Genomic DNA, 54,963 nt, shown 5'->3' on the forward strand with positions numbered 1-54,963 from the left:
GCAACGCGCAGGTCATCGCCATTCTTCCCCAGAGGCCACGGCGTCCCACATGGCGGCGGTGGCGCGGGCCACGGTCACCGGTGCCTCGATCTGCGCGATGTGCCCGACGCCCTCCAGCATCAGCAGCTTCGCGCGCAGCGTCGAGGCGGTCCGGGCGGCCAGCCGGGGCGCGACGAGCCGGTCGCGATCGCCCCAGACGACGAGCGTCGGCGCCTGCACGCGCCGGGCGACCGACCACAGCGACTGCCCCAGCACCCAGCTGGCCAGCATCGCCTTCCCCGTGCGCTCGACGGCCTCGATGCCCCATTCGAGCGAGCGGCGCTCGGCGACCTCGGCCTCCATCTCGGCGATGCGGTGCTCGACGGCCACGCTCGGGTCGCCGAAGCAGTGCGCGACCAGCTGCTCGACCCGTTGCCGAGGGGTCAACGCCGCCAGCTCGGCGCGGGCCCGCGCGCCGATGCCGGGCACGGCGGCCAGCAGGAACCGCGGGTCGGAGATCCGCCGCGGGTCGGGCCTGCGGTCCGGCATAGCCGGCGAGACCAGCGTCAACGTGCGCACGAGCTCGGGACGCCTGGCCGCCACGACGATCGCGATGGCGCCGCCGAACGAGTTGCCGATCAGGTGCACCGGACGGCCGTGCCCGGCGAGGAAGCAGAGCAGCGCGTCGGCGTGCGCGGCCGGCGAGTAGTCCCTCGACACGAGCGGCCTGGAGAGCCCGAAGCCGGGCAGGTCGACGGCCGTGCCTGCGGCGCGCGAGCCGAGCTGCGCCGCGAGGTCCGTCCAGTTGGTGGCCGAACCGGAAAGTCCGTGCACGTAGACGGCGGGTGTGCCGTCGGGGCCCGGGGTCTCCCGGACGTGCAGCGTCACGCCACCCGACGTGATCTCGCGCCCCGGCCACGGCCGCTGGTGCACGTCGAGAGCCGGCAGGCTGTCGGGCTCGGCCATGGGCACCGGTGAGGTGACGGCAGTGCGAACGGAAGACGTCGTAGCGGAAGACACCGAGCGAGCATGACCCGACGCGCTCCGCCTCCGCCACTCTCCGGCACGCGCAAGTTGTCGATACTGGCCGTACTTGTTACCTTGGGTAACACCTAATGGTCGTGGTAGCTTGCCCTGCCGCTCACAGTTGCGAGGAGGCGAGGGGTGACCGACGAGACCACCCCGCCCGAGCGCGACGACAGCATCGAGGCGTTCGTCGCCAAGGCGAGCCTCTTCGCCCGCTGGGCCACCAAGACCGGCGCCGAGATCGCCCGCAAGCTGCCCGGCGCCGACGCCGTCGGGGCCGAGCTGCAGCAGCTGGAACGGACGGTGCTGAGCGAGCTGCGCCGCAAGCTCGACAACGTCGACCCGCTCGCCGACGGGCGCCAGCCCGCCCCGGAACCCGTCGAGAACCCGGCGCGCGCGGCGAACCCGCCACCGCCGCCGAAGCAGACCGAGCCGCTGCGCGTCGCCATGGCCGAGCTGCTGGTGCGCTCGATCGAGCAGACCAAGCAGCGGGCCCGCGAGTACCTCTACCTCACGGTTCTGCGTCAGCTGCTGCCCGACGAGGCCCGGATCCTCGCCGCGCTGGCCGACGGCAGCACGTACCCGCTGGTGCACGTCGACCTCCGGACCGGCGTCACCGCATCGCGACGGCTGCTCGCCAACGCCTCGACGGTCGGACGTGCCGCGGGCGTGGCCGTGCCGGCCTCGGTGCCGCACTACCTCACCCGGCTCCTGCACCTCGAGCTCGTCGAGGTCGGCGATAACGACCTCACGCTGTCGGTGCAGTACGACATCTGCCTCACCGACGAGAAGGTGCGCGAAGCCGAGAAGACCGCTCGCGCGACGGGCCGGGCCAAGATCGTCCGGCAGACGGTCCGGATCTCGCCGTTCGGGCGCGAGCTGTGGGACGCGAGCCATCCGCACGTCGAGGAGTCGTGGGCCGAACCGGCGCCCGCCTCGACGAACGGCACCCCGCCGCCCGAGCCGCCCTTCACCGATCCACCCATCGACGTCACGGCCCGACCGGGTGAAACGGACAGCCAGTAGTCTCGACGTCGTGCCCCGTCGCGTCGCAATTGTCCTTTCTGCCCTCGTACTCGCCTTCGGCGCCGTCGCCTGCGCATCCGGGGGCTCGAACACCTCCTGCGGCGTCGATGGCTGCACCATCACCTTCCCGCGCAGCGGCGAGGCCTCCGTCTCGGTGCTCGGGGTCGAGGCCAAGCTCGTCGGCGTCTCGAACAGCACCGCGGAGCTGCTCGTCGCGGGCCAGCGCGTCACCGTCCCCGTGGGCAGCGAGACCGAGGCCGGCGGCTTCACCGTCGGCGTCGAGCGGGTCACCGACACCGAGGTCGTCGTGCGCGTGCGCCCCTAGGGTGCCGCCCACGGACGTCAGGAAAGCCACTTCCATGCAATGACGTTGCATGAAAGTGGCTGTCAGGTGAATCGCCGCAGCCACCGCGGTGGACCGGCACCCCGGGATCCAGGCACTGGCTGATCGGGAGTGCGCTGAGGGCTGTCGCGGCAGCCCTGAGCACACTCAACTCACGATCCCGCCCACTCTGCGACAGCAGGGATGTGCGCGAACGGCACTTTCAGGCCAACCTATCGTTCGAAAGTGCCGTTCGCGCAGCTCACCCCCGGGCTGGGGAGGGCAGGAAAGTGGCTTTCCTGACAGCCCGTGCCGGCCCGTCGCACGCGAGATAGGTGCGTGACGCACACGTTGCCGGGAAAGCCACGTTCCCGGCCCTACGCGCCGGGAAAGTGGCTTTCCAGGCACCCCTCGCCCGACCTAGCCGCGGCCGTTCCGCGAGCCGCGCCCCCACGGATTCTCATCCCTCGTAGCGGCCCAGAGGGCCATGGCGGACTTTCCTGACCTTCCGCGCGCGTCGCCGGCGCCAACGCGCCACGGTCAGTGCGTCAGGCTCTCCACCAGCAGCAGCTGCAGCTCCCCGACCAGGAACCCGAGCGTCGCGCCCACCGCGATCAGGATCCACTCGTCCTGCTCGAACGCGGGCCGCAGCAGCTCCTCGAACTCCTCGGTCGTGAGCTCCTGCATCTTCGTCACCAAGGTGTTGCGGATGTCCATCGCGTCCTCGGCGTAGTCCTCGACGTAGAGCATCGTCTCGGGCAGCGCCTCCATCACCTGTGTGCTGACCGCGCGCTTCATCTCCTGGTAGCGCGTGCTGCCGACGGCGAAGACGACGATGGGGCGCACGATGCCGGTCTGCGCGTCCAGGACGCTCTGGACCTCTTTCTGGACCATCGCGTAGAGCTTGTCGGACGTCGGCCCGCGCAGGACGGCCTGGATGATGTTGTGTGGCGTGATGATCTCCTTGGCGATCAGCGCGCCGTACGCCGCGGCCACCTCGCGGCGCCGCTTGAGGAACAGGCCCTGCCACTCGAAGAACCCGAGGTACCGCTTCGGCTGCTTCGGATTGAAGATCATCTTGAGCGCGAGCCAGTCGGTGAACCAGCCCGTGACCAGCCCGAACAGCGGCATGATCAGCGGCGAGCGGAACACCGCCCACGCCACGGCCTGGATCACGCCGATCGCGGCGCCGAAGTAGATGCCGGAGCGCCGGATGAAGGCGAACTCCTCGTCGCCGGCCTCCCGGAAGATCCGGTTGAGCAGCGCCTTGTCGCGCACCAGGTTGGTGACGATCATGTCTTTGAGGTCGAAGACGCTGTCGATGTCGTCCTTGACCGCCGCCATGATGTTCTGGACGATCTTCGGCGCCTGCCGCTGCACCCGCGCGATCACCAGCGACCGCACCGTCTCGGGCATCGACTCCCAGAGCCCCGGCTGGAACTGCGTCGCGACGTGCCGCGTGATGTCCTCGATGTTGTCCAGCAGCGGCTTCTCGATCTCCTTGGCGACGCGGTCCGCGTCGAGCCGCCCGAAGATCTCCGAAGGGCTGATGAGCTTGGTGGTCATCGTGTCGCACGCGATGCTCGCCATCCGCGCCGCGCGCCGCGGCACGATCCCCTGCCAGCCGAGGAACGGCGGCTTGCCGACGAACTCGAGCGGCTTGAACATCATCTCGATCGCCAGGATCTTGGTGACGTAGCCGATCAGCGCAGCCAGCAGCGGCATCGACGCGTAGACGTACCAGTACTCACCGACGTTGCGCAGGATCTCCTCCATGGCGCCCCCTCGCGTCGGTGGTCGCGTTGATCCTAATCGCTGGACAAACCGGCTGACATGCCGAAATACCCCCCGCTGGTAACTTGGCGGACAGGAGGCGTCACCCAGCATGAACACCCCGGCCCGGCTCTCGGCGTTCGCGGCGGCGCTCGCGCTCGTCTTCGGCGGAGCGTGGGGGCTCGGCGTGATCGTCGGCACGCCCCCTCCCCCGCCGCCACCCGCGGTCGCCACGCACGGCGGCCATGGAGAAGCGGCGCCGCAACAGGCGGGGCACTCACACGGATCGGCCGAGGTGCCCTCGGAAGGGCTGGTCGCGACGGCCGCCGGCTACACGCTCGTCGCGCAGACCGCCGCCTTGCAAGCCGGGACGCCCGGCGAGCTGGCGTTCACGATCACCGGCTCCGACGGCCGTCCGGTCATGGCGTTCGACGTCGTGAGCGAGGAGGCGATGCACGTCGCGGTCGTCCGCCGCGACGGCGTCGCGTTCCAGCACCTGCACCCGAAGATCACGGCTGACGGCTCGTGGCGAATCCCTATGACGCTCCCGGCGGCCGGCGTCTACCGCCTCTACGCCGACTTCCTGCCCACCGGCGGGCCCGCGCTCGTGCTCGGCACCGACCTCTTCGTCCCCGGCGAGTTCGGGCCGGTGGCGCCGCCGGAGTCCCGGGTCGCGCAGGTCGCCGGCTACCAGGTGCGGCTCGACGGCGACCTCGTGCCGGGCGCGCCGTCGCAGGTCTTCGCGACCGTCAGCCGCAACGGCGCCGCGGTGACCGACCTCGAACCCGACCTCGGCGCCTTCGGCCACCTCGTGGTGCTGCGCCGGAGCGACCTGGCCTACCTGCACGTCCATGCCGGCGACGGGTCGCCGCCCGCGCCGCAGGCCCGCTCCGGCCCCGGCATCCCGTTCACCGTGGAGGTCCCGACCGCGGGCTCGTACCGGCTCTTCCTCGACTTCCGCCATGCCGGTGCCGTGCAGGTCGTCGACTTCACCGTCACCACGAGGGCGGCGTCATGAGCGAGCTCGTCACCGCGGCGCCGACCACGCAGCTGGAGCTGACGATCGGCGGCATGACGTGCGCGTCGTGCGCCAACCGCGTCCAGCGCAAGCTCAACAAGCTCGAGGGCGTCACGGCCACGGTCAACTACGCCACGGAGAAGGCGCACGTCACGTTCCCCGCCGAGCTGGACCCGTCCGCGCTCGTCGAGCAGGTCGAGTCGGCCGGCTACACGGCCGCGCTGCCGGCGCCGCCCTCCGAGGAACCGGCGCAGGCCCCCGACCCCGCGCAGTCGCTGCGCGAGCGGCTGGCCGGCTCGGCGGTCCTGGCCCTGCCGGTCGTGGCCGTCTCGATGATCCCGGCCCTGCAGTTCACGTACTGGCAGTGGACGATGCTGGCGCTCGCGGCGCCCGTCGTCTTCTGGGGCGCGTGGCCGTTCCACCGCGCGACGCTCACCAACCTCCGCCACGGCGCGGCCACGATGGACACGCTCGTCTCGGTCGGGACGCTCGCGGCGTTCGGTTGGTCGGTCTACGCGCTGCTCTTCGGCACGGCGGGGCTGCCCGGCATGGTGCACCCGTTCTCGTTCACGGTCGCGCCGGGCGACGCGTCCGGCTCGATCTACCTCGAGGTCGCCGCGGGCGTCACCGTCTTCGTGCTGGCCGGGCGGTACCTGGAGGCGCAGTCGAAGCGCAAGGCCGGGGCCGCGCTGCGGGCGTTGCTGGACGTCGGCGCCAAGGAGGCGACGGTCCTGCGCGAGGAGGGCGAGACCAGGGTGCCGGTCGCGCAGCTCGCGGTCGGCGACCGCTTCCTGGTGCGGCCTGGCGAGACGATCGCGGCCGACGGGGTCGTCGAGGACGGCGCCTCGGCCGTCGACGTCTCGATGCTGACGGGTGAGTCGGTGCCCGTCGAGGTCGAGCCGGGCGATGCGGTGGTCGGCGGTTGCACCAACGTCGGCGGGCGGCTGGTCGTCCGGGCCGGGCGGGTCGGCGCCGACACGCAGCTGGCCAGGATGGCACGGCTGGTCGAGGAGGCGCAGAACGGCAAGGCGGAGGTGCAGCGGCTGGCCGACCGCGTCGCCGGGGTGTTCGTGCCCGTCGTGATCGGGCTGTCGGTGGCCACGCTCGGCTTCTGGCTCGGTGCGGGCGGCGGCGCGGCGGCCTTCCCCGCCGCGGTGGCCGTCCTGATCATCGCCTGCCCGTGCGCCCTCGGTCTCGCGACGCCGACGGCGCTGCTGGTCGGCACCGGCCGCGGAGCGCAGCTCGGGGTGCTGATCAGAGGCCCGGAGGTGCTGGAGTCGACCCGCAAGGTCGACACGATCGTGCTGGACAAGACGGGCACGGTCACCACCGGCCGGATGACCGTCCACGGCGTGCATGCGGCCGACGGCGAGTCCGGCGACGACGCCCTCCGCTACGCGGGCGCGGTCGAGGCGGCCTCCGAGCACCCGATCGGCGCCGCCGTCGTCGCCGCGGCGGAGGTCTGCTTCGGGCGGCTGCCCGGTGTCGCCGATTTCGACAGCACGCCTGGTCTCGGGGTGCGCGGGATCGTCTCCGAGGTCGACGGCGACACGGTGCTCGCCCACGCCGTGCTCGTCGGGCGCACGGCGCTGCTCGACGAGCACGGCATCGACCTGCCGCCGGATCTGAAGGAGATCCACGGTGAGGCGGAGGCGGCCGGCCGCACCCCGGTCGTCGTGGCGTGGGACGGCATCGCCCGCGCCGTCATCGTCGTGGGCGACTCGGTGAAGCCCGGCAGCGCCGAAGCCGTGCGCAGCCTGCGCGAACTCGGCCTCACCCCGATGCTGCTGACCGGCGACAACCCGGCGGCAGCGGCCGCCGTCGCCGCCGAGGTCGGGATCGACGCCGACGCCGTCATCGCGCGGATGACGCCCGAGGAGAAGGTGGCGGCGATCCGGCGGCTCCAGGCGGTCGGCAAGGTCGTCGCGATGGTGGGTGACGGCGTGAACGACGCCGCCGCGCTAGCCACGGCCGACCTCGGGCTCGCGATCGGGACCGGCACCGACGTCGCGATCGAAGCGGGCGACCTGACCCTCGTGCGTGGCGACCTCATGGCCGCCGTCGACGCGATCCGGCTCTCCCGGCGCACCCTCGCGGTGATCAAGGGGAACCTGTTCTGGGCGTTCGCGTACAACGTCGCGGCGATCCCGCTCGCGGCGGCGGGACTGCTGAACCCGATGATCGCGGGCGCCGCCATGGCGCTGAGCTCGGTGTTCGTCGTGACGAACAGCCTTCGGCTGCGCAGCTTCCGCGGTGCAACCACCCGATAGAGCTACCGACCGGTAAGCTATCTGACATGAGCGAGGTGACAGCGGCACACCGCGGGACCAGGTTGTCCCGTGGCGCTCGGAGGGCACAGCTGCTGCTTGCCGCGCGGGACGTCTTCGCCGCGCAGGGGTATCACGCGGCCGCCATGGACGACATCGCCGAGCGGGCCGGTGTCAGCAAGCCCGTGCTCTACCAGCACTTCCCGGGCAAGCTGGAGCTCTACCGCGCGCTGCTGACCACCTACGCCGACGAGCTCGTCGAGCGGGTGCGCGGCGCCATCGCGGCGACGACCGACAACCAGGAACGCGTCCACGCGGTCTTCTCGGCGTACTTCGACTTCGTCGCCGGAGAGGGCCAGTCCTACCGGCTGATCTTCGAGTCCGACCTGCGCCGCGAGCCGGAAGCCGCGGCCGTCGTCGACGGCGCGAGCGCCCGCTCCGTCGACGCGATCGCGGCGGCCGTCACCGCCGACGCCGGCCTCGACGAGTCCCGGGCCCGGCTGCTCGCGGTCGGGCTGGTCGGGCTGAGCCAGTTCGCCGCGCAGTACTGGCTCGACGCCGCCCAGAACGTGCCGCGCGACGAGGCCGTCGCGCTCATGTCGAGCCTGGCGTGGCGAGGCCTGGCCGGCTTCCCGCTCGTCCACGACTGAAGCTCGCCGCCCCCGCCGGGGTGTGTGCGTTCCGCACACGAGGGCAGGAAAGCCACTTTCCGGCCCTCACAGGGCAGGAGAGTGGCTTTCCTGCCCTCCCCAACGCCCCAACGCCCCTACGCCGGACGCCGGGCCCCAGCCGCCGCCAGGGCGCTGATTCGCGACGCGACGCCGGCCACCCGCTCCACCGGCACCATGTGCCCCGCACCGGGGAAGACGGTGAGCTCGGCGTTCGGCAGCGCGTCGCTGATCCGACGTGCGTAGGCGACGGGGGTGAGCCGGTCGCGCGTTCCGACGAGCACGCTGGTGGGGATGTCGGAGAACGCGGCGAGCGCGGCGTCGCGGTCGTGCGCGTTCAACGTCGGGCGGAACCCGGAGACCGTGATCGGCCGGCAGGCCGCGACGGCCTCCGTGGTGATCCGGGTGGCCTCGGCGGCCGCGTGCGGGCCGAGCAGCAGCCACTTCATCGCGGGCCGCAGCAGCCGGGGGTCACCGAGCCGCCGCCTCGTCGCCCATCGACGGGTCGAGTACATCCGGTGCTCGACGTTGCGGAACGCCGTCACCGCACGCGACGGAAGGCCGAGCGTCGCGTCCGCGAGGCCGCCGCTCGCCGTCGACACGAGCGCAACACCCGCCACCCGCTCAAGCAGCTCCGGGTGCCGCTCGGCCAGCGCCATGATCGTCATGCCGCCCATCGAGTGCCCGGCCAGCACGAGCTTGCCCTCCGGTGCCAGCGCGGTGACGACGGCGGCCATGTCGTCGGCGAGCTGCTCGATCGTCATCGTCGCCGGGTCGACGGCGGCCGAACGACCGTGCCCGCGCAGGTCGAAGCGGACGACCCGCGGCGGCGGCTGGTCCCGCAGCAGCGACCTGGCAACGGGCCCCCACGTGCGCAGGTCCAACGTCCACCCGTGCGCGAGCACCACCGTCACCGGCGCGTCGCCGGGGCCTTCGACCACCGCGTTGAGCTCGACGCCATCGGCGCCTCGGATCGTGCGCAGCGCCTGATCACCCAGCATCAGATCAGGTGCGCCTTGCGCCAGAGCAGCTCGGTCGGGCCGCCGATCAGACCCTGCTCGCGCAGGAACGGCACGAGCTTGCGGGCCGACCACTTCATCATCTCCTGATGATGCGGGTTGGCCTGCGCCGCCTTGAAGCCGACGATCGGGTCGATCCCGACGCTCTTGTAGACGTCGCGGTGGATCAGGTTGCGGGCGACGACGTACGCGATGCGCGCCGAGAGGTACCGGCCGAGGGCGCGCTCGGCGGCGTTGACCTTCGGCATCATCCGGATGAGCTCCTCGCGCGCGTACCGGACGTGCCGCGCCTCCTCCGTCACGTGGATCTTGTTGACCATCCTGGTGAGCGGCTGGACATTCTCGTCCTTCATCGCCTCGCGCTGCAGCTGGTCGAGGATCTCCTCGACGAACAGCGTGCCGGCGAACATCGCCGGGCCGTACGCAACGGTCTTGAAGAACCGGCCCAGCTCGTGCGTCAGGCGGCGCGGCGCGTAGTCGGGCACGCCGTAGTGCGCCGTCATCTTGGCGAACATGATCGAGTGGCGGCACTCGTCGGCGATCTCGACCAGCGCGTACTGGATGTGCTGGCGGCGCGGGTCGCGGTCGTAGGAGTACCGCAGCAGCATTTGCATGAGGATCATCTCGAACCACAGCCCGATGCGGGCGACGCTGCACAGCTCGTGCACGGAGAGCGTCCGGCGCTGCTCGTCGGTCAGCGTCTCCCACAGCTCGGTGCCGTAGAGCGAGACGCGGTGCTCCGGGATGCCCCAGAGCCCGTCCACCGGTGCCGACGACCAGTCGATGTCGATGCTCGGCTCGTAGGAGTGGTCGAGCGACGAGCGGAGCAACCGCTCCGCGGTCGCTTCGCGGTCGTTGACGACCTTCGCGGGGGCATTCATCAGGAGCTCCTTTCGGTGGTCGGTGCCGTGCGTGGGACGGGTGCGGTGACGTCGCGGCCGGTCAGCCTGCGCACGAGCCCCGCGGCGAGCGGGGCGGAGTCGAAGTGTCCGGCCGCGGCACGCTTGCGCAGCCTGCTGGCCACGGCGGAGCCGACGACACCGGGCAGGTGCCGTCCGAGCCATAGCTCGACGGCGCCACCGCGGCTGCCTGCGGTGTTGCGCGCCGGCCTGGTGGCGGTCAGCGTCCGCAGCACCGTCCCGACGATGTCCTCGACCTCTTCGCGCCGCACCTGACCCTCCAACGCGAGGCCGACCTCTCGGCCCTCGTTGTGGATCGGGGTGCGGACGTACCCGGGGTAGACGGTGCTGACGTGCAGCTCGGTGCCGTACTCGACACGCAGCGCGTCGGCGTAGGCGGACATCCCGCGCTTGGCCACGCTGTAGGCGGAGACGAACGGGAGCGTCAGGTAGGCCAGCTCGCTCGACACGAACACCACACGGCCCTTGTCGCCGCGGCGTGCGCGGCCTTCGAGCAGCGCCGGCAGCGCGGCGGCGGTGACCCGCCATGCTCCGAACAGGTTCACGTCGATGACCCGGATGGCGTCAGGCCGCAGCGGGCCGCCTGCGTCGTTCGGCGTACCTATCCCTGCGTAGTGGACGACTGCATCGAGGCCGCCCAGCGTCTCGACGGCGTCGGCGACGGCAGCCTCGACGGCCGCGTCGTCGGTGATGTCGCAAGGCAGGATCCGGTCGCCCGACACCCGGTCCAGGCCGATGACCTGCACTCCTTGCTCACGCAGGCGGGTCATCGTGGGTGCCCCGAACCCTCCGGCGGCGCCGGTGACGAGCACCCGGTCGCCGGCCGCGATGCCAGCTGACGTCATCCTCGCCACCTCCGATGAACGCTCAAGCCCTTGCTGTTACCCGGGGTAACTGTTACTTCTAGTACCGTGCCTTCCGACGAGCGTGCTGTCAACCCCGTCGACCGCCAGGCGCGACGAGCGCAACGGCGTGCCGAGATGGTCCGTGCGGCCATTGACGCGGTCCGCACGCACGGGCCAGGAGTATCGGTGGCCGAGATCGCGGCGATGGCCGGGATCACCAAGCCCGTGCTCTACCGCCACTTCGTCGACAGGGCGGATCTCCAGCGGGCGGTCGGCCAGGAGGCCGCCGCGATGCTGATGGGCCGGATGGGGCCCGAGATGGCCAACACCGACCGGGAGCCGATCGAGCTGGTGCGCGGGGTGATCGACGCGTTCCTGCAGGGCATCGAGAACGAACCCGAGCTGTGGCGTTTCGTCGTACACCACCCGATAGAGCGGGCGCCGGGCGCCGAGATCGTCGACGACGCCCGCGAGCGGATCGCCAGGGTGCTCACGGCGCTGATCGGCGAGCGGATGCGCGAGTTCGGCCTCGACTCCGGCGGCGCCGAGGTCTGGGCGCAAGGCATGGTCGGGATGGTCCAGAGCGCGGGCGACTGGTGGCTCGAGCGGCGGACGATGAGCCGCACCGCCGTCACCGGCTACCTCACGACGATCGTCTGGGGCGGGATCACCGGCGTGCTCGGGCTGAACCAGGCCGCGCCGAGCCCGCTGCGGCTCGTCACCCCGCCCTCGGAGTCGCCGGACGCACCGGACGAGCAGAAATCAGAGGGCACCAATGGCTGAGGACCACGATCACGAGGACGGCTACGCGGGTCCGGCGACGTTGACGGTCGACGGCCGCGACGTCCCTGTCGAGGCGCTGCTCGACGCGCGCCACGAGCCGCACGACGGGAAGATGCACTGGTTCGGGCGGGTCACGCCGGCCAGCGGGCTGGCGGCCGATCTGGCCGCGGCGCTCAAGGCGAGCTCGGCCACCGTCGAGCTGAGCACCGACGGCGGGCGCGCGCCCGCGCAGGTCGGCGACCTGGACCCGTGGGGGCGCTACCGGGTCACCGGAGTCGGCCCGCCACCCTTCGTCCTCGACGATCCAGTGCTCGACGACAACTGATCAGTAAGTTTACCCGAATTCTGATAAGGTTCACATCGACGATGTTGCCTGATCAGAGGGGTGGTCATGCTCGACATTTTCGGACGGCTGGCTGATCAACTGCTGTCCCTCGCGGCACCGAAGGTGCCGGCGAAAGCCTGCATGGACTACGAGCGGGACTGCGCCACAGCGGCCTGGTGCATGCGTTGCGGTGGGGACGCGAAATGTCGTGTGTTCCGTCAGTCGTGCTGCGGTGCGACGTGCTCGGCGTGCTATTGCACGGCGACGCTCTGCTCCGGCTGTCCCTGATCGAGCTCCACCGAAGACGGCCACCACGTGACCTTCACGTGGTGGCCGTCTTCGTTCACGTTCAGCCGATCGCGAACCCGACCTTGCGGGCGTCCGCAGGCGCGATCTCCACGTAGGCGATCTGCGACGCCTTCACGACGTACCGGCGCCCCTTCTCGTCGACAAGGCGCAACAGGCCGTCCTTGCCGTTCAGCGCCGCATCGACCAGATCCTGGACCTCATCCGGGGTCTGGTCGCTGGACACCACGAGCTCGCGCGCGCTCTCCGCGATGCCGATCTTGACCTCCACCGGGACCTCCTGGTCGTCAAACGTGCGAAACGCACTTGCTGGACTGGCTGAGGTTGCCTCAGCTGGCGCCGCCCAGGCTAGTCGAGCACGGGCGCCGAGGAGGCCGCGGGCGGTCAGCCCTAGGCGAAACGCGGGACTCGCCCACCAGAACGCGGAACACGCCGACCGAAACGTGGGACTCGCCCGCCGAGACGCGAGACTCGCCCTCCACGCGGCGAGTCCCACGTTCCAGCGCGCGAGTCCCGCGTTCCAGCGCGCGAGTTGCACGTTCCAGCGGGCGAGTCCCCCGGGCTCCGTGCTAGTTGAGCCCGAGCTTCGCCATCCGCTTGCCGTGGTTGGACTGCAGGCGCTTGAGCAGCGTGCCGATGCCGGCGAGGTCGCCGGAGCCGGTGACGATGAACTCGGCCAGCTCGTCGCGTTCGGCCACGATCTGCTGCGCCTGCGTGACGGCCTCGCCGAGCAGCCGCCGGCCCCACAGCGCGAGCCGGTCGCGCACCTGACGGTTCTCGGCGCACGCCGCGTGCACCTCGCGCTCGGCGAACGCGCTGTAGCCCGTATCGGCCAACACGCGCTGCACCAGGTCGCCCGTCGTGCCCGGCAGCCAGCCGGCCACCTCGCGGTAGAAGTCGGCCGCCAGCCCGTCGCCCAGGTAGGCCTTGACCAGCGACTCCAGCCAGCTGCGCGGAGCCGTGGACGCGTGGTAGGAGTCCCACGGCACGACGAAGGGCCGCATCGCGTCCTCGACGGTGACGCCGAAGTCCTTCAGGTGCTCCTCGAGCAGCCCGTAGTGGCCGATCTCGGCGGCTGCCATGGCCGAGAGCGCGGCGCGCCCCGAGAGCGTCGGGGCCGTGCGGGCGTCCTCGGCGAGCCGGTCGAACGCGGAGAGCTCGCCGTATGCAAGCACACCGAGCAGGTCGACGGCAGCCCTATCGGCTCTAGCCTGATCGGCGTCGCCGACGTGCGCAGTCACCATGGGGTGAAGCTTAGGCCGCTACATCGTTATCCCGACAACAACGCTATGACGGGCCGTCGACGTCGGCGAGGCGGGCGCGCGGCGAACGTCACCCGCCATTCCGGCACGGCACCCTGCCGCTGATCCTTCCGTGCGGGTAGGATGTGCACCAGCGCAGCGCCCTGACTGGGGTGCGCGCCTACCCGTGGCCCCGGCTGGTCTCCCGAACAGCGGTCCGACCGGACCGGGCCACAACGACCTGGTGCGTGCAGCGCCTCGTCGGCTCTCCTGCCCAGCGCGACGCTCACTGTCGCCGGCGGTCGACGAGCCGGCCCCGGGCTCCTGTGCGCGGAGAGAGGCGATCACCCTGTCCGTCGATAACGACACATCGAGCGAGACCACCCCCGACAACTCCACAGCGGCCGACCTCGAGGCCGAAGTGCTCGAGGAGGCGCACCCGCTCAGGGCCGGTGCCCCCGTGCGCCCCGATTCCCCCACGTTCGCCGAGCTCGGCGTCCGTCCCGAGATCGTGAAGGCGCTGGCGGAGGCCGGCATCGAGCGCACGTTCGCGATCCAGGAGCTCACGCTCCCGCTCGCGCTCGCCGGCGAGGACGTCATCGGCCAGGCCCGCACGGGCACCGGCAAGACCCTCGGCTTCGGCGTCCCGCTGTTGCAGCGGATCGTGCCGCCCGCCGAGCGTCCCGCGGCCACCCTCGACGGCGAGGCCGCCGACCGGCTCAAGGACGTCCCGCAGGCGCTTGTCGTCGTGCCGACCCGCGAGCTGTGCGTCCAGGTCGCGAAGGACCTCGCCGACGCCGGGCGCCACCTGGGCATCCGCGTCACCGCGATCTACGGCGGCCGCGCGTACGAGCCGCAGCTCGCGGCGCTGCGCAAGGGCGTCGACGTCGTCGTCGGCACGCCCGGCCGCCTGCTCGACCTCGCCGAGCAGCGCCACCTCGTGCTCGGCCGCGTCGGCGCGCTGGTGCTGGACGAGGCCGACGAGATGCTCGACCTGGGCTTCCTGCCCGACGTCGAGCGCATCCTGCGGATGCTCCCCGAGAAGCGCCACACGATGCTCTTCTCGGCCACGATGCCCGGCCCGATCATCGCGCTGTCCCGCGCGTTCCTGAACAAGCCGACGCACATCCGCGCGGAGGAGTCCGACCAGGGCTCGATCCACGAGCGCACCCGCCAGCTCGTCTACCGCGCGCACGCGATGGACAAGGTCGAGCTGCTCACACGGGTGCTGCAGGCCAAGGAACGCGGCCTGACGATGATCTTCGCCCGCACCAAGCGCACGGTGCAGCGAGTCGCCGACGACCTCGCCGAGCGCGGGTTCGCCGCCGCGGCCGTCCACGGCGACCTCGGCCAGGGTGCCCGTGAGCAGGCGCTGCGCGCGTTCCGCTCCGGCAAGGTCGATGTGCTCGTCGCCACCGACGTCGCGGCCCGCGGCATCGACGTCACCGACGTCACGCACGTCATCAACTACCAGTGCCCCGAGGACTCCAAGACCTACGTCCACCGGATCGGCCGCACCGGCCGCGCCGGCAAGGAAGGTGTTGCGGTCACGCTCGTCGACTGGGACGAGATCCAGCGCTGGAAGCTCGTCAGCGACGATCTGAGCCTCGGCATGGACGAGCCGGTCGAGACGTACTCCACGTCCGACCACCTGTTCACCGACCTGTCGATCCCCACCAACGCGACGGGCCGGCTCCCGCACTCGCAGCGCACCCGCGCTGGGCTCGACGCCGAGTACGTCGACACCGAGGGCGATCACGGCAGCCGCAACAAGCGCAACGGCCGTCGTCGCGACGAGCCGGTCGCGCCGGCGCGCAAGCCGCGCCAAGCCAGGACGCGCACCCGCAGCCGGGGCGGCGTCGCCCTCGACGGTGTCGAGGGCGTCGAGGCGGTGTCCGACGCGTCCGGTAAGCCGGTCGAGGCGGCAAAGGTCGAGGCCGGCGCCGTCGACGCGGCACCTACCACCGGCCCGGAGGCCGCTGGCGACGGCGAGGCCGGCCGGCCGCGCAGGCGGCGGCGCCGTGGCGGCGCACGCAGGCGCAGCAACGGCTCCGGCCCCGAGGTGGGCGGCGAGCCCGCCGTCGCCGAGTCCGCAACACAGGACGCGGCGGCCAGCTGAGCACGTCGACCGTCGAGCAGAGCGGCGACGCGGGTCCCCCGCGTTCGCCGCTTTTGCGTGGTGTGCCACCGGAGCGGCGTCGCCGAGGTGACGTCATCGCGATCACCGTCATCACCGTCGTCCTGCTCGTCGCAGGCGGATTGATCTGGGCGAACAGTCCCGTCGCGAACACCGTGGCGCAAGAGGCGCAGGTGCCCGTCGCGGCACCACCGACGTGGACGGGGCCGGCGCCGGCCGCGTTCCGCGAGGCCTGGCAGGCACCCAGCGGTGCCACGCCCGTGCCCGTCGTCGCGGGCCCCGCGGTGGTCACCGGCGACGGTTCGGCCGTCTCGGGGCGCGACGCCAGCACCGGCGCGGAGGCGTGGAGCTACCGCCGCAACATCCCGCTGTGCACCGTCACCGCCGCGTTCCCCAACAGCGACAAGGGCGGCGGCCAGGTGCTCGCGCTGTTCGACAACGGCACCGGGTGGTGCAGCGAGCTGACGTCCCTGCGTCCCGACACGGGCGCCCAGGTCGGGGCGCGCAACCCCGACCTCCGGCCGGGCACACGCCTGCTGAGCAACGGTTCGCTCGTCGCCGGGACCGGCGCGACGTACCTCGAGGTCTTCCGGAACGACCTGGTCCAGACGCTCGAGTACGGCGACATCGTCACCCCGGTCGAGCACGACAACCAGGAGCACGCCGACTGCACCAACGGGTCGGTCGTGCTGGGCAACGAGCGGCTCGCCGTCGTCCAGCGCTGCCCTGACGACCCCGACGACCAGCTGCGCAGCGTCAACCCGGCCGGCAAGGAGGACGAGACGCCGGAGGAGCGCTACACGGTCGACCTGCCGAGCGACTCGGCGACGGTGCTCGTCGCCACCCCCAAGCGGGCCGTGGTGGCAGTGCCCGGGCCGAGTAGGCTGATCGTGTTCGACGATGCCGGTATCGAGGTCGCCACCGTGCCGCTCGACGTGCCTGAGGCCGACCTCCCACCCGTCCCACCCGGCCGGACCCCGACCGTCGAGACCGACGGCCAGCGCTACTACTGGTGGAGCGGCTCCCGCACCGTCGCGCTCGACGCCGTCGAGCTGACCCCCGTCTGGACGGTGCCGGGAACGCTCGGGCCCGCCGTGCCCTACGGGGAGAGCCTGCTCGTGCCCGTCCCCGACGGGCTGGCTGAGCTCGACCCGGCGAGCGGCGCCGTCCTGCGCACGATCCCGGTGATCCGGCCCGCCGGCATGAACTCGGTGCGGCTGGCGGTGCTCGGCGACGTGCTGCTGGAGCAGCGGGGACCCGTTCTGGCGGCGCTCGTCCCGGCCTGATGGGCCCTCCTGGAGCACACTGTGGGGGTGAGCGAATCTCCCGGCTCTGACGCCCGCACGGAAGAGGGCTACTTCCCGGTCGGCAGCGCGACCCGTCGTGTGGTCGGCGATCCGGCCGCGCTGATCGGCGGGATCAGCGCGCTGTTCCTGCAGACCCTGCATCCGCGCGCGATGGCGGGCGTCGACCAGCACTCCAGCTTCCCCGACGACTTCTGGCCGCGGCTGCAACGCACCGCCGGCTACGTCACGACGCTCGCGTTCGCCGACACCGCAACCGCGGACGCCTCGGTCGCCAGGGTCCGCCGGATCCACAAGGTCGTTCGCGGCACCGACCCGGTGACCGGGCGCACCTACTCCGCCGACGACCCCGAGCTGCTGCGCTGGGTGCACGTCACGGAGGTCAGCTCGATGGTCGGCGCCGTCCGGCGGCTCGGGGTGATCGACGCCGACGAGGAGGACCGCTTCCTCGCCGAGCAGGTCCGCGCGGGGGCGCTGCTCGGCGCCACCGACCTCCCCACCAGCCGCGACGAGGTCGAGCAGTACTTCGCCGACATCCGTCCCCAGCTGGTGGCGAGCCCCACCGCCAAGCTCGCCGCCCGGCGGCTCGCGGTGGCTCCGCTGCCGCTCCGGCTGGAGCTGCTCACCCCGGCCCGGCCGGTGTGGACGACCGTCGCCGCGGTCGCGATCGGCATGCTGCCCGGCTGGGCCCGCGACCTCTACGGCATCCCCCGCCCGCCCGACTGGATCGCCGAACCCGTCACGACCGCAGGCCTGTGGTCGCTGCGCACCGCCCTCTTCGGCGCCCGGCGAATCCTCCGCCGCCCCGACCCACCCCGCTGACCCGAAACTTCCCCACCGTTTTGTGCACCTGCGCGCCATTTCAGCGCGCAAGTGCACAAAACGGTGGGGAGCTTCTACGCCAGCCAGAGGAACGCGAGCACCGCGGCGGCGATCCCGACCACGACGAGTGCCGCGACCGTGCCCCGCGGCCCGGGCGTGCGGTCGGCGTGGACCTGCGCACCGACAGCCACGACGGCCGCGACACCGTGCCAGACGAGCATCGACGTGCCCGGCCCGTCGGTGCCGGCGGCCAGGAACTGGGTAGCCACGAGCACGAGCGCGAGCAGCACCAACCCGCCCGCGAGCAGCCCCGAGAAGCCGCGCAGGAAGCCGCGCCCGTGCCGTGCCATCACGGTTCCAGCTGCGCCCATGGCTCCCGCTCCGGCGCGGCCGCCTTGCCGGTGGGGCAGCTGCGCCGCATGTCGCACGACCCGCAGCGGGGCGCCGGCCGGGTGGGGAAGAGCCGGTCGGCGTCGCCGCCGGCCTCGAGCTCCGCCGCCGCCTCGGCGATCTCCCCCGCGGTCGCCTCGGCCGCCTGGACGTGCGCGCGCAGCGACGCGTCGTCGTGGCGCCACGCCGCCACCGTCCCCGACGGCACGTGGTGCAGCTCCACCTGCCGGCACGTGCGCCGCAAGGTCCGCTCGGTGGCGACCGCGTAGAGCGCGAGCGCAGGCGCGCGGCGGGCGTCGTCGTCCGTCGGTTTGCGGCCGGTCTTGTAGTCGACGACAACCAGCTCTGCGCCCCGGCGGTCGATCCGGTCGACCCGGCCCTCCGCGACGATCCGGTCGGTGGCGACCGATACCCACTGCTCCAGGCCGACGGCCTCGGTGCCGTCGTGTTCCAGGTCGGTGGCGTAGTCCGCGACCCACGCCCGCGCTCGATCCCGGTAGCGCCTGACCTGCTCCTGGTCGCGGAAGCCCTCGCTCGACCAGTACTTGTCGACGAGCGCGGCCGCCCGTTCTGGCGTGCGCTGCCCCGTCGGCAGGTCGAACAGCGCCCGGAGCGCCAGGTGGACGACGGCGCCGAGCGTGCTCGGGGCCCGCGCGCCGCCGCGTGGCGGGGCCGGCCGGTCGAGGTAGGCCATGCGGTAGCGCCGCGGGCAGTCCCCCCAGGTCGACAGCTTGGCGGGGGTCACGCGCACCAGCTGCGGGGTGGAGAAGTCGAGCCCGAGCTGCATGGCACCGACACTACTGCGCGTCAGGCACCGATCACGCCGACACCCGTCGCACCGCTGACGAGCTGCTCGAACGCGTCGGCGCCGGTCGTCTCGGCCGCGATCGGGGTCGTCTTGTTCGTGCCGTGGTAGTCGCTGGAGCCGGTGCCGACGAGCCCGAGATCGGCGGCGAGCCCGCGCAAGAGCTCGCGGTCCTCCGGAGCGTGGTCGGGATGGTCGATCTCGACGCCGGCCAGCCCCACGGCCGCGAGGGCGGCGATCACCGACGGCTCGACGACCCGGCCCCGCTTGCGCGCGAGCGGGTGCGCGAAGACGGCGACCCCGCCCGCGGCGCGGACCATCTCGATCGCCGTCCGCACCGGCGTGTCCGCCTTCGGCACGTAGTACGGGCTACCGCTGTAGAGCAGCGTCGCGAACGCCTCGTTCACCGAGCCGACGACGCCCGCCGCGACGAGCGCGCGGGCCAGGTGCGGACGGCCAGCGCTCGCCCCCTCCGGGAGCTGCGCGAACACCAGGTCGACGTCGACGGGGTAACCGTCGGCCGCCATCTTCTCGGTCATCTTGTGCAGCCGCTCGACGCGCTCGGCACGCAGGCGGGTCTGCTCGCCGACGATCGCCGCGTGCGCCGGGTCGAACAAATAGCCGAGCAGGTGCACCGAGACCGGCCGGTCGCCGCGCCCGGTCTCGCTGACGCAGGAGAACTCCGCGCCGCGCACGAGCCGCATCCCCGGCGGCAACACGTCAGCAGCGGCCGCCCAGCCGCTGGTCGTGTCGTGGTCGGTGATCGCGAGCACGTCGACCCCCGCGCGCTGCGCGGCCGCGACCAGCTCAGCAGGACTGTCCGTGCCGTCGGACGCTGTGGAGTGCGCGTGCAGATCGATCCGGGGACTGGCCACGAGTCACACTAGCTACTCGCGCTACTTCCGCCAGCGCGGCCTAGCGAGCATGCCGGTGGCGCGCGTCTTGCCCTTCTCCCCGAACACCAGCTCGGAGAGCGCCTCGTAGACCTCTTCGGGGCGCGGCATGTAGTCGATGCGGTTGAGTGCCTGGATCTGGCCGGCCGACTCGACGATCAGCGTGCCGTAGCCGAGCATGCGCCCACCGAGGCTGCGCTGGAACGTCAGGTCGGTGACCTTGCCCAGCGGCATCATGCCGACGTTGTGCACGATGATCCCCTGCGCGAGCATCACCCGCTTGTCGGTGATCACGATGCGCTCGATCCACCACAGCGCCGTCAGCACGCTGAAGCGCAGGACCGCGACGAGCGCGAGGTAGAACGTGATGTTGTCGACGAGCACGCTGTCGGGCAGGTACCGCTCGACCACCACGCAGAGCAGGAGGAACAGCGCGGTCTGCGTGACGTGCTTCCACATGAACGCCCAGTGCTGGCGCACGCGGATCACCCTCCGCTCCGTCGGGAGCAGGTACTCGTCGATCTCGCGGGGGGCGAGCACTGGCCTAGACGAGCTGGGTGAAGAAGCGGGTGACGGACTCGGCCGCGTCGCGCAGCGTGCCGACGATGTTGGACAGCGAGTTCGCAGCGCCGTCCGGCTGAGTGACAACGAAGAAGATGAGCAACGCGATCGCGAGCAGCCCAACGATCTTCTTGACGTTCACCACACCACCATTTCTTGCGGAGGGAGACCCTTCACGAGAGTTGTACCGCACCGGCCGGGGATCCGGTATCCGGCACGCGGGCTCGTATGGTGGTGATCGATGACCCACAGTGACCCGTTCGTCCCCTGTGTGGGGGGCCTCGTCCATGACCCGGATGGCCGCTTGCTGTTGGTCCAACGGCGCAACGAGCCCGGGCGCGGGCTCTGGTCGATCCCCGGCGGACGCATCGAGGCTGGTGAGACGCATGAGGCTGCGTTGGTCCGGGAGATGCAAGAAGAGACCGGCCTGGTGGTGCACGTCGAGCGGCTGATCGGGGTAGTGCACCGGGGCCCGTTCGAGATCAGCGACTACCGGTGCGCGGTGGTCGGCGGCGAGCTGCGCGCCGGCGACGACGCCTTGGACGCCCGCTGGTGCTCGGCCTCCGACCTCACGCAGCTCCCACTGGTGGCCGAACTCCTGGAGACGCTGACGGGTTGGAACGTGCTACCGCAGTGACGGTCCGGACACGGAGATGGATCTGGTCAGACGTCTTGTGAGTCTCGTACAGTCCGCCTGACCCCGACGACCGCAACCTCCGAGGCGGGCACGATGACGGTTCTGAACACGATGGCCGACCGACTCCTCCAGATGCTGGCGCCGAAGGCCGAAGGGCATGCCGCCGCGTGCACGCCGCCAGAGGAACAGTGCGCCTGCCTGCCGAACCACAGCGTCCTGGCCTGCCGGATTTGCCAGTGGTGCCCTTCCGGCGAGCGCTGCGGCACCTACAAGTGGACGGACATCAAGTGCCGGTGAGTCGCCGCTAGTGCACTAGACCTGTGGCACCGGTCGGCCCGGCTGCTCCCCGCCCCGCGCGTCGCCGTAGGAGCGCTTGGGCACCATGACCTTGCGGCGGAACGTGCACACGACGGTGCCGTCCTGCTTGTAGCCGCGGGTCTCGACGTAGACGACGCCGCGGTCGTCCTTCGACTTCGAGGGCGTCTTGTCCAGCACCTCGGTCTCGCCGTAGATGGTGTCGCCGTGGAAGGTCGGCTTGGTGTGCTTGAGCGACTCGACCTCGAGGTTGGCGATGGCCTTGCCGGAGACGTCGGGCACGGACATGCCCAGCAGCAGCGAGTAGATGTAGTTGCCGACGACGACGTTGCGCTTGAACTCGGTCGTCTCCTCGGCGTAGTTGGCGTCCATGTGCAGCGGGTGGTGGTTCATGGTCAGCAGGCAGAAGAGGTGGTCGTCGTACTCGGTGACCGTCTTGCCGGGCCAGTGCTTGTAGACGGCCCCGACCTCGAACTCTTCGAAATACCGACCGAACTGCAACGCTGTCGCCTCCATCGCCGATAAGCATCGTTGGTGGGAGTAATCTAGCCGCTGGGTCACGCCGTGTTGCCGGATTCGGACATGGCGCCCGACACAGGACCGAGCAGAGGACGAGGAGGTGAGCGCGGTGCCGACGGCACCCGGTTGCAGTAGTCGCCGCGTTCCCGACATGGCGGCCTGCTGACGGTCTCCCCGGTCGGGGCGCGATTCCACGCCCGCACGACACGCACATCGTCGTGCCCCCGACCACCACGGAGGTACCCCGTGCCGCCCTTGTCCGCGTTCAAGCCCGCGCTGCGCGTAGCCGGCAGCCGCAAGCCCGCCCCCGCCTTGCTGCCGAAGCTGCGCGTCCCGATCTCCGCCTACATCGTCGACTGCGCCGTCTACATCGAGGGCGAGCGCCTCCCCGGGCGCTGGACCCACGAGCGAGCTCTCGCCGAGGTGCGCGAGCGCGAGGACGGCTTCGTCTGGATCGGGCTGCACGAGCCCGACGAGGAGCAGATCACCGGTATCGCCGACGTCTTCGGCCTGCACGAGCTGGCCGTCGAGGACGCCGTGCACGCGCACAACCGGCCCAAGATCGAGCGCTACGACGACATGCTGTTCATGGTGCTCAAGACGGTCTGCTACATCGGCAAGAGCGAGCCGCACGCCGAGCACGAGATCGTCGAGACCGGCGAGGTCATGGCCTTCGTCGGGCCCGACTTCGTGATCACCGTCCGGCACGGGGAGCATTCCTCGCTCCGTGACGTCCGGCGCAACCTGGAGGCCGACCCGGAACAGCTGGCACTCGGCCCGGCGGCCGTGCTGCACGCCATCGCCGACCACGTCGTCGACACGTACCTCGAGGTCACCGAGGCCATCGAGGACGACATCGACGACATGGAGGCGCAGGTCTTCACCCCGCGCTCGACGATGGACGCCGAGCAGATCTACGTGCTCAAGCGCGAGGTGCTCGAGCTGCGACGGGCCGTGGTGCCGCTGACGGCGCCGGTGCGCAAGCTGACCGAGGGGTACAGCTCGCTCGTGCCGCACGAGGTGCGCTCGTACTTCCGCGACGTCGACGACCACCTGGTGACCGTCACCGAGCGGATCGCGGGCTTCAACGAACTGCTCACCTCGCTCGTCGACGCCGCGCTCGCGAAGATCACGATGCGGCAGAACACCGACATGCGGAAGATCAGCTCGTACGTCGCTCTGATCTCCGTGCCGACCATGATCGCCGGTATCTACGGGATGAACTTCGATGTCATCCCCGGTGCCCAGTGGTCGTTCGGTTTCCCGATGGTGCTGGTCGTGAGCTTTCTGATCTGTGCGTTCCTCTTCCGGGTGTTCCGCCGCAACCAGTGGTTGTGACAGGTTCTGCCGGGTGAGCGATCGGCGCGGCAACCCGCTGCGCCGGCTGCGCCGCCCGGCGTGGGCCGAGCAACGGCCCACCTGGAAGGACGCGAAGCCGGCGCTGATCAACGCGGCGCTCGAACGGGCCCGGGCCCGGCCCGCAGGTGGCTGGTTCGTGCTCGCCGGGAGCCGCGAGGTCCGTGACGGCGCGGCGTTCGGCCGGGTCGTCGCAGGTCGCGAGCTCGTCGTGTGGCGCGACGCGGACGGCGCGGTGCACGCCGGGCCGGGCGCGTGCCCGCATCTCGGCGCCGCGCTGTGCGACGCCCCGGTGCACGACGGGCAGCTGGTCTGCCGCTGGCACGGCCTCTCGCTCGGCCCCGGCGGCCGTCCCGGCTGGCGCACCCTGCCGGCGCACGACGACGGCGTGCTCGTCTGGGTCCGGCTGGACGAGCACGCGAGCGGCGCCCCGACCGACGTGCCGGTGCTGGGGCCGCGGCCGCCCGCCGAGCGCAGCCTCGCCGCCGTCGCGACCGTCGTCGGGCGCTGCGAGCCGGACGACGTGATCGCCAACCGGCTCGACCCGTGGCACGGGGCATGGCTGCACCCGTACTCGTTCGCCGCACTCGAGGTGCTCTCCGCACCGACCGTGACCTGCACGAATGCCGAGGACCGATTTCTCGTCGAAGTGACGTTCACGCTCGGCGGGAAGCTCGGCGTGCCGGTGCACGCCGAGTTCAGCTGTCCCGACGAGCGCACGATCACGATGGAGATCGTCGACGGCGAGGGCACCGGCACGGTGGTCGAGACACACGCGACACCGATGCGCCCCGGCTCCGACGGGCGCCCCCGGACGGCCGTGATCGAGGCGGTCGTCGCGCACTCCGACCGTCCGGGGTTCGTGCACAGCCGCCGCGTCGCCGCCGCGCTGCGCCCGCTGATGGCGCTGACCGCGCGTCGGCTGTGGCGCGACGACATCGCGTACGCGGAGCGCCGCTACGAGCTGCGCTCCCGCTCCGCCCGCTGAGACCAGCCGCCCAGCAGCACCGCCGCTCCCAGCAGCACCGCCCCCGCGACGCCGGTGACGCCGAGCCGGTCGCCGAGCAGCAACGCGGCCAGCACCGCCGCGGTGAGCGGCTCGATCAGCGACATCAGCACCCCGACCCCCGCCGACGCGCTGCCGAGCCCGCGGAAGTACAGGCTGTACGCGAGCGCGGTCGGCACGATGCCGAAGAGCGCGAGCAGCAGCAGCGACGTCGCGTCGGGGATGAACGACAACCCGTTCGGCGAGCCCAGCAACGCCAGCGGCGCGAGCAGCACTCCCCCGAGCAGGAACGCGAGACCGGTGCAGGTCGGCGCGTCGAGGTCGGCCACGGGACGCGCGGAGACGAGCGTCATGGCTGCGAACCCGCAGCCCGAGAGCACCGCGAGGGCCGCGCCGGCGAGTACGTCGCCCCCGCCGGCCCCCGGCACCCCGACCAGCAGCACCAGACCCACCAGCGCCAGCGCAACTGCCAGCACCGGCCGCAGACCGGCGCGGCCGCGCCCGGTGAGCCGCTCGACGACGAGCACGGCAACCGGCCCGGTGCCGATCGTGACCAGGGTGGCGATGCTGACGGACGTCATGGAGACGGCTGCGAAGTAGCAGCCCTGGAACAGCGCCGCGAGCGCGCCGATGACGACCACCCGCCGCCACGCCGAGGCCGTTCTGGGCACGCTCCGGCCCGTGACCAGGAGGAACAGGCAGATCAGCGAGCCACCGACGGCGAGCCGGTAGGTCGAGACGGCGATCGAGGACATGCCGGACTGCTCACCGAGCATCCGGCCGAGCAGGCCGCCGGTACCCCAGAGGAGCCCGGCGAGCACGAGGAAGGAGACGCCCGAAACCGGGCGCGCGGAAAGACTGGAAACGGACATGGCTGTGCAGCGCTCCTGCGACAAGGAGGAATGGTGGTCGCGGAAGCGGGGCCGTCCTCACGGACCGGCGCGGAACGAGTGGGCGCCCCCGCTAGGGAGCGGTGGGCGGGGAGATCGGGAGCGTTCGCTGTACCTGCACGAACGGCACGCTACCAGGGGTCGCGCTCACCCGTCCTTGGTGATATCCACGCCCTCCGGCGGCGTCACGGCCTCCACCGGGTCCGGCTGCCCGCCGGGGCTCCGGCCGAGGAACGTGTGCACGATGTGCTGCTGCCAGCCGGGCACGGTCGAGACCATGACGTCGTCGAAGCCGGTGGCGCGCATGCGGGCGGTGAGCGCCTCGACGCCGTCGAACTCGAGCACGCTGCGCCAGAGGTAGCGGTAGAGGTCGGCGGAGCCGCTGCGGATCCGCCCGAGCGGGATGATCACGCCCCAGCAGACGGTGGTCCAGAGCATGCGGCTGCGCATCGAGTCGCGCACCGAGTACTCGTGCACGGCCAGCGGCGCACCGGGCCGCAGCAGCGTGCGGAACGAGCGCAGCGCGGCGTTGGTGTCGCCCAGGTTGCGCAGCAGGTACGCGGCGAAGATCCCGTCGTACGGCCCTGTGAGCTTGATCCGGTCGAGCTCGTCGACGTTGCCCTGCACGAAGCGCACGCGCGACGGCCAGGTCTTGCGCCGCGCCTGGTTCAGCATCTCCGACGACGCATCGATGGCGGTGATCTCGGCCTCGGGAGCGGCGTCCAGCAGCGCGGCCGTGGACGCGCCCGTCCCGCAGCCGAGATCGAGCAGCCTCAAGCCGCTGCCGCCGTTCTGCAGCCCCATCCGCCGCGCCGACATGCGGAGGTGTTCGTGGTATCCGGGGTTGGATGCAACCAGCTTGTCGTAGGCCCGCGCGTGGGCGTCGAACGTGCGCGGCACCTGCGTCCTGTCGAAGCGGCCCGTGCGTGCAGCACTCACGCATTGCATAGTGACGTATCCGGAGCGCAAGCGCACCGAACCCGGGCCGCGATTCCCGATCCCCCGTACCCTGTCGCCGATGGTCAGAGCACTCGCGGTGAGCGACGAGGTCGATGCGGGGCTGCACGTGCGTGCGGCCCGGCTGCGTGACGTCGACCTGATCGTCGCTGCGGGCGACCTGCCGTTCGACTACCTCACCGACCTGTCCGACGCCGTCGACAAGCCCGGCGTCATGGTCCCCGGCAACCACGACCCCGACATCTCCGGCTTCTCACAGCGCGCCGGCATGTGGATGCGGGCCGGCCATCCGTCCGAGTGGCCCGGCCCAGCCGGCTACGACGACGCCGACGGGCGGGTCGTCGACGTCGCCGGCCTGCGGTTCGCCGGTCTCGGCGGCTGCGTGCGCTACCGCAACGGCCCCAACCAATGGACGCAGGGCGAGCAGGCCCGGCGCGCCCGCAAGCTGGTCAGGGCCGCCCGTCGGTGCGAACGCCGCGACGGTCGTGGGGTCGACGTGCTGCTCACGCATGCGCCGCCGCGCCGGTGCGGCGACCGCGAGGACCCCCCGCACCACGGGTTCGACTGCCTGCACGCCGTGGTCGAGGCCCTCCGGCCGCGGCTGCTGCTGCACGGGCACATCCACCCGTTCGGCGAGCCGGTGCCCGACCGGTTCATCGGCGCCACGAGGGTGGTCAACGTCGTCGGCCGGAGGGTGCTGGAGCTCTGATGGCCGACACCGGCTTCCCGCAGGCCGACGCCGAGAACGACTTCCTGCGCATCCGACGCCAGCAGGTGCTGTCGCGGCTGGCGGCGTGGCTGCGCCGGGAGCCGGACGACATCTCGGAGATCCTGCCGTTCGACGAGGTCGTCGGCGCGCTCGGCCGGACCGGCGAGCGCAGGGTCGGGCAGAAGGTGATCCCGCTCGACGCGATCGTCGGCAGCGTCGACCGCACGAAGGACTTCGACCGCTGGTTCCGGCCGCGCTCGCAGCGCACTCGCGAGCGGTGGGAGCGGCTCGCGCAGGCGCAGCGGCGCGGCGAGTCGATCCCGCCGATCGACGTCTACAAGGTCGGCGAGCTGTACTTCGTGCGCGACGGGCACCACCGGGTGTCGGTCGCGCACGCACTGCGGCTGCGCTCGATCGACGCGCTCGTCACCGAGATCACCACCAAGCTCGACTCGTCCGGCATCGCCAGCCGCGGCGACCTCATCACGAAGGACCTGCGCAGGGTCTTCCTCGACCGGGTGCCGCTGCCGGGGCCCGCGCTGTGCACGATCCTCGTCACCTCGGCCTGGTCGTACGCGGTGCTGAGCGAGACAGTCGAGGCCTGGGGCTTCCGGCTCATGCAGCTGGAGTGCCGCTACCTCGACCGCGAGACCGTCGCCAAGCGGTGGTTCGGGGAGGAGTTCCAGCCGGTCGTGCGGATGCTGCACCAGGCGGGGCTCGTCGGCGACAAGACCGACGCGGAGGCGTACCTGCACTTCGCGGGCCAGCGCTACAAGCTCATGCGCACGCACCGCTGGGACGACGAGGTGGTCGAACGCCTCCAGGCCGACCCCGGCGACCACTGACTTCCCCACCGTTTTGCCAACTTGCACACCCTGCAGCGTGTGCAGGTTGGCAAAACGGTGGGCAACTTCGGGGCCCGGTGCCGGCGTCCGTGTCCGAATCCCGCCGGAACGCCGGGGCGGACGCGGGCAGGATGGACGGGTGATCGACGTTCGGCACACCGTGGTCGGCAGCCCCGTCGGCCCGCTCACGCTGGTGGCGACCGACGGCGTGCTGTCGGGCCTGTACATGGACCGGCAGATGTACCTGCCGGCCGCGAGCACGTTCGGCGAGCCGGACCCGTCGTGCCTCCCGGACGTGCGGGCCGAGCTCGCGGCCTACTTCGCCGGCGAGCTGACGGCGTTCACGGTGCCGCTCGCGCCGCGCGGCACACCGTTCCAGCAGACGTGCTGGACGGCGCTGTTGGAGGTCCGGTTCGGCGAGACCGCGACCTACGGCGAGCTGGCCGCCCGCATCGGACGCCCCACGGCGGCCAGGGCCGTCGGCATGGCGAACGGCCGCAACCCGATCAGCATCATCATCCCGTGCCACCGCCTGATCGGTTCCGACGGCAGCCCGACGGGCTACGGCGGCGGCATCGAACGCAAGCTGGCGCTCCTCGCGCACGAAGGCGCCACGTCGACAACGACGTTGTTGCTGTTCTAACGCTCGCGGAACAGCAACAACGTCGTTGTCGACGGTCAGGCGGTGGCCGGCGCGGCCTCGCGTGTCGTGAGGTTCTTCCCGCTCTGCGGGTCGAACACCTGGATCTTGCCGGTGTCCACCCACACCTCGGAGCGCTCGCCCTCGGCCACCGTCGACGACGCCGACAGCCGCGTGACGATCTGGCCCGAGTCGCCGCCGGGCACGTCGGCGGTGCCGGCGTCGGCCGCGAGGTCGGCGAGGTCGTCCGAGATCGCCTGCTCGCCCTCGACGGCGAAGTAGGCGAACTTGTCCGACCCCATCGACTCCAGCACGTCCACCTCGGCCGTGAAGACCGATCCGCGGGCCTTCTGGTGGTCCTCGACCAGCGCGGCGTCCTCGAAGTGCTCCGGCCGGATGCCGACGATGAGCTCGCGCGGCGCGTTGGCGCTTTCCAGCTTGCTGCGCAGCTCGTCGGTGAGGGAGAGATCGCCCAGCGGGGTACGGAACGTCCCTTCTTCGAGCTTCGCCGGCAGGAAGTTCATCGCGGGCGAGCCGATGAAGCCTGCGACGAACAGGTTGGCCGGGGTGTCGTACAGCGTCTGCGGCGAGCCGATCTGCTGGATGTGGCCGCCGCGCATGACGACGATCCGGTCGCCGAGCGTCATGGCTTCGGTCTGGTCGTGCGTCACGTAGACCGTGGTCGTGCCGAGGCGCTGCTGCAGCTTCGAGACCATCGTGCGCATCTGCACGCGCAGCTTGGCGTCGAGGTTGGAGAGCGGCTCGTCCATCAGGAACGCCTTCGGGCTGCGGACGATCGCCCGGCCCATCGCGACGCGCTGGCGCTGGCCACCGGACATGTTGGCCGGCTTGCGGTCGAGGTGGTGGGTGAGGTCGAGGATCTTCGCCGCTTCCTCGACCTTCCGGTTGATCTCGTCCTTGTCCATCTTGGCGATCTTGAGCGGGAACGCCATGTTCTCCCGCACGTTCATGTGCGGGTAGAGCGCGTACGACTGGAACACCATCGCGATGTCCCGGTCCTTCGGCGCCTTCTCGTTGACGCGCTGGCCCCCGATGCGCAGCTCGCCCTCGGAGATGTCCTCCAGCCCGGCGATCATGTTCAGCGTCGTCGACTTCCCGCACCCAGACGGGCCGACCAGGATGATGAACTCGCCGTCGGCGATCTCGAAGCTCGCCTTGTCGACGCCGATGGTCCCATCGGGGTAGCGCTTGGTGATCTCGTCCAGAACGATGTCAGCCACGTCGTCAGCCCTTCACTGCACCGGAGGTCAGGCCGGCCACGATCCGGCGCTGGAACAGCAACACGAAGATGATGATCGGGATCGTCAGCAGCACGGCAGCGGCTGCGATCGACCCGGTCGGTTCTGCGAACTCGGACGCTCCCGTGAAGTTCGCGATCGCAACGGTCGCGGTCTGCGACGCGCGTGTCGAGGTCAGCGAAACGGCGAACAGGAAGTCGTTCCAGCAGAAGATGAACACCAGGATCGCCGTGGTGAACACACCCGGCGCCGCGAGCGGCACGATGATCGACCGGAACGCCTGCAGCGGCGTCGCGCCGTCCATCTTCGCCGCCTTCTCCAGCTCCCACGGGATCTCCCGGAAGAACGCGGAGAGCGTGTAGATCGCGAGCGGGAGCGCGAAGGTGATGTACGGCAGGATCAGGCCGGGCCAGGTGTCGAACAGCCCGACCGCACGCTCGATGTCGAACAGCGGGCTCACCAGCGAGACCTGCGGGAACATCGCGATCAGCAGCGACACTCCGACCAGCAGTTTCTTGCCGGGGAAGTCGAGGCGGGCGATCGCGTACGCCGCCATCGTGCCGACGACGACGGCCAGCACCGTTGCGATGATCGAGATGCCGATCGAGTTGATCAGCGCCGAGGTGAAGAGGTCGATCTGGAACACCTGGGCGTAGTTCTCGAACGTCCAGCTGCGCGGGATGAAGCTGCCGTCGGTGATCGTGTCGGCCGTCTTGAACGACAGGCTCAGGATCCAGAGCACGGGCACCAGCGCGTAGAGGATCACCACGATGTCCGCGACGACCCACCAGGTCTTGCGGCTCGCGGTCGAGGATGCGTCGGCCATGGTCAGCGCCTCCCGGAGTCGGAGCCCGGCGCCGAAGCACCGAACAGCTTGATGAACAGGAGCGCGATCAACGCGACCGCGATGAAGATCAGCACGCTGATCGCGGAGCCGATTCCGAGGTTGAACGCTTTGAACAGGTTGTCGTAGCCGAGCATCGAGACCGAGCCCGTGCCGTTGGAGCCCGCCGTGAGCACGTAGATGTTGTCGAAGACGCGGAAGGCGTCGAGCGTGCGGAACAGCAGCGCGACGAGGATCGCCGGCTTCATCATCGGGAGGATGATCTTGGTGAGCCGCTGCCACGCGCCCGCGCCGTCGACCTGCGCAGCTTTCAGCAGGTCATCAGGGACGAGCGCGAGACCGGCCAGGAGCAACAGCGCCATGAACGGCGTGGTCTTCCAGACCTCGGCCCCGATGATGATCGCCAGTGCGGCGGCCTGGTCGGTCAGCGGCGCGCTGCCTTCCGGGAGCAGCGCCGCGAGGTAGCCCTTGTCGGGCGTCCATGCGAACTGCCAGCTGAAGGCCGCCACGACCGTGACGATGCCGTAGGGGATCAGCACGACCGTGCGGGTGAGCCCACGCCCGACGATCGTCCTGTGCATGATCAGCGCGAGCGCCAGCCCGAGCACGAACTCGATCGCGACCGAGATGACCGTGATCAGCATCGTGATCCCGAAGGCGCCCCACCAGTAGCCCGACGTCAGCACGGCGGCGTAGTTGGCGAGCCCTGCGAACGACTGCTCGGAGGGGAACCGCAGGTCGTAGCGCTGCAGGGAGAGCCAGATCGCGTATCCGATCGGATACGCCGTCACCAGCACGATGATGATCGCCGCGGGAGCACAGAGCAGCAGCCCGAGCCGCCGTTCGGCCTTCTTGCCCTCGGAGATCGGCGGTTGACCGCTCACCCGGTGCCGCGGGGCACCGGCTTCCGTAGTGGTCGTCGCAGTGGTCATGGGACGAGCCCCTCCGACTTCTCGGCCCGCGACACCTGGTCGGCGAGCTGCGGGACAAGAGCGTCCGGATCGATCTGGGCCGGCGGGTTGAGCAGGTCGGAGAGCACGATCGAGATGCTCTGGTAGGCCGGGGTCTTCGGCCGGACGCTCGCGCCGTCGAGCGAGTTCTTGATCGCCTCCCAGGCCGGGTACTTCGCCTGGAACTCGGGGTCGGCGTAGAGCGACTCCAGCGTGGGCGGCACGCCGCCTTCCAGCGCGTTGTTGCGCTGCGCGTCCTCGTTGCGCAGGCACTGCACCGCCTCGAAGGCGAAGTCCTTGTACCGCGACGTCGTGCTGATGCCGATGTTCAGGCCACCGATGGTCACCTTCGCCGGCGTGCCGGCGTCGACCGCGGGGTACGGGGCCCAGGCGAACACGTCGACCACGCGGCGGCCGGTGTCGGTCGCCGACGGCTTGCCCTGCTGGTCGATGAACGTGCCGCCGCCACCGCCGTCCGGCGGCGCGGTGTTGATCGAGGCGTTGACGAACGGGTAGTTGACCTGGAAGGCCGCGGTGCCGGCCTCCATCGCGAGCCGCCCGTCGTTCTCCTTCGCCACCGAGAGCGAGGGGTCGGCGCCCGGCGCGGTGGCGGTGCGCTGCATGATCGAGAGCGCCTTGCGGGCGGCGTCGCCCTTGTCGATCAGCACCTCGCCGTTCTCGGAGACGACCTGGCCGCCACCGCTGGCAAGCAGCGTGTTGAACCAGACGACGATGCCCTCGTACTGCGCGGCCTGCGTCTCGATGTAGGACGGCAGGCCCTGCTGCGCGAGCTTCTCCGACGCCGCGATCATCTCGTCCCAGGTGGCGGGCGGGGTCGGCGAGAGGTCCTTGCGGTACCAGAGGATCTGCGTGTTCGTGTTGAGCGGAGCGGCGTAGAGGGTGTCCTCGTACGTGGCCGTCTCCAACGTCGCCGGCAGGGTGCCCTGCTCGATCTTCGCCGCGACGTCGGCCGGGAACTTCTCGATCCACCCCGCCTTGGCGAACTCCGCCGTCCACGTCACGTCGATGCCGACGAGGTCGACGGCGGGGTCACCGGCGACGAGCCGGCGGGCGAGCTGGAGGCGCTGGTCGTCGGCGCCCTTCGGGAGCGATTGCTGCACGACGCTGTAGCGGCCGTTGGCCGCGGCGGTGCATGCCTTCGCGGCCGCCGCGTAGCCGCTCGCGTTGTCGGCCGGCGTGTAGAAGTTCAGCACCGGAGGCCCGGCGGGCCCCGAGCCGCACCCTGCTACCGCAGCCGCGGCGAGCAGCGCGCATGCACCTACGACGAGCGCGCCGCGACGCCTCCGTCGTGGCATCGGTTGAACCGGGTCGCGCATACGATTCCCCCGTCCGAGCACGTCGCTCCCGAGGCGTCGCGCATGACTGTGACCCCGGTCACGATTTGTGCCGGATGATCCGAACCTATGCGCGTCGCCCGTGGCCCGCAATCGGGAGCGTCGGACGCTCGTCGAAACGTGACCTTAAAAGGCCACGTCGGGGGATCTTTCGATCAATCCGAATTGGTCCCCATCGCCAACTTGGCCAGCAGCTCGCGGGCCTTCTCGGCGTTGCGCGGCTGGCACAGCACGTCGTACCGGCCGGCCACCATCTGGCTCGCCGAGGTGAAGTCGCGCCGGCCGCGGCTCGCGCCGTAGCCGACCGCCGCGAAGATCACGCCGAACACGACACCGATCGCCAGACCGGCGAGGATGGGCGTCAGCGCGATGCCGGCGGGGTTCGGGGAGAACAGCGAGAGCAGCACACCCACGAAGAACCCGAGCCACGCACCGGAGGCGGCGCCGGACATCAGCACGCGCCCCCAGGTCAGGCGCCCGATGACCCGCTCGACGAGCATCAGGTCGACGCCGACGATCGTCACGTCGCGGACCGGGAAGTCGGAATCGGCCAGGTGATCGACCGCACGCTGCGCTTCCGCATAGGTGGCATAGGACCCGACGGGCCAACCGGTGGGTGGCGTCGGCAGGTTCTGCAGGCCGGGCGCATTGCGCGCGGGCCCGCCGAACGGTGTGGACACGGGGGCCTCCTCCTCGTTCTCCATGACGCCCGGGCGACGCTGTTCGCCGTCGGAGCGTCCACAGTCTGCCAACGCTCGGAACAGGACAGTAGTGCCCTAACGGGCACTACCGCAGTCGGTACTCCTTGAGGAGCCCCCGGCTGATGATCGTCTTCTGGATCTCCGACGTGCCCTCGCCGATCAGCAGGAACGGCGCTTCGCGCATCAGCCGCTCGATCTCGTACTCCTTCGAGTAACCGTAACCACCGTGGATGCGGAACGCCTCCTGGGTGACCTCGGCGCAGTACTCGCTGGCGATGAGCTTGGCCATGCCGGCCTCGACGTCGTTGCGGCTACCGGAGTCCTTCAGCCGCGCGGCGTTGACCATCATCAGGTGCGCGGCCTCGACCTTCGTCGCCATCTCCGCCAGCTTGAACGCGATGGCCTGGTGCTCCGAGATCGGCTTGCCGAACGTCGAGCGCTGCTGCGCGTACTCGACGGCCAGCTCGAACGCCCTGATCGAGATGCCACAGGCGCGGGCCGCGACGTTCACCCTGCCGACCTCGACCCCGTCCATCATCTGCGCGAACCCGCCGCCGCGCTTGCCGCCGAGGATCTGAGTGGCCGGCACCCGGTGGCCCTTGAAGACCATCTCGGTGGTGTCGACGCCCTTGTAGCCCATCTTGTCGATCTTCCCGGGGATGACGAGGCCCGGCGCGACCTCGCCATAGCCGACCGGCTTCTCCACCAGGAACGTCGTCAGGTTGCGGTAGGGCTTGTCGGCGCCCTCGTCGGTGCGCACCAGCACGGCGGTCAGGTTCGACGTGCCGCCATTGGTGAGCCACATCTTCGCGCCGTCGATCACGAAGTCGTCGCCGTCCTCGACGGCCTTCGTCTTGATCGCGGCGACGTCGGAGCCGAGGTCGGGCTCGGACATCGAGAACGAACCGCGAGTCTCCCCCAGCGCCATCTGCGGGAGGTAGCGCTGCTTCTGCTCGTCCGTCCCGTGCTGGGTGATCATGTGCGCCACGATGAAGTGGGTGTTGATCACGCCGGAGACGCTCATCCACCCGCGCGCGATCTGCTCGACCACCAGCGCGTACGTCAGCAGCGACTCACCTAGGCCGCCGAACTCCTCCGGGATCGTGAGCCCGAACAGGCCCATCTCCTTCATCCCGTCGACGATGTCCTGCGGGTACGTGTCGGCGTGCTCCAGCGCGGTGGCGTGCGGGATGATCTCCTTGTCGACGAACGTCCTGACCGTGGACAGGATCTCCTGCTGGATCTCGGTGAGACCAGCCGTCTGCGCGAGCCGGGCCATCGCGGTGCCTCCAGGCGGAGTCGCGCGCCGGGCGGAGCTCCCGACGCTGGGCTACTGAGCAGTATCCACTGATTGACATCCCAAACGGCTGTGAAGGCGGGCACACGGGGGCGGCTGCTGCTGGGTGAGGGCAGGAAAGCCACTTTCAGGCCCTGTGAGGGCAGGAAAGTGGCTTTCCTGCCCTCCCGCCAACCCGACCACGATTCCTGCCGCCGCCAGCCGACCCCGAACCTCCCCACCGTTTTGGGCACTTGCGCGCCGTGGGAGCGCGCATCCACCCAAAACGGTGGGGAAATTGGGGGTGTCGTCAGCTCTCCGGCGGCGTCCAGCGGTCCGTGCGGTCCATGCCGGCCGCGCGGCCCTTGTTGCTGATCACCAGCGCCATCTTGCGGCTGGCCTCGTCGATCATCTCGTCGCCGATCATGGCGGCGCCGCGCTTCCCGCCGGCCTCGGAGGTGTACCACTCGTAGGCGTCGAGGATGTTCTCGGCGTGGTCGTAGTCGCTCTGCAGCGGGCTGAAGGTCTCGTTGGCCGCGTCGATCTGGCCGGGGTGCAGCACCCACTTGCCGTCGAAGCCGAGGGCCGCGGACCGGCCGGCGACCCGCCGGAACCCGTCGACGTCCTTGATCTGCAGGTACGGGCCGTCGATCGCCTGCTTGTCGTAGGCGCGGGCGGCCATGAGGATGCTCATCAGGATGTGGTGGTAGGCGTCGCCGACGTCGTACCCGGGCGGCTGCTCCCCCACCACCAGCGACTTCATGTTGATCGACGCCATGAAGTCGGCCGGGCCGAAGATGATCGTCTCGACCCGGGGCGACGCCGTCGCGATCGCGTTGACGTTGGTCAGCCCGAGCGCGTTCTCGATCTGTGCCTCGATGCCGATGCGACCGATCTCGTAGCCCATCGTCTTCTCGATCTGGGTGAGCAGGAGGTCGAGCGCGACGACCTGCTCCGCCGTCTGCACCTTCGGCAGCATGATCGCATCGAGGTTCGCGCCGGCCCCCTCGACGACCTCCGTGACGTCGCGGTAGGTCCACTCGGTCGTCCAGTCGTTCACCCGCACGACCCGCACCCGGTCGCCCCAGCCGCCCTCGTTGAGCGCGGCCACGATCGTCTTGCGCGCCGGCGGCTTGGCCAGCGGCGCCACGGCGTCCTCCAGGTCGAGGAACACCTGGTCGGCCGGCAGCGTGCGAGCCTTGTCGATGAACTTCTGGCTCGAGCCCGGCACCGCGAGGCACGAACGGCGGGCACGGATCTTCGTGGTCACGGGGCGACTCCTCGTCGAGGTCGGCGACCCGCCGATGCTGGCACGCCGGGTCCCTCCACGGGGCACAGGGGTGATTGGTTTCTCAAACATCGCCACCCGGACGAGCGACCACCTTTGGACGGGTCAGGCGGCGGTCTCCACACGGATGCGGTCCTGCGATCGCACGTCGATCGGCAACCCCGACGGCGACTCCGGCACGTCGATGGAGGTCCCGCCCTCCGTCGACTCCGCGGTCACGGCGTACGGGCCGGAGCCCGGAGCCACGGTCACCGACACGACATCGCCCGCCCGCACCATCAGCGGCCCGACCACGCCGACGACCTCCGCCTCCCCCGCCGAGTCGAACCGCGTCGGCATCCCGGGCGGCACGGTGAGGTCGTAGTCGATGAAGCACTGCCCCGGCCCGAACGTCGGCGGGCAGTCGACATCGATCGTCAACGTGCCGCCCTCCTGCGTCACCCGCTCGCCCGGCGCGCGCACGTCGTTGCGGTTGATCGTGCGGTGCAGCTCGACCGCGCCGGGCGCACCCGCCGTGAACCGGACGGTGCCGACGCCACCCCCGCCGCCCTGCCGGATGGCCAGCCGCTCGACGGCCTGGAAGGACTCGTCGCTGGTCAGCTGGTAGTCGGGGCCGAAGTTTGCGCATCCGGCGAGCACGACGGCGGCCAGCACAACCGGCAGGACGTGCCGGGCTCGAATTCCCATATTTGCAAGCTAGGTCGACGGGCCCGCCGCAACGACCCACCGGGGACCACACTCCGAGGTAGCCCCAGGACTACCCGGGCAGGGCGACCAGCTCACCGCGGCTCACCGCGACGACGCTGCCGCGCACCGACGTGCCGACGGCCCGGCCGCTTTCGGACTGCACGAGCACGCCCAGCTCCGACGGCCGTCCCATCTCGATGCCCTGCTCGACGAGGAACCCGCTCTGTCCCTCCGCGCCGAGCAGCCCACGCGCAGCCAGGAAGACGCCCAGCGCAACGGCGGCCGAGCCCGTCGCCGGGTCCTCCGGCACGCCGACGGCGGGCCCGAACATGCGCAGGTGCGCCTTCCATGCCTCGCGGTCGAAGGCGACGACGGCGAGGCCGGTCAGCCCCGGCGTCGCGGCGATCACCGCGGCGGCGTCGAGCTCCGCGCGGGCGACGGCGTCGGGCCGCACCGGCAGGAACGCGAACGAGACCCCGGCGCCGGCCACCCCGGCTGGTACGTCGGGATCGACGTCCTCCGGCTTCAGCCCGACCGCCGCCGCCAGCTCGACCCCGTCGAGATCGGGCCCGACCGTCGGCGGGCCGCCGTCGACCAGCGCGCCCACAGCGTCGACCCGGACCCGCAACAGGCCGGCACCGCACTCCTGCACGACGTCGCCGGGCCCGATGAGCCCGTCGCGCGCGAGCAGCCACGCCGCGCCGACACTCGGGTGGCCCGCGTACGGGAGCTCGCGCAGCGGCGTGAAGATGCGGAGGCGGTAGTCGGCGCCGGCGACGGTCGGCGGCAGCGGGAACGCGGTCTCGGAGAGCGCGAACTCCGCCGCGATCGCCTGCATCTGGGCCGTGGTCAGATCGTTCGCACCGTGCACGACGGCGAGCGGGTTGCCCGAGTAGGGCCGATCGGTGAACACGTCGAGCACGTCGAAGCGCAGCGGCGGCACCACCCGACCTTAGCCACACCGGCCTGCCCGGCCGGGCGAGGGACGGACCAGTCCGTCCTCGATGGGCATACGCTCCGCTGCGTGGGAACGGATCGGGTCTTCGTGGCGCAGCTGGCCGGCCTGCCTGTCTTCGGCCCCGACGGCGAACGCATCGGCAAGGTCCGCGACCTCGTCGCCACGATGCGCCTCGACGCGAGCCCGCCCCGCATCCTCGGCATGGTCGTCGAACTGGCGACCCGCCGGCGCATCTTCGTCCCGATGCTGCGGGTGACCTCCATCGATCCGGGAGCCGTCACGTTGTCCACCGGCTCGGTGAGCCTGCGCGGGTTCGCGCAGCGCCCCAACGAGACGCTGCTGGTCGGGCAGATGCTCGACGCGCCGGTCCGGTCCGTCGAGACCGGCGACGAGATGACCGTCGTCGACGCCGCGATCGAGCCGACCCGCTCGCGCGACTGGGTCGTCGGCAGGCTCGCGGTGCGCACCCGCCGGCACGGGCTCGCGCGCCGCGGGCACGTGCAGGTGGTGCCGTGGAGCAGCGTCACCGGGCTGACGCTCTCCGACCGGCAGGGCACGGCCGGGCTGCTCAGCGTCTTCGAGACGATGCGCCCCGCCGACGTCGCGGCCGCGCTCGCGGAGCTGCCGGAGAAGCGCCAGCACGAGGTGATCGACGCGCTCGACGACGAGCGGCTCGCCGACCTGTTCGAGGAGATGTCGGAGAACGACCAGCGCGCGCTGATCGGGCACCTCGACTCGGAGCGGGCCGCCGACGTGCTGGAGGCGATGTCCCCCGACGACGCCGCCGACCTGCTGGCCGAGATGCCCGACGCCGACGCCGACGCGTTGCTCGCGCTGATGCAGCCGGAGGAATCGGCGCCCGTGCGGCGGCTGATGAGCTACTCGGCCGACACCGCGGGCGGGCTCATGACCCCCGAGCCGATCATCCTGCGGCCCGACGCGACCGTCGCCGAGGCGCTGGCCAGGATCCGCAACCCCGACATCCCGCCGGCGCTGGCCAGCATGGTGTTCGTCTGCCGGCCGCCGACCGAGACCCCCACCGGGCGCTACCTGGGCTGCGTGCACGCCCAGCGGCTCCTGCGGGAGGCGCCGTTCGTGCTGGTCGCGGGCATCGTCGACGCCGATCTCGCCCGGTTGCACCCCGAAGCGTCGATGGGCGAGATCACCCGGTACTTCGCGGCGTACAACCTCGTGGCGGGGCCGGTCGTCGACGCGGCCGACCACCTGCTCGGGGCGGTGACCGTCGACGACCTGCTGGACCACCTGCTCCCACCGGACTGGCGCGACCGCCTTCCGACCGACGACACCCCGGAGGTGGCCGATGCCTGAGGTGACCACGCAGCGCCGACTCGACATGCCCCGCCTGGGGCGCACCCGGTTCGAGCTCGACCCCGACGGCTTCGCCCGGCTCTCCGAACGGATCGCGCGCTTCCTCGGCACGGGCCGGTTCCTCGCGATCCAGACCGTGATCGTCGTCGTCTGGATCGCGCTCAACACGTTCGCGATCGCGCTGCAGTGGGACGCCTACCCGTTCATCCTGCTCAACCTGGCCTTCTCGACGCAGGCGGCGTACGCAGCGCCGCTCATCCTGCTCGCGCAGAACCGGCAGGACGACCGCGACCGTGTCTCGCTGGAGGAGGACCGGACGCGCGCCGAACGCACGAAGGCCGACACGGAGTACCTCGCACGTGAGCTGGCCGCGCTGCGGCTCGCCGTCGGCGAAGTGGTCACCCGCGACTACCTGCGCAGCGAGCTCGACAAGCTCTCCGACCGAATGGGCGCCGAACCCGTTACCGGACGGTCGAGCCGGAGCCGCGGCTAGTCGATCAACTTCCCCGTGATGGCCTCCAAGGTCGTGAGGTCGCACTCGTCGAGCTTGGCCGCGAAGTGCCGCACGATCCCGGTGAGATGGGTGCGGGAGGCGATGCGCAGCCGGTTCAGGCCGGCGTCGGTGAGGCGCGCGGCAACACCGCGGCCGTCGCTCTCGACGGGTAGCCGGTCGACGAGCCCCACCTTCTCCAACCGGTCGACGAGCCGCGTGACCCCGGAGCGGGAGAGCAGCACGGCATCGGCCAGCTCCGTCATGCGCAGCCGGTGCTCCGGCGCCTCGGCGAGCTGCACCAGCACGTCGTAGGCGGCGAGCGAGAGCTGCTGCTCGGCGACGAGCTCGCCCTCGAGCGTGCGGGTGATCGTCGCGTGCGCGCGCAGGAACGAGCGCCACGCGGCCAGCTGCGACCGGGTCGGGCTCATTCGCTCCCGTTCACCCTCGGCCCGGTCAGCTGTCTTCGATGTCCTGTCCGCGATGTCCGTCACCCTTCCCCCCTCTGCGTGCCACACCAGACGCCATACCTTGCCGCAGATCACCGTTGTCGTGGGGCAACCTTCTCGGCCCTTGCGGGGAGATGCTACGGAGGGGGGCCGACAACGGCACGGACGTAGCATGGGAGAGGTCGCGGCGGAAGCCGTGCCAGCGTCGCCACGAAAGGCTCCGATGTCCACCACCGGCAACACCACGACCATCGAGCAGGCCGTCACCGCCGCGCTCGCGACGGTCGAGGACCCCGAGATCCACCGGCCCATCACCGAGCTGGGAATGGTCAAATCGGTGGCCGTCTCGCCGGAGGGCCTCGCCCACGTCGCCGTCTTCCTGACCGTCGCGGGTTGCCCGATGCGCGAGACGATCACGTCGCGGGTCACGACGGCGGTCTCCGGCGTCACCGGCGTCACCGGCGTGCAGGTCGAGCTGGACGTCATGAATGACGAGCAACGCACCGCGCTGCGCAAGAGCCTGCGCGGCGACTCCGCGGAGCCGGTGATCCCGTTCGCCCAGCCCGGCTCGCTGACCCGCGTGTACTGCGTCGCGTCGGGCAAGGGCGGCGTCGGCAAGTCGTCGGTGACGGTCAACCTCGCCGCCGCGATGGCCGCGCGCGGCCTCTCCGTCGGGGTCGTCGACGCCGACATCTACGGCCACTCGGTGCCCCGCATGCTCGGGACGACCGACCGGCCGACCAAGGTCGAGAACATGATGATGCCCCCGCAGGCGCACGGGGTGAAGGTCATCTCGATCGGCATGTTCACCGCGGGCAACGACGCCGTGGTGTGGCGCGGCCCGATGCTGCACCGCGCGCTGCAGCAGTTCCTCGCCGACGTGTTCTGGGGCGATCTCGACGTCCTGCTGCTCGACCTGCCGCCCGGCACCGGCGACATCGCGATCTCCACGGCGCAGCTCGTGCCCAACGCCGAGCTGTTGGTCGTCACGACCCCGCAGATGGCGGCCGCCGAGGTGGCCGAGCGGGCCGGCTCGATCGCGCAGCAGACCCGCCAGCGGCTCGCCGGCGTCGTCGAGAACATGTCGTGGATGGAGCTGCCCGACGGCTCCCGGGTCGAGGTCTTCGGCGCCGGCGGCGGGCAGCGGGTGGCCGAGTCGCTCTCGCAGACGCTCGGTGCTCCCGTCCCGCTGCTGGGCCAGATCCCGCTCGAGACGCGCCTGCGCGAGTGCGGCGACACCGGCACACCGATCGTCCTGGCCGAGCCGGAGTCGCCGGCCGCCAAGGCCCTCAGATCGGTCTCCGACAAGCTGACGACCCGCGCCCGCGGTCTCGCCGGCATGAGCCTCAACATCAGCCCCGTCAAGCGCTGACCCGAAAGTTCCCCACCGTTTTGCCAACCTGCACGCCGTTTCGGCTGTGCAAGTAGGCAAAACGGTGGGGAAGTTCGGTCAGGTTGCGCGGAGCGCGTCGGCCCAGAGCGCCACGCCTTCGTCGATCTGCTCCGCGGTGACGATGAGCGGCGGGATCATCCGGACGACGTTGCCGTAGGGACCGCAGGTCAGCAGCAGCAGGCCGCGCTCGGCCGCGGCGGCGTGCGCGCGTGTTGCTGCCGCGGTGTCCGGCGCCCCGTCGGGGGTGCAGAACTCGTTGCCGACCATGAGCCCCAACCCGCGGACGTCCGCGATGCCGGGGTGGTCGGCCGCGACCTTGCGCAGGCCCTCCAGCAGCCGCGTGCCCTGCTCGGCGGCGTTCGCGACGAGCCCTTCCTCCTCGATCACGTCGAGGGTCGCGAGCGCGGCCGCGCATGCGACGGCGTTGCCGCCGTAGGTGCCGCCCTGCGAGCCGGGCAGCGCCTTGGCCATCAGCTCCTGCCGCGCGGCGATGCCGGAGAGCGGGAACCCGCTGGCCAGGCCCTTCGCGGTGATCAGGATGTCGGGCGTGACGTCGGGCGTGTGCTGGTGGCCCCAGAACTTCCCGGTGCGCCCGAACCCGGTCTGCACCTCGTCGGCGACGAGCAGGATGCCGTGCGCGTCGGCCCGCTCGCGCAGGCCCGCGAGGAACGCCGGCGGGGTCGGCACGTATCCACCCTCGCCCAGCACGGGCTCGATGAGCAGCGCGGCGACGTCACCGGCGGGTGCCGCGGTGACGAGCAGCCGGTCGAGCTCCCGCAGGCAGAACGCCACGGTCTCGTCCTCGCTCCAACCGTGCCGGAACGCGTACGGGAAGGGCGCGAACGCGACCCCGCCCATCATCGGGCCGATCCCGGCCCTGATCTTCGCGCCGGACGTCGTCAGCGCCGCGGCGCCCATGGTCCGGCCGTGGAACCCGCCCTCGAACGCGATCACGAGCTGGCGGCCGGTGGCGTGGCGGGCCAGCCGCACCGACGCCTCGACGGCCTCGCTGCCGGAGTTGAGGAAGAACACGCTGTCGAGCTCGGCCGGCAGCACGCTGCCGAGCCGCTCGACCAGCCGCAGCAACGGCTGGTGCATGACGGTCGTGTACTGGCCGTGGATCAGCGTCGCGACCTGCTCCTGCGCGGCCGCGACGACCTTCGGGTGGCAGTGGCCGGTGCTGGTGACGCCGATGCCAGCGGTGAAGTCGAGGTGGCGTCGCCCGTCGGTGTCGTAGAGGTACACGCCCTCGCCGCGCGCGGCCTGCACCGGCGTCGCCTGCTTGAGGATCGGGGACAGCTGCGCCATACGAACTCCCTTGTCGGATTGTCGACAATCGAAACACAGGCTTCGGGCCTGTGCATAGGTCGTGTGGGCCAGGAGGGTCCTGAACAACTGGGGCCGTAGCGAGCGGCGTCCAGGTGGTGTCATCGCAAGGCGCGCGGATGCGGCGATACCGCTGTTGTATCGACGTATTCGCGCAACGCCGCGAGGGCGCCGCCTGGGCGTCGCGCAGTAGGTCCCAGTTGTTCAGGACCCTCCACTACGCGGGAAGCGCTGGCGGGGCCGGGTCGGTCGGCTTCTTCGGGTCGGACGATGGCAGCGACGAGGGCACGGTCGGGACGATCGTCGGCGCGAGGATCCGCTCGACGGCGTCGAGCATGTGCGACTCGAGCACGTTGGTCAGACGGCCGGGATCGCCGTCGCGCACGGCGTCGCACAGCTCGCGGTGCTCGGCGAGCAGCGCGTCGGCCGGTGGCGCGGTCTGCTGCAGCGCGGCGAGGCACATCCGCGTCTCGACGAGCAGCGTGTCGGCCATCCGCCGCAGCCGCGGGCTGCCCGAGGCCGCGACGAGCTCGGCGTGGAACGCGTGGTCGGCGTCGGCGAGCGCCACCGGGTCGTCCGCGGCGGCCTCCATCACCGCCAGCGCGTCGGCGAGCCGCTGCACGGCGGCCGCCCGGTCGCCCGCGATGAGCAGCAGGCCCGCGGCCCGCTCGACGGCGGCCCGCGCCACGTACACGTCGCGGACGTCGGCGGCGTCGAGGTCGCGCACGAACAACCCGCGGTGGCTCTCGCTGCGCAGCAGCCCCTCCGCGACGAGGCGCTGCATGGCCTCGCGCAGCGGCCCGCGGCTCACCCCCAGCCGACCGGCCAGCTCCACCTCACCGAGCTGGGTGCCCGGCGGGAACGTGCCGCGCATGATCGCCTCGCGGATGCGGTCGGCGACGATCGCGGCCGTCGAGCGGCGCTCGACCGGTTCGAGGTCGGTCAGGTCCATGCTCATCGCTGGTCCGATCTCACGACTGGTCCGATCTCATGGCCGGCCGGCGAACAGCGCCCCGAAGCCGGGACGGGCGGCGGTGTCGCCCGCCAGGCGCAGTCCTTGCCAGATGCTGACCTGGTTCGCCGTCAGCACCGGCTTGCCGACGCGCTCCTCCAGCGCGTCGAGCAGCCCGACGGTGTGCAGCGCGGTGTCGGGCAGCAGCAGCGCCTGCGCGTCGGGGTGGTCGGCCGCCGCGGCGAAGTCGAGCACCGCGTCCGCCGGCAGCGTGCCGACCTCCGCGGCGGTGATGATCCCGCGCGAGCTCAGGGTGAGCACCTCGACGCCCACGTGCTGCAGGAACGCGACGAAGCGCTCCGCGACGTCCTGCGGGTAGGTCGCGCCGACGGCCACCCTGCTGATCGCGAGCGATGCGCAGGCGTCGGCGAAGGCGAACGAGGTGCTCGACGCCGGCACGCCCGCCGCCGCGCTCAGCGCGTCCACCTGCGCTTTTGCGCCATCCCAGCCGAAGACGAACGACCCGCTCGTGCAGGCCCACACCACGGCGTCGAGCGGGCCGGGCAGCGCGCGCACGCCTTCGGCCAGCACGTCGTCGGCGCCGATGTCGAGCAGCGCGTCGACCCGGTGGGCGTCCTCCCGCATCTCGGTGTGCACCAACGGAAGCCGTGGGCCGCCGAGCAGCGCCTCCGCGCGCGGATAGTCGTCCTCCGCGGAGTAGCCGGGATAGAGGATGCCGATGGTCGGTGTCATGCCGCTCCTGGTCGTAGTGAGATCTCCCCGGCCTGCAGCAACGTCCCGCTGCCGACCGCCGTCCTGCCCATCGCGCGCAGCGCCGCCCACATCGTCACCTGGTTCGCGGTGAGCACGGGCTTGCCGAGCGCGGCCTCCAACGGCTCGATGAGGTCGTACGTCGGCAGGTTGGTGCAGCTGATGAAGAGCGCTTCCGCGTCGTCCGTGTCGGCCGCGCGCACGATGTTGATCACCTCGGCGTAGGTGACGCGCCAGATGTTGCCGAGCAGTCCGAGCCCCTCCGACGACACCGTCCGCACCCGGTGTTCCGCGAGGTACCCGACGAGCCTGCTGGTCACGGAGTCGACGTACGGGGTCGCGATCGCGAGCCGGTTGACGCCGAGCAGCGCGAGCGCGTCGATCAGCGCCCCCGAGGTCGTGCAGGCGGCCGGTGCGCCGGCGTCGAGCATGGTCCGGCGCAGCACCATCTCGCCGGTGGCGCCATCGACGAAGCTGCCCGACGTGCACGCGTAGACGACGACGGCGGGTTCCGGGGTGAGCACGTCCAGCGTCGCCCTGCGGACGGCGCGCCGATCGCCGATCGCGACCGCCATCTCGACGGTCATCGGTGTGGTGAAGAACGGCAGCCGGGTGAGGTAGAGGGAGACGTCCTCCGGCACCCAGCGCCACAGCTCGCGGTCGAGCGCAAAATCGAACGGTGCGACGACGCCGATGCCCTGTTGTGTGGTGGGCTCGGCGAGGCCGACGGACAGCTCGGTCGGCACGGACGGGCCTAGCCGGCGTCGGAACGGTCGAGCCGCTGGTAGACGAGCCGCTCGCCGACGCTGCCGGAACGCCAGACGTCGTGGCACGCCTCGGCCATGATGTCGAGACCCTCGACGATCGTGGCGTAGACGTTGCCGGGCACCCAGCCGACGTCGCCGTTGATCAGCAGGTTGTTGCGGCCATAGAAGATCGCGAGATCGATGCCGCCCTCGGCCTGGTCGATCCCCTGGTCGGCCTTGAACGACTGGTCGAGCACGCCGCCGGCGAAGTCGAAGTAGCAGACGTCGCCGGGGATCGGGGTGACCGTCGTGTTCTCGTAGCCGATCTTCGGGCCGAACCGCGGGACGATCGAGTAGACCTCGTTGCGCGCGTACTTGGCGTGCTGGACCGGGCCGCCGAGCGGCAGCGCGTCCCAGACGGCCGCGCTGGTGCGCGGAGCGTCCTTCTCGAGCAGCTCGGCAACGCACGTCACACCACGGCGTTCGAGGCTGATGCGCATGAACTTCGACATGGGCCACTCCGGCGTCGTCGGGTACCGCAGGCCCGCGGATTGTTGACAATCATACGAGCGGTTCCTAGCGTGTCAATCACAGGGCCCACCCGCTCGGAAGGACGTCCAGCTTGACTGTTTCCGCAGCTCAGCGGCCCCATCCTCGGATCACCGTGCTGCACGGTGATCATCTGCCGACAAGGCTCGACCTCGGCGAACCACGGCTCGCGAGCAACGCCGACGAGCTGGCGAAAGCGCTGCCCGGTACGGAGGTCCTGCTCGTCTGGGACTTCACCTCCGACGCAGTCCGCGATGCGTGGCCGGCCGCCGACAGCGCCCTGCGATGGGTGCACACGGCAAGCGCCGGCGTCGACCGGGTGATCTTCCCCGGGATCGTCGAGTCCAGCGTGACGGTGACGAACTCGCGCGGCGTCTTCGACATCCCGATGGCCGAGTACGTGCTCGGGCTCGTGCTGGCGATGGCGAAGGACCTGCCGCGGACGCTCGCGCTGCAGGCCGAGCACGAATGGCGCCACCGCGAGACCGAATCGATCGCCGGGCGCACCGCGGTCGTGGTAGGCAGCGGCCCGATCGGCCGCGCAATCGCGCGGCTGCTCGAAGCCGCGGGGATGCGCGTCGAGCTGGTGGGCAGGCGGCGCGCCGCGGGCCGCCACGGCATGGACGACCTGCCGGCGCTGCTGCCCACCTCGGACTGGCTCGTCCTCGCCGCGCCGCTCACCGACGCCACCCGCGGCATGCTCGACGCCACGGCGATCGCCGCGCTGCCGACGACCGCGCGAGTGATCAACGTCGGCCGCGGCGCGCTCGTCGTCGAGGGCGACCTCGTCGAGGCGCTGCACGCCGGGCGCATCGCGGGAGCGGCGCTCGACGTCTTCGAGCACGAGCCGCTGACCCCCGCTTCGCCGCTGTGGGACGTGCCGGGGCTGATCATCTCGCCGCACATGTCCGGCGACCTCGTCGGATGGCGCGACTCGCTCGCCGAGCTGTTCGCCGACAACCTCGCCCGCTACGTGACGGGCAAACCGCTGCGCAACGTGGTGGACAAGAAGCTCGGATACGTGCCGGAAGGGACCCCATGACGGGCATCAAGCACAGTTCGATCGACGGGGCGCTCGACGCGGCGGACCTGGCGGCCACCGAGCTGCTGGCCGCGTACCGCAGCGGCGAGCTCTCCCCCGTCGAGGCCACCGCGGCCGTGCTCGACCGGATCGAGCGGTGCGACGCGGGGATCAACGCGTTCTGCCTCGTCGACGGCGAGGGCGCGCTGGCAGCCGCCCGCCGGTCGGAGGAGCGTTGGCGCCGTGGCGAGCCGGACGGCCTGCTTGACGGCGTGCCCGTCTCGGTCAAGGACCTGCTGCTGACGGAGGGCTGGCCGACGCTGCGCGGCTCGCTCACGATCGACGCGGCGGGTCCGTGGCCCGACGACGCCCCGTCCGTCGCCGCGCTGCGCGCCGAGAACGCCGTGATGGTCGGCAAGACCACCACACCCGAGCTGGGCTGGAAGGGTGTGACGGACTCCCCGCGCACCGGCATCACCCGCAACCCATGGGACCTGACCCGCACGCCGGGTGGATCGTCGGGCGGCAGCGCGGCGGCCGTCGCGGCCGGGATGGCGCCGCTCAGCCTCGGCACCGACGGCGGCGGCTCGGTGCGCATCCCGGCTGCCTTCACGGGCACGACCGGCCTCAAGCCGACCTACGGGCGGATCCCGGTGTACCCGGCGAGCCCGTTCGGCGGGCTCTCGCACATCGGGCCGATGGGGCGCACCGCAGCCGACATCGCACTGCTGCTCGACGCCGTCTCGACCGGTGATCCCCGCGACCCGTGGGCGCTCGCCAGGCCGGAACCCACCCTGGCGGGCATCGACGCGCCCGTGGCAGGCCTGCGCGTCGCGGTGAGCCGGACGCTGGGCTACGCGAACGTGCACCCGGAGGTCGTCGCGGCGTTCGACGCGGCCATCGCCGTCTTCCGCGAGCTGGGCGCCGTCGTGGAGGAGGCCGAGCCCGGGTTCGCCGACCCGATCGAGTCGTTCCAGGTTCTGTGGTTCTCCGGCGCGGCCAAGGCCATGGAGGCGCTCGGCCCTGCGGAGCGGGAGCTGATGGACCCGGGCCTCGTCGCGGCGGCGGAGATCGGCGCGGCTGCGAGCGCGCTCGACTACCTCACCGCGCTGGGCGTCCGCAACGAGCTCGGCATCCGCATGGGCGCCTTCCACCAGCGCTACGACCTGCTGCTCACCCCGGCCATGCCGGTGCCGGCCTTCGAGGCGGGCCGACCCGCGCCGCCGGAGTGGGTGCACGAGCGCTGGACGTCGTGGACGCCGTTCACCTACCCGTTCAACATGACGCAGCAGCCGGCGGCGAGCGTCCCCTGCGGGTTCAGCAGCGACGGGCTGCCGATCGGGCTGCAGATCGTGGGGCCCCGGTACGCCGACGGCGCGGTGCTGGCGGCCGCGCACGCCTTCCAGACGGCCACAACCTGGCACCAGCAGCGCCCACCGCTCGACCACTCGTAGAAGTTCCCCACCGTTTTGCCAACCTGCACACCCAAAACGGCGTGCAAATTGGCAAAACGGTGGGGATGTTCTACGTGGCGTCGGGGTCGATCGGGGGGCGCTCGTTCTTGGCGAGCGGCTCCGGTGCCGGTTTCGTGTCCTTCACGAAGCCGGTGGTCGACGTGCCGTTGGTCGGCTTCGGCTCCGGCGGGTCGTCGAAGAGCGTCCGCTGCACCGCCGTGCGCGGGTTGAAGTCACGCAGCCCGCGCAGCTCTTCGAGCGGCTTGCGCAGCTCGTCGAACTCGGGGCCGAGCTCGCCGCGCAGCTGCTCGCGGGCACCGGTGGCGTACTCCCTGACCTTCCGGATCGAGCGACCCACCCAGGCCGCGGCCTCCGGCAGGCGGTCGGGCCCGAGGATGAACAACCCGGCCACGACGAGGACCAGGATCTCGCCCCAACCGATGCTGTCGAACATGCGCGAAGCCTAACCCTCAGTCCGAGGTCAGCACGACGGAGACGGTGAGCGGACGGCCCTGCCGGATCAGCTCGACCGGCACGGAGTCGCCGGGGTTGCGTTCCCGGACCGCCACCACGAGCTCGTCGGCGCCGGCGATGGGGCGCTCGCCCACCTTCACGATCACGTCGCCCTCGACGATCCCCGCAGCCGCGGCCGCCCCGCCCTGTTGGACGTTCTGCACCTGCGCGCCGTCGGCGGAGCCGTCGGTGACCGACCGCGCGTTGATGCCGATCTCCGCGTGCTTGACGGAGCCGCTGCGGATCAGCTCCTCCGCGATCGAGCGCGCGTCGTCGATGGGGATGGCGAAGCCGAGGCCGATCGAGCCGCCGCCCTCGCCCTGCCCGATGCTGCGGATCGCGGTGTTGATGCCGACGACGGCACCGGTGGAATCGACGAGCGGGCCGCCGGAGTTGCCGGGGTTGATGGCGGCGTCGGTCTGGATCGCGTCGATCACGGCATTGGTGTCGGTGCCGCCGCCGTCGAGGCGGACCGGTCGGTCGAGCGCGCTGACGATCCCGGTGGTGACCGTCCCGACCAGGCCGAGCGGGGACCCGATAGCGATCACCGCATCGCCGACGGCGAGCGACTTGGACGAGCCGATGGTCGCGACCACGGCGTCCGGTCGGTTGATCTTGACGACGGCGAGGTCGGTCTTCGGGTCGCGCCCGACGATGACTGCGGGGCCGCGGCTGCCGTCGGCGAAGATCGCCTCGATCGTCGCGTTGCTGCTGGGCGCCGCGGCCGGCGAGACCACGTGGTTGTTGGTGAGCACGTACCCGGCGGGGTCGATGACGATCCCCGAGCCGGTACCGCCCTCGTCCCCGACCTTGATCTCGATCGACACGACGGCCGGGACGGTGCGGCTCGCGATGTCGGAGACGGAGCCCGGCGGGCGCTCTTTGCCCTCAGTGACCTCGGTGAGCGACGGGTTGGCACTGGTCAGTGACGCCGCGCCCTCGGTGGTGAGCCGGCCGACAAGACCCCCGACGGCACCGATCAGCAACGCGACGACGGCGAGCACGACGAGCGCACGCGGCTCGACCCGCCCGCCGAAGAGCACCTCACGCAGGCTCAGCCGGGCCCCTGACGGCCGCACGTGGGCTTCCTCGGCCTCCGGGGTCGCGGCCGGCGGGCCGAGCGCGGCCGGGCTCTCCGGGTTGCGCCACGGGTCGGCCTCGGCCTCCGCGTCCCAGAAGGAGGCGTCGCCGCGATCGGGGTGCGAACCGTTCGTCGGAGGTCGCTGCAACGAGCCGGCCTCCGTGACGGGACGGCCGAACGCGCTCGCCAGCGCCGCCGGCGGCGGCGCACCCAGGCTCGGGCGCTGCGCAGGAGCGGCGGGGACATCGGCGAAACCGGCCTGGACACCGATCGGACGACCGAAGATCTGCGCCGAACCGGCGTCGACGGCCGGCCGGTCGAGCGGGCGCGGGCCGAGCCGGGGCGGCTCGCCGTTGCCGGCCTCAACATCGACCGGGACGGCGGGTTCGGGCTTGCGGAGGTCCGGGCCGGCATCCTGCGGCGCGCTCTCCGGCGCGGCCGGGGTGCTCACCGGCGGGCTGGCCGGGAACTCCGTGGTGGCCTGCTCGTCGTCGCCCGCCGAGTCCTCACGTTCGGTCATGGCGGTGGCAGGCTCCCGGGTGGATGTTCGTCGCTTCTCCACCAAGGGTGCATCAGCGGTGGTGAAGTCCGCGTAGCCGGGAGCTACTTGTCGGCGAGCTTCGCCGGCCGCTCGGACGTCGGAGCGCCGCTCTCCGTCCGGAACTGCAGGCGGGCGTCGACCACGGGCGTGCCGCCCAGCACCGGGCCGTTGAAGACCCCCCTCGCGGGATCTTCCGGTGTCGGTGCCGCCGTGGAGAAGCTGGGCGCGGCCAGTGCCATCGCGCCGAGCGCGAGCCCGGAGACAGCGGCGCCGGCGCCGATCTTCAGCCGGCGGTGCGATGTCGCCCGCTCGTCGACCGCGTGCGGCGTCACAGCCGGTGCCGACGGCGCTGCCGGGGGCGCGGGCCGCTCCGGACGCAGCAGCGCGACGAACTGGCCGTCGGCCGTCATGGCCAGGCCGGCGGGAGGCGGTGGGAGCTCGGTCTCCTGCGGGATCGAGCGAAGGCTGTTGAGCAGTGACGACGGGAGGCTCGGCACCTCGGCCGACCGCAGCGCCGACCGCGCCTGGCCCTGTGCGACAACCTGCGCCAGGCACTCACGACACGTGCTCACATGCCGTGCCGCCCTGGTGTGCGGTCCTGCAGCGAGCTCGTTGTCGACGTAGGCGACGATGGCGTCCGACGACAGGTGATCCTGCCCCCAGTCGGGCACGGTCACCGAGAACCGTCGACGAGAACTCACCCGCGAACCTCCTCCAGCATCGCCGACTCCGCGAGCGCTGCCCTGCGCCGCTCGAGGGAGCTGCGCAATGCGGCGCGTCCGCGGTGGATCCTGCTTCTCACAGTACCCAGCTTCACCCCGAGGGTGGCACCGATCTCCTCGTACGACAGGCCTTCGACGTCGCACAGGACCACGGCGGCCCGGAACTCAGGAGGCAGCTCGTCGAGCGCGTCCTGCAGCATCGGGTCGAGGTGCGTGTCGGAGAAGACCTGCTCGGGCTCGGGACCGGCACCGGGGATGCGGTCGGAGTCGTCCGGGAGCGCCTCCATCCGGATGCGAGCCCTGCGACGCACCATGTCGAGGAACAGGTTGGTGGTGATGCGGTGCAGCCAGCCCTCGAAGGTGCCTGGCTTGTATGAGGCGAGCGAGCGGAACACCCTGACGAACGTCTCTTGGGTGAGGTCCTCGGCGTCGTGCGGGTTGCCGGTCAGTCGGTACGCCAGCCGGTAGACCCGGTCGGCGTGCTCCCTGACGACCTCGTCCCAGCTCGGCGGCGTCCACTCGGCGCCATCACCAGGCAGCACTGTGCTGCTCGGCGACGTAGCTGAGCCGTCGATCATCGTGGGGTCGCTCCTCGTGCGGCGGGTCGTGCCTTCCAGCCAACGACGGGCCCGCCCGTGGTGTTCCCGGCCCGTCCACCGGCCGACGACCCCGACCGATGGGCTCTACCGTGCCTCATGGCTGTGAAAGAGGGGTGTGAGTCGTCTGAGAGGAAGCTGTGAAGTTTCCGCCCGGCTTTTCGCAGCCGCCACGCTGGTCGGCTTGTCGCAACACGCGGCGACCAGCGCAGTAGCCTTCCGACCATGACTGGCCCGGACGGCGTAGCGGCGCAAGATGCGGCGGATCTCGGTGCGCTGCGCGACCACGTCGAAGCCTATCTCGCCGAGGACGACGTGCTGCTCGGTGCCCGAGCCAGATCCGCACAGCTCGGCTGCGTGCCCGTCGGCGCCGGCGCGGGTGCGGGACTGCGGTTCCTCGCGGCGGCGATCGGGGCGCGCGCGGTCGTCGAGATCGGCACCGGCGTCGGCGTCAGCGGGCTGTGGCTCCTGCGTGGGATGACCGCCGACGGCGTCCTGACCTCGATCGACGTCGACCCCGAGCACCAGCGGCTCGCGCGGATGTCGTTCACGGCGGCCGGCCACGGCCCGTCGCGGCTGCGGCTCATCAACGGGATGGGCCTTGAGGTGCTGCCCCGGCTCACCGACGGCGCATACGACCTCGTGTTCGTCGACGCCGCCCCCGCCGACCACCCGCGGTACCTCGACGAGGCCGTCCGGTTGCTGCGGCCCGGCGGGATCGTCGCCCTCGACGGCGCGCTGACGCCGTCCGTGGTGGATCAGAGCGCAGTCGACCCCGGCACTCTTGCGGCCCGCGAGGTCGCCCGACAGGTGCGCGAGGACGACCGTCTTGTACCCGTTCTGCTACCACTCGGTGACGGTCTGCTCGCAGCGGTGAAGATCGGCTGACTCAGCAGGGTGCCGCTGCGTGGCGCCGAATGATCTTGCATTACCGTCCCGCCCCGAGCCGACGACATCGGCTGCACAAGGAAGGACGCAAAACCGTGACGCAGACCCTCAAGGACATCCTCCTCGACCCGGCCCGGCGGCCCGTGGTGGTGTCGGACCTCCAGGAACTGGTCGGCCAGGAGGTTTCGAGCAAGGGCGGTGTCTCCGGCGCCGTCATCAAGACGGGCTACGCCGCCGTCAACAAGCTCAAGCCGGGCGCCGTGCCGAACGCCGTCGACCGCATGCTCGACCAGTTCGCCGACGCGCTCCAGCCGTTCTACGCCGACTACCGCAACACCGGCGGCAACGACTTCGGCAGCTACCTCGCCGCCCGCCCGTCGGACGCCGCGAACGCCCTGCTGAGCGTCACCGACCAGCGCGCGGAGACGACGAGCTCGGACGCCATGAAGAAGACGTACAGCAAGCTGCGTCCGCACGGCCAGAAGAACGTCGAAGAGGCGCTCCCCCGCCTCGGCGCGCTGATCGACAAGCACGCCAACTGACGAGTTCCCCCCGCGGCAGGAGCCGCGGGCCGCGCCTCACCGGCACGGCCCGCGGCTCCTGTCGTTTCCGGGCACCAACTTCCCCACCGTTTTGGGCACTTGCGCGCCGTTTCGGCGCGCATCCACCCAAAACGGTGGGGAAGTTCGGGAGCTAGAGGCTCCTTAGAGCGCGGTGACGCCCTTGCCCAGCACCACGACGCCGCCCTGGCTCACGGTGTAGCGGGCGCGGTCGGTCGCGAGGTCGACCCCGACGAGCGCGCCGTCGGGGACGACGACGTTCTTGTCGAGGATCGCGCCGCGCACCACCGCACCGCGCCCGATGCGGGCGCCCCCGAGCACCACGCAGTCCGACACCTCGGCCCCCGCCTCGATGCGGACGTTCGGGCTGATCACCGAGCGCCGGACGATCGCGCCGGAGATGATCGTGCCGGCGCCGACGATCGAGTCCTGCGCGATGCCGCCCTCCACGAACTTCGCGGGCGGCAGCGGCGCCATCGCCGTGCGGATCGGCCACCGCTGGTTGTAGAGGTTGAAGATCGGGTGCACGGAGACGAGGTCGGTGTGCGCCTCGTAGTAGGCGTCGACCGTCCCGACGTCGCGCCAGTAGCCGGCGTCGCGGTCGGTGGCGCCGGGCACGACGTTGTCGGCGAAGTCGTACACCGCGGCGTCGCCGGCGTTGACCAGCCGCGGGATGATGTCGCCGCCCATGTCGTGGTCGGAGTCGGCGTCCTCGGCGTCGGCGCGCAGCGCCTCGATGAGGACGTCGGTGGTGAAGACGTAGTTGCCCATCGAGGCGAACGTGACGTCCGGGTCGTCCGGCACCGACGGCGGGTCGGACGGCTTCTCCAGGAACTCCGTGATGCGCCCCGACTCGTCGGAGGCGATGCAGCCGAACGCCTTCGCCTCCGCGCGCGGCACGCGGATGCCGGCGACGGTGACGCCCGCGCCGCTCTCGATGTGCTGGGCGATCATCTGGCCGGCGTCCATGCGGTAGACGTGGTCGGCACCGAAGACCGCGATGTAGTCGGGCTTCTCGTCGTAGACGAGGTTGAGGCTCTGGAAGATCGCGTCGGCGCTGCCGGTGTACCAGCGCCGGCCGAGCCGCTGCTGCGCCGGCACGGTGGTGATGTACTGCCCGAGCACGCTCGACAGCCGCCACGTGGTGGAGATGTGCAGGTCGAGCGAGTGGGACTTGTACTGGGTGAGCACGCAGAGCCGGTGCAGCCCCGCGTTGACGAGGTTGGAGAGGACGAAGTCGATCAACCGGTAGTTGCCGCCGAACGGGACTGCCGGCTTCGCGCGGTCGGCGGTGAGCGGCCACAACCGCTTGCCTTCACCACCTGCGAGCACGATGCCGAGAACGTTGGCTGCGAACCCGCGCTGCATCGCCATCGATGGGCGGCCCCCGGTCATCGCTGCCGTCCGATCGGGACCATGTCGGCCAGGACCGCCTGCAGCGTCATCACGCGGCTGACACTAGTGCCCGGCACCGTGCCCGGCCACCAGAAGACGACGATCAACAGGCGACTTTGGACACGCGGGGAGCCAAAGCCCCCCGGATGGCCTACCGTGCCGATCGTGCGAATCGGTCTGCTCACCAGGGAATACCCACCAGAGGTATACGGAGGGGCCGGCGTGCACGTCGAGCACCTCGTCCCCGCGCTGCGCTCGCTCGTCGACGTCGACGTGCACTGCTTCGGCGAGCCCCGCTCGGCCGACGGGGTGCACGCGTACCTCCCTCCGCCGGTGCTCGCCGGCTCGAACGCCGCGCTGCAGACGCTCGGCGTCGACCTCGCGATGGTCGCGGGCCTCGAAGGTGCCGACATCGCGCACTCGCACACCTGGTACGCCAACATGGCCGGGCACCTCGCGAAGGTGCTGCACGGCATCCCGCACGTCGTGACAGCCCACTCGCTGGAGCCGCGGCGGCCGTGGAAGGCCGAGCAGCTCGGCGGCGGGTACCGGCTCTCGTCGTGGG

60 protein-coding genes (1 of these 60 running past the window's edge) are annotated in these 54,963 nt (G+C 71.2%); 25 read left to right on the forward strand and 35 right to left on the reverse strand.

Translation table 11 applies throughout. From position 1 onward, the window contains the following. Positions 1–12: 12 nt before the first annotated feature. Entirely contained in the window at positions 13–945 is a 933-nt protein-coding gene (locus LL648_RS00830) for an alpha/beta fold hydrolase (protein WP_232660407.1), read from the reverse strand. A gap of 198 nt (positions 946–1,143) precedes the next feature. On the opposite strand from LL648_RS00830, the gene LL648_RS00835 reads away from it, so the two are divergent. After that, positions 1,144–2,031 carry an Abi-alpha family protein gene (locus LL648_RS00835; protein ID WP_232660408.1) on the forward strand — a complete coding sequence of 296 codons (888 nt, stop codon included), beginning with the start codon at positions 1,144–1,146 and terminating at the stop codon, positions 2,029–2,031. 10 nt (positions 2,032–2,041) lie between these two features. Continuing rightward, positions 2,042–2,356, forward strand: a complete 315-nt coding sequence (locus LL648_RS00840) for a hypothetical protein (RefSeq protein WP_232660409.1) — start codon at positions 2,042–2,044, stop codon at positions 2,354–2,356. 537 nt (positions 2,357–2,893) lie between these two features. Here the strand turns inward: LL648_RS00840 and LL648_RS00845 are convergent. Next, complete coding sequence (locus LL648_RS00845; protein ID WP_232660410.1) at positions 2,894–4,129, reverse strand: DUF445 family protein; 1,236 nt, start codon at positions 4,127–4,129, stop codon at positions 2,894–2,896. A gap of 109 nt (positions 4,130–4,238) precedes the next feature. Between LL648_RS00845 and LL648_RS00850 the strand changes: the two genes are divergently transcribed. Genes LL648_RS00850 through LL648_RS00860 form a run of 3 tightly spaced genes read left to right on the forward strand, consistent with a single transcriptional unit; the run spans position 4,239 to position 8,061 of the window. Continuing rightward, a complete protein-coding gene (locus LL648_RS00850) occupies positions 4,239–5,144 on the forward strand; it encodes a hypothetical protein (RefSeq protein WP_232660411.1) in 906 nt (301 codons plus the stop codon). Beyond that, a complete protein-coding gene (locus LL648_RS00855) occupies positions 5,141–7,414 on the forward strand; it encodes a heavy metal translocating P-type ATPase (RefSeq protein WP_232660412.1) in 2,274 nt (757 codons plus the stop codon). Before LL648_RS00850 ends, LL648_RS00855 begins: the two co-directional genes overlap by 4 nt. A gap of 26 nt (positions 7,415–7,440) precedes the next feature. After that, positions 7,441–8,061, forward strand: a complete 621-nt coding sequence (locus tag LL648_RS00860) for a TetR/AcrR family transcriptional regulator (protein ID WP_232660413.1) — start codon at positions 7,441–7,443, stop codon at positions 8,059–8,061. Between the two features lie 116 nt (positions 8,062–8,177). On the opposite strand, the gene LL648_RS00865 is transcribed toward LL648_RS00860, so the two are convergent. The 3 genes from LL648_RS00865 to LL648_RS00875 are packed head-to-tail and all read right to left on the reverse strand — an operon-like array spanning position 8,178 to position 10,863. Then, on the reverse strand, positions 8,178–9,080 hold the full coding sequence (locus tag LL648_RS00865) for an alpha/beta fold hydrolase (RefSeq protein ID WP_232660414.1): 903 nt from the start codon (positions 9,078–9,080) through the stop codon (positions 8,178–8,180). Then, a complete protein-coding gene (locus LL648_RS00870; RefSeq protein ID WP_232660415.1) occupies positions 9,080–9,979 on the reverse strand; it encodes an AurF N-oxygenase family protein in 900 nt (299 codons plus the stop codon). Before LL648_RS00870 ends, LL648_RS00865 begins: the two co-directional genes overlap by 1 nt. Continuing rightward, positions 9,979–10,863 carry an SDR family NAD(P)-dependent oxidoreductase gene (locus LL648_RS00875; protein ID WP_232660416.1) on the reverse strand — a complete coding sequence of 295 codons (885 nt, stop codon included), beginning with the start codon at positions 10,861–10,863 and terminating at the stop codon, positions 9,979–9,981. Before LL648_RS00875 ends, LL648_RS00870 begins: the two co-directional genes overlap by 1 nt. Positions 10,864–10,998: 135 nt before the next feature. Here LL648_RS00875 and LL648_RS00880 point away from each other — a divergent pair, with 135 nt between their 5' ends. Further along, positions 10,999–11,646, forward strand: coding sequence for a TetR family transcriptional regulator (locus LL648_RS00880; RefSeq protein ID WP_255684343.1), 648 nt, complete (start codon positions 10,999–11,001; stop codon positions 11,644–11,646). Beyond that, a complete protein-coding gene (locus LL648_RS00885; protein WP_232660418.1) occupies positions 11,639–11,971 on the forward strand; it encodes a DUF4873 domain-containing protein in 333 nt (110 codons plus the stop codon). Before LL648_RS00880 ends, LL648_RS00885 begins: the two co-directional genes overlap by 8 nt. A gap of 349 nt (positions 11,972–12,320) precedes the next feature. Here the strand turns inward: LL648_RS00885 and LL648_RS00890 are convergent, their stop codons facing one another. Together LL648_RS00890 and LL648_RS00895 are read right to left on the reverse strand one after the other, a co-directional pair. After that, positions 12,321–12,548: a DUF3107 domain-containing protein gene (locus LL648_RS00890; protein ID WP_232660419.1), complete on the reverse strand. Its 228-nt coding sequence runs from the start codon at positions 12,546–12,548 to the stop codon at positions 12,321–12,323. Between the two features lie 298 nt (positions 12,549–12,846). After that, positions 12,847–13,521 (reverse strand): ferritin-like fold-containing protein, encoded by a 675-nt coding sequence (locus LL648_RS00895; RefSeq protein ID WP_232660420.1) that lies wholly within the window; start codon positions 13,519–13,521, stop codon positions 12,847–12,849. Positions 13,522–13,939: 418 nt separating this feature from the next. On the opposite strand from LL648_RS00895, the gene LL648_RS00900 reads away from it, so the two are divergent. From LL648_RS00900 to LL648_RS00910, 3 genes are all read left to right on the forward strand, one after another. After that, positions 13,940–15,637, forward strand: a complete 1,698-nt coding sequence (locus LL648_RS00900; protein ID WP_374111949.1) for a DEAD/DEAH box helicase — start codon at positions 13,940–13,942, stop codon at positions 15,635–15,637. A gap of 62 nt (positions 15,638–15,699) precedes the next feature. Next, positions 15,700–16,941, forward strand: coding sequence for an Rv3212 family protein (locus tag LL648_RS00905; protein WP_232660422.1), 1,242 nt, complete (start codon positions 15,700–15,702; stop codon positions 16,939–16,941). A 27-nt stretch (positions 16,942–16,968) separates the two neighbouring features. Next, entirely contained in the window at positions 16,969–17,781 is an 813-nt protein-coding gene (locus tag LL648_RS00910) for an oxygenase MpaB family protein (protein ID WP_232660423.1), read from the forward strand. A gap of 74 nt (positions 17,782–17,855) precedes the next feature. On the opposite strand, the gene LL648_RS00915 is transcribed toward LL648_RS00910, so the two are convergent. From LL648_RS00915 to LL648_RS00935, 5 genes are read right to left on the reverse strand one after another with little or no spacing between them, the layout of a single operon-like run. Beyond that, positions 17,856–18,134 (reverse strand): hypothetical protein, encoded by a 279-nt coding sequence (locus LL648_RS00915; RefSeq protein ID WP_232660424.1) that lies wholly within the window; start codon positions 18,132–18,134, stop codon positions 17,856–17,858. After that, complete coding sequence (locus LL648_RS00920; RefSeq protein ID WP_232660425.1) at positions 18,131–18,958, reverse strand: RecB family exonuclease; 828 nt, start codon at positions 18,956–18,958, stop codon at positions 18,131–18,133. The genes LL648_RS00915 and LL648_RS00920 overlap by 4 nt, the downstream gene beginning before the upstream one ends. A 20-nt stretch (positions 18,959–18,978) precedes the next feature. Then, on the reverse strand, positions 18,979–19,851 hold the full coding sequence (locus LL648_RS00925; RefSeq protein WP_232660426.1) for a PHP domain-containing protein: 873 nt from the start codon (positions 19,849–19,851) through the stop codon (positions 18,979–18,981). A 21-nt stretch (positions 19,852–19,872) separates the two neighbouring features. Continuing rightward, positions 19,873–20,409 carry a PH domain-containing protein gene (locus LL648_RS00930; RefSeq protein ID WP_232660427.1) on the reverse strand — a complete coding sequence of 179 codons (537 nt, stop codon included), beginning with the start codon at positions 20,407–20,409 and terminating at the stop codon, positions 19,873–19,875. 4 nt (positions 20,410–20,413) lie between these two features. Next, positions 20,414–20,572, reverse strand: coding sequence for a hypothetical protein (locus LL648_RS00935; protein ID WP_232660428.1), 159 nt, complete (start codon positions 20,570–20,572; stop codon positions 20,414–20,416). A 99-nt stretch (positions 20,573–20,671) separates the two neighbouring features. On the opposite strand from LL648_RS00935, the gene LL648_RS00940 reads away from it, so the two are divergent. Both LL648_RS00940 and LL648_RS00945 read left to right on the forward strand, forming a co-directional pair. Further along, positions 20,672–21,067, forward strand: a complete 396-nt coding sequence (locus LL648_RS00940; protein WP_232660429.1) for an NUDIX hydrolase — start codon at positions 20,672–20,674, stop codon at positions 21,065–21,067. Positions 21,068–21,160: 93 nt separating this feature from the next. Further along, positions 21,161–21,364, forward strand: a complete 204-nt coding sequence (locus tag LL648_RS00945; RefSeq protein WP_232660430.1) for a hypothetical protein — start codon at positions 21,161–21,163, stop codon at positions 21,362–21,364. Positions 21,365–21,379: 15 nt separating this feature from the next. On the opposite strand, the gene LL648_RS00950 is transcribed toward LL648_RS00945, so the two are convergent. Continuing rightward, positions 21,380–21,883: a MaoC family dehydratase gene (locus tag LL648_RS00950; protein WP_232660930.1), complete on the reverse strand. Its 504-nt coding sequence runs from the start codon at positions 21,881–21,883 to the stop codon at positions 21,380–21,382. A gap of 264 nt (positions 21,884–22,147) precedes the next feature. On the opposite strand from LL648_RS00950, the gene LL648_RS00955 reads away from it, so the two are divergent. After that, complete coding sequence (locus tag LL648_RS00955; RefSeq protein ID WP_374111950.1) at positions 22,148–23,239, forward strand: magnesium and cobalt transport protein CorA; 1,092 nt, start codon at positions 22,148–22,150, stop codon at positions 23,237–23,239. Positions 23,240–23,252: 13 nt separating this feature from the next. Continuing rightward, the gene (locus LL648_RS00960; protein WP_232660431.1) at positions 23,253–24,245 is read left to right on the forward strand and encodes a DUF5914 domain-containing protein; all 993 of its coding nucleotides are present in this window, start codon (positions 23,253–23,255) and stop codon (positions 24,243–24,245) included. Here the strand turns inward: LL648_RS00960 and LL648_RS00965 are convergent. Together LL648_RS00965 and LL648_RS00970 are read right to left on the reverse strand one after the other, a co-directional pair. Further along, positions 24,215–25,135, reverse strand: coding sequence for a DMT family transporter (locus tag LL648_RS00965; RefSeq protein ID WP_232660432.1), 921 nt, complete (start codon positions 25,133–25,135; stop codon positions 24,215–24,217). The two genes, LL648_RS00960 and LL648_RS00965, sit on opposite strands and share 31 nt — an antisense overlap. Positions 25,136–25,300: 165 nt before the next feature. Beyond that, positions 25,301–26,101 (reverse strand): class I SAM-dependent methyltransferase, encoded by an 801-nt coding sequence (locus tag LL648_RS00970; protein ID WP_374111951.1) that lies wholly within the window; start codon positions 26,099–26,101, stop codon positions 25,301–25,303. A 70-nt stretch (positions 26,102–26,171) separates the two neighbouring features. Here LL648_RS00970 and LL648_RS00975 point away from each other — a divergent pair, with 70 nt between their 5' ends. The 3 genes from LL648_RS00975 (at position 26,172) to LL648_RS00985 (ending at position 28,307) form a co-directional block, all read left to right on the forward strand. After that, the gene (locus LL648_RS00975) at positions 26,172–26,819 is read left to right on the forward strand and encodes a metallophosphoesterase family protein (protein WP_232660434.1); all 648 of its coding nucleotides are present in this window, start codon (positions 26,172–26,174) and stop codon (positions 26,817–26,819) included. After that, positions 26,819–27,664 carry a ParB N-terminal domain-containing protein gene (locus LL648_RS00980; protein WP_232660435.1) on the forward strand — a complete coding sequence of 282 codons (846 nt, stop codon included), beginning with the start codon at positions 26,819–26,821 and terminating at the stop codon, positions 27,662–27,664. The genes LL648_RS00975 and LL648_RS00980 overlap by 1 nt, the downstream gene beginning before the upstream one ends. A gap of 139 nt (positions 27,665–27,803) precedes the next feature. Beyond that, complete coding sequence (locus tag LL648_RS00985; protein ID WP_308190221.1) at positions 27,804–28,307, forward strand: methylated-DNA--[protein]-cysteine S-methyltransferase; 504 nt, start codon at positions 27,804–27,806, stop codon at positions 28,305–28,307. A 35-nt stretch (positions 28,308–28,342) separates the two neighbouring features. Here the strand turns inward: LL648_RS00985 and LL648_RS00990 are convergent, their stop codons facing one another. From LL648_RS00990 to LL648_RS01030, 9 genes are all read right to left on the reverse strand, one after another. Further along, a complete protein-coding gene (locus tag LL648_RS00990) occupies positions 28,343–29,545 on the reverse strand; it encodes an ABC transporter ATP-binding protein (protein WP_232660436.1) in 1,203 nt (400 codons plus the stop codon). A gap of 4 nt (positions 29,546–29,549) precedes the next feature. Further along, a complete protein-coding gene (locus LL648_RS00995) occupies positions 29,550–30,389 on the reverse strand; it encodes a carbohydrate ABC transporter permease (protein WP_232660437.1) in 840 nt (279 codons plus the stop codon). 2 nt (positions 30,390–30,391) lie between these two features. Further along, positions 30,392–31,339, reverse strand: a complete 948-nt coding sequence (locus LL648_RS01000; protein ID WP_232660438.1) for a carbohydrate ABC transporter permease — start codon at positions 31,337–31,339, stop codon at positions 30,392–30,394. Continuing rightward, positions 31,336–32,673 (reverse strand): ABC transporter substrate-binding protein, encoded by a 1,338-nt coding sequence (locus LL648_RS01005; RefSeq protein ID WP_232660439.1) that lies wholly within the window; start codon positions 32,671–32,673, stop codon positions 31,336–31,338. The genes LL648_RS01000 and LL648_RS01005 overlap by 4 nt, the downstream gene beginning before the upstream one ends. Before the next feature lie 194 nt (positions 32,674–32,867). Continuing rightward, positions 32,868–33,392, reverse strand: coding sequence for a general stress protein (locus tag LL648_RS01010; protein ID WP_232660440.1), 525 nt, complete (start codon positions 33,390–33,392; stop codon positions 32,868–32,870). Between the two features lie 106 nt (positions 33,393–33,498). After that, positions 33,499–34,692 carry an acyl-CoA dehydrogenase family protein gene (locus LL648_RS01015; RefSeq protein WP_232660441.1) on the reverse strand — a complete coding sequence of 398 codons (1,194 nt, stop codon included), beginning with the start codon at positions 34,690–34,692 and terminating at the stop codon, positions 33,499–33,501. Between the two features lie 307 nt (positions 34,693–34,999). Beyond that, the gene (locus LL648_RS01020; RefSeq protein ID WP_232660442.1) at positions 35,000–35,959 is read right to left on the reverse strand and encodes an HpcH/HpaI aldolase/citrate lyase family protein; all 960 of its coding nucleotides are present in this window, start codon (positions 35,957–35,959) and stop codon (positions 35,000–35,002) included. A gap of 123 nt (positions 35,960–36,082) precedes the next feature. After that, entirely contained in the window at positions 36,083–36,664 is a 582-nt protein-coding gene (locus LL648_RS01025) for a hypothetical protein (RefSeq protein ID WP_232660443.1), read from the reverse strand. A 70-nt stretch (positions 36,665–36,734) separates the two neighbouring features. Further along, positions 36,735–37,607 carry a PhzF family phenazine biosynthesis protein gene (locus tag LL648_RS01030; RefSeq protein ID WP_232660444.1) on the reverse strand — a complete coding sequence of 291 codons (873 nt, stop codon included), beginning with the start codon at positions 37,605–37,607 and terminating at the stop codon, positions 36,735–36,737. 81 nt (positions 37,608–37,688) lie between these two features. On the opposite strand from LL648_RS01030, the gene LL648_RS01035 reads away from it, so the two are divergent. After that, complete coding sequence (locus tag LL648_RS01035) at positions 37,689–38,951, forward strand: magnesium transporter MgtE N-terminal domain-containing protein (protein WP_232660445.1); 1,263 nt, start codon at positions 37,689–37,691, stop codon at positions 38,949–38,951. Then, positions 38,944–39,444: a DUF1003 domain-containing protein gene (locus LL648_RS01040; protein ID WP_232660446.1), complete on the forward strand. Its 501-nt coding sequence runs from the start codon at positions 38,944–38,946 to the stop codon at positions 39,442–39,444. The genes LL648_RS01035 and LL648_RS01040 overlap by 8 nt, the downstream gene beginning before the upstream one ends. Here the strand turns inward: LL648_RS01040 and LL648_RS01045 are convergent. After that, a complete protein-coding gene (locus LL648_RS01045; protein WP_232660447.1) occupies positions 39,441–39,872 on the reverse strand; it encodes a MarR family winged helix-turn-helix transcriptional regulator in 432 nt (143 codons plus the stop codon). The genes LL648_RS01040 and LL648_RS01045 overlap by 4 nt on opposite strands. 241 nt (positions 39,873–40,113) lie before the next feature. Here LL648_RS01045 and LL648_RS01050 point away from each other — a divergent pair, with 241 nt between their 5' ends. Beyond that, complete coding sequence (locus LL648_RS01050; RefSeq protein ID WP_232660448.1) at positions 40,114–41,262, forward strand: Mrp/NBP35 family ATP-binding protein; 1,149 nt, start codon at positions 40,114–40,116, stop codon at positions 41,260–41,262. A gap of 78 nt (positions 41,263–41,340) precedes the next feature. Here the strand turns inward: LL648_RS01050 and LL648_RS01055 are convergent, their stop codons facing one another. From LL648_RS01055 to LL648_RS01075, 5 genes are all read right to left on the reverse strand, one after another. Beyond that, positions 41,341–42,591 (reverse strand): aspartate aminotransferase family protein, encoded by a 1,251-nt coding sequence (locus LL648_RS01055; protein WP_232660449.1) that lies wholly within the window; start codon positions 42,589–42,591, stop codon positions 41,341–41,343. Between the two features lie 235 nt (positions 42,592–42,826). Beyond that, on the reverse strand, positions 42,827–43,567 hold the full coding sequence (locus LL648_RS01060; RefSeq protein WP_232660450.1) for a GntR family transcriptional regulator: 741 nt from the start codon (positions 43,565–43,567) through the stop codon (positions 42,827–42,829). Positions 43,568–43,597: 30 nt separating this feature from the next. After that, a complete protein-coding gene (locus LL648_RS01065) occupies positions 43,598–44,314 on the reverse strand; it encodes a maleate cis-trans isomerase family protein (RefSeq protein WP_232660451.1) in 717 nt (238 codons plus the stop codon). Next, the gene (locus LL648_RS01070; RefSeq protein WP_232660452.1) at positions 44,311–45,078 is read right to left on the reverse strand and encodes a maleate cis-trans isomerase family protein; all 768 of its coding nucleotides are present in this window, start codon (positions 45,076–45,078) and stop codon (positions 44,311–44,313) included. The genes LL648_RS01065 and LL648_RS01070 overlap by 4 nt, the downstream gene beginning before the upstream one ends. Positions 45,079–45,086: 8 nt before the next feature. Next, a complete protein-coding gene (locus LL648_RS01075) occupies positions 45,087–45,590 on the reverse strand; it encodes a DUF3830 family protein (protein WP_232660453.1) in 504 nt (167 codons plus the stop codon). 110 nt (positions 45,591–45,700) lie between these two features. Between LL648_RS01075 and LL648_RS01080 the strand changes: the two genes are divergently transcribed. Together LL648_RS01080 and LL648_RS01085 are read left to right on the forward strand one after the other, a co-directional pair. Beyond that, on the forward strand, positions 45,701–46,669 hold the full coding sequence (locus LL648_RS01080) for a D-2-hydroxyacid dehydrogenase (RefSeq protein ID WP_374111953.1): 969 nt from the start codon (positions 45,701–45,703) through the stop codon (positions 46,667–46,669). Next, complete coding sequence (locus tag LL648_RS01085) at positions 46,666–48,102, forward strand: amidase (protein WP_232660454.1); 1,437 nt, start codon at positions 46,666–46,668, stop codon at positions 48,100–48,102. The genes LL648_RS01080 and LL648_RS01085 overlap by 4 nt, the downstream gene beginning before the upstream one ends. Positions 48,103–48,172: 70 nt before the next feature. On the opposite strand, the gene tatB is transcribed toward LL648_RS01085, so the two are convergent. The 4 genes from tatB to sigE all read right to left on the reverse strand — a co-directional run bounded on the left by tatB (position 48,173) and on the right by sigE (position 51,537). Beyond that, positions 48,173–48,556, reverse strand: a complete 384-nt coding sequence (gene tatB / locus LL648_RS01090) for a Sec-independent protein translocase protein TatB (protein WP_232660455.1) — start codon at positions 48,554–48,556, stop codon at positions 48,173–48,175. A 16-nt stretch (positions 48,557–48,572) separates the two neighbouring features. Further along, positions 48,573–50,216, reverse strand: coding sequence for a S1C family serine protease (locus tag LL648_RS01095; RefSeq protein ID WP_232660456.1), 1,644 nt, complete (start codon positions 50,214–50,216; stop codon positions 48,573–48,575). Between the two features lie 83 nt (positions 50,217–50,299). After that, the gene (locus tag LL648_RS01100; protein WP_232660457.1) at positions 50,300–50,938 is read right to left on the reverse strand and encodes a zf-HC2 domain-containing protein; all 639 of its coding nucleotides are present in this window, start codon (positions 50,936–50,938) and stop codon (positions 50,300–50,302) included. Then, positions 50,935–51,537, reverse strand: a complete 603-nt coding sequence (sigE, locus tag LL648_RS01105) for an RNA polymerase sigma factor SigE (protein ID WP_232660458.1) — start codon at positions 51,535–51,537, stop codon at positions 50,935–50,937. The genes LL648_RS01100 and sigE overlap by 4 nt, the downstream gene beginning before the upstream one ends. A 243-nt stretch (positions 51,538–51,780) precedes the next feature. On the opposite strand from sigE, the gene LL648_RS01110 reads away from it, so the two are divergent. Both LL648_RS01110 and LL648_RS01115 read left to right on the forward strand, forming a co-directional pair. Then, a complete protein-coding gene (locus LL648_RS01110; protein WP_232660459.1) occupies positions 51,781–52,443 on the forward strand; it encodes an O-methyltransferase in 663 nt (220 codons plus the stop codon). Positions 52,444–52,538: 95 nt separating this feature from the next. Then, the gene (locus LL648_RS01115) at positions 52,539–52,985 is read left to right on the forward strand and encodes a DUF6918 family protein (RefSeq protein ID WP_232660460.1); all 447 of its coding nucleotides are present in this window, start codon (positions 52,539–52,541) and stop codon (positions 52,983–52,985) included. A 162-nt stretch (positions 52,986–53,147) separates the two neighbouring features. On the opposite strand, the gene glgC is transcribed toward LL648_RS01115, so the two are convergent. Beyond that, complete coding sequence (gene glgC, locus LL648_RS01120; RefSeq protein WP_232660461.1) at positions 53,148–54,398, reverse strand: glucose-1-phosphate adenylyltransferase; 1,251 nt, start codon at positions 54,396–54,398, stop codon at positions 53,148–53,150. Between the two features lie 165 nt (positions 54,399–54,563). Between glgC and glgA the strand changes: the two genes are divergently transcribed. After that, on the forward strand, positions 54,564–54,963 hold the beginning of the coding sequence (glgA, locus tag LL648_RS01125; protein WP_232660462.1) for a glycogen synthase. It continues 758 nt past the right edge of the window; only the first 400 of its 1,158 coding nucleotides appear in the window; it begins with the start codon at positions 54,564–54,566; its stop codon lies off the right edge, out of view.

The sequence above is a fragment of the Pseudonocardia sp. TRM90224 genome, assembly GCF_021245725.1.
In the GTDB taxonomy this organism is placed as follows: domain Bacteria; phylum Actinomycetota; class Actinomycetes; order Mycobacteriales; family Pseudonocardiaceae; genus Pseudonocardia.

Excerpts from the sequence above, each read along its gene's own strand:
- LL648_RS01050 (WP_232660448.1), top strand. The coding sequence starts at position 40,114 with ATGTCCACCACCGGCAACACCACGACCATCGAGCAGGCCGTCACCGCC.
- LL648_RS01025 (WP_232660443.1), bottom strand. The coding sequence starts at position 36,664 with ATGGGAATTCGAGCCCGGCACGTCCTGCCGGTTGTGCTGGCCGCCGTC.
- LL648_RS01000 (WP_232660438.1), bottom strand. The coding sequence starts at position 31,339 with ATGACCACTGCGACGACCACTACGGAAGCCGGTGCCCCGCGGCACCGG.
- LL648_RS01075 (WP_232660453.1), bottom strand. The coding sequence starts at position 45,590 with ATGTCGAAGTTCATGCGCATCAGCCTCGAACGCCGTGGTGTGACGTGC.
- LL648_RS00880 (WP_255684343.1), top strand. The coding sequence starts at position 10,999 with ATGGTCCGTGCGGCCATTGACGCGGTCCGCACGCACGGGCCAGGAGTA.
- LL648_RS01085 (WP_232660454.1), top strand. The coding sequence starts at position 46,666 with ATGACGGGCATCAAGCACAGTTCGATCGACGGGGCGCTCGACGCGGCG.
- LL648_RS00855 (WP_232660412.1), top strand. The coding sequence starts at position 5,141 with ATGAGCGAGCTCGTCACCGCGGCGCCGACCACGCAGCTGGAGCTGACG.
- LL648_RS00895 (WP_232660420.1), bottom strand. The coding sequence starts at position 13,521 with ATGGTGACTGCGCACGTCGGCGACGCCGATCAGGCTAGAGCCGATAGG.
- LL648_RS00850 (WP_232660411.1), top strand. The coding sequence starts at position 4,239 with ATGAACACCCCGGCCCGGCTCTCGGCGTTCGCGGCGGCGCTCGCGCTC.
- LL648_RS00865 (WP_232660414.1), bottom strand. The coding sequence starts at position 9,080 with ATGCTGGGTGATCAGGCGCTGCGCACGATCCGAGGCGCCGATGGCGTC.
- LL648_RS00875 (WP_232660416.1), bottom strand. The coding sequence starts at position 10,863 with ATGACGTCAGCTGGCATCGCGGCCGGCGACCGGGTGCTCGTCACCGGC.
- LL648_RS00830 (WP_232660407.1), bottom strand. The coding sequence starts at position 945 with ATGGCCGAGCCCGACAGCCTGCCGGCTCTCGACGTGCACCAGCGGCCG.
- LL648_RS00995 (WP_232660437.1), bottom strand. The coding sequence starts at position 30,389 with ATGGCCGACGCATCCTCGACCGCGAGCCGCAAGACCTGGTGGGTCGTC.
- LL648_RS01055 (WP_232660449.1), bottom strand. The coding sequence starts at position 42,591 with ATGGCGCAGCTGTCCCCGATCCTCAAGCAGGCGACGCCGGTGCAGGCC.
- LL648_RS00870 (WP_232660415.1), bottom strand. The coding sequence starts at position 9,979 with ATGAATGCCCCCGCGAAGGTCGTCAACGACCGCGAAGCGACCGCGGAG.
- LL648_RS00920 (WP_232660425.1), bottom strand. The coding sequence starts at position 18,958 with ATGCAGCTCGGGCTCGACTTCTCCACCCCGCAGCTGGTGCGCGTGACC.
- LL648_RS00975 (WP_232660434.1), top strand. The coding sequence starts at position 26,172 with ATGGTCAGAGCACTCGCGGTGAGCGACGAGGTCGATGCGGGGCTGCAC.
- LL648_RS01110 (WP_232660459.1), top strand. The coding sequence starts at position 51,781 with ATGACTGGCCCGGACGGCGTAGCGGCGCAAGATGCGGCGGATCTCGGT.
- LL648_RS00845 (WP_232660410.1), bottom strand. The coding sequence starts at position 4,129 with ATGGAGGAGATCCTGCGCAACGTCGGTGAGTACTGGTACGTCTACGCG.
- LL648_RS00945 (WP_232660430.1), top strand. The coding sequence starts at position 21,161 with ATGACGGTTCTGAACACGATGGCCGACCGACTCCTCCAGATGCTGGCG.
- LL648_RS01045 (WP_232660447.1), bottom strand. The coding sequence starts at position 39,872 with ATGAGCCCGACCCGGTCGCAGCTGGCCGCGTGGCGCTCGTTCCTGCGC.
- LL648_RS01040 (WP_232660446.1), top strand. The coding sequence starts at position 38,944 with ATGCCTGAGGTGACCACGCAGCGCCGACTCGACATGCCCCGCCTGGGG.
- LL648_RS01095 (WP_232660456.1), bottom strand. The coding sequence starts at position 50,216 with ATGACCGAACGTGAGGACTCGGCGGGCGACGACGAGCAGGCCACCACG.
- LL648_RS00940 (WP_232660429.1), top strand. The coding sequence starts at position 20,672 with ATGACCCACAGTGACCCGTTCGTCCCCTGTGTGGGGGGCCTCGTCCAT.
- LL648_RS01005 (WP_232660439.1), bottom strand. The coding sequence starts at position 32,673 with ATGCCACGACGGAGGCGTCGCGGCGCGCTCGTCGTAGGTGCATGCGCG.
- LL648_RS01065 (WP_232660451.1), bottom strand. The coding sequence starts at position 44,314 with ATGACACCGACCATCGGCATCCTCTATCCCGGCTACTCCGCGGAGGAC.
- LL648_RS00885 (WP_232660418.1), top strand. The coding sequence starts at position 11,639 with ATGGCTGAGGACCACGATCACGAGGACGGCTACGCGGGTCCGGCGACG.
- LL648_RS00970 (WP_374111951.1), bottom strand. The coding sequence starts at position 26,101 with ATGCAATGCGTGAGTGCTGCACGCACGGGCCGCTTCGACAGGACGCAG.
- glgC (WP_232660461.1), bottom strand. The coding sequence starts at position 54,398 with ATGACCGGGGGCCGCCCATCGATGGCGATGCAGCGCGGGTTCGCAGCC.
- LL648_RS01015 (WP_232660441.1), bottom strand. The coding sequence starts at position 34,692 with ATGGCCCGGCTCGCGCAGACGGCTGGTCTCACCGAGATCCAGCAGGAG.
- LL648_RS00980 (WP_232660435.1), top strand. The coding sequence starts at position 26,819 with ATGGCCGACACCGGCTTCCCGCAGGCCGACGCCGAGAACGACTTCCTG.
- LL648_RS01060 (WP_232660450.1), bottom strand. The coding sequence starts at position 43,567 with ATGAGCATGGACCTGACCGACCTCGAACCGGTCGAGCGCCGCTCGACG.
- sigE (WP_232660458.1), bottom strand. The coding sequence starts at position 51,537 with ATGATCGACGGCTCAGCTACGTCGCCGAGCAGCACAGTGCTGCCTGGT.
- LL648_RS00965 (WP_232660432.1), bottom strand. The coding sequence starts at position 25,135 with ATGTCCGTTTCCAGTCTTTCCGCGCGCCCGGTTTCGGGCGTCTCCTTC.
- tatB (WP_232660455.1), bottom strand. The coding sequence starts at position 48,556 with ATGTTCGACAGCATCGGTTGGGGCGAGATCCTGGTCCTCGTCGTGGCC.
- LL648_RS00860 (WP_232660413.1), top strand. The coding sequence starts at position 7,441 with ATGAGCGAGGTGACAGCGGCACACCGCGGGACCAGGTTGTCCCGTGGC.